The 57,344-nt window shown below is 71.5% G+C and carries 50 protein-coding genes, 1 tRNA gene and 1 rRNA gene (1 of these 52 running past the window's edge); 26 read left to right on the top strand and 26 right to left on the bottom strand.

All coding sequences use genetic code 11. The features are described from left to right. The 7 genes from AB0P24_RS31335 to AB0P24_RS31305 form a co-directional block, all read left to right on the top strand. On the top strand, positions 1-520 hold the 3' portion of the coding sequence (locus tag AB0P24_RS31335) for a glutamate ABC transporter substrate-binding protein (RefSeq protein ID WP_365799897.1). It extends 317 nt beyond the left edge of the window; only the last 520 of its 837 coding nucleotides appear in the window; its start codon lies off the left edge, out of view; its stop codon occupies positions 518-520. 109 nt (positions 521-629) lie between these two features. Continuing rightward, positions 630-1,295 carry an amino acid ABC transporter permease gene (locus tag AB0P24_RS31330; protein ID WP_365799895.1) on the top strand — a complete coding sequence of 222 codons (666 nt, stop codon included), beginning with the start codon at positions 630-632 and terminating at the stop codon, positions 1,293-1,295. Then, entirely contained in the window at positions 1,292-2,194 is a 903-nt protein-coding gene (locus tag AB0P24_RS31325) for an amino acid ABC transporter permease (protein WP_365799893.1), read from the top strand. The genes AB0P24_RS31330 and AB0P24_RS31325 overlap by 4 nt, the downstream gene beginning before the upstream one ends. A 236-nt stretch (positions 2,195-2,430) precedes the next feature. Beyond that, the gene (locus AB0P24_RS31320) at positions 2,431-4,068 is read left to right on the top strand and encodes an FAD-dependent monooxygenase (RefSeq protein ID WP_365799891.1); all 1,638 of its coding nucleotides are present in this window, start codon (positions 2,431-2,433) and stop codon (positions 4,066-4,068) included. Between the two features lie 84 nt (positions 4,069-4,152). Continuing rightward, on the top strand, positions 4,153-4,239 hold the full coding sequence (locus AB0P24_RS31315) for a putative leader peptide (protein WP_350779852.1): 87 nt from the start codon (positions 4,153-4,155) through the stop codon (positions 4,237-4,239). Positions 4,240-4,305: 66 nt separating this feature from the next. Continuing rightward, positions 4,306-4,860 (top strand): cysteine dioxygenase, encoded by a 555-nt coding sequence (locus AB0P24_RS31310; RefSeq protein WP_365799889.1) that lies wholly within the window; start codon positions 4,306-4,308, stop codon positions 4,858-4,860. Continuing rightward, positions 4,857-5,294 carry a rhodanese-like domain-containing protein gene (locus AB0P24_RS31305; protein ID WP_365799887.1) on the top strand — a complete coding sequence of 146 codons (438 nt, stop codon included), beginning with the start codon at positions 4,857-4,859 and terminating at the stop codon, positions 5,292-5,294. Before AB0P24_RS31310 ends, AB0P24_RS31305 begins: the two co-directional genes overlap by 4 nt. 14 nt (positions 5,295-5,308) lie before the next feature. On the opposite strand, the gene AB0P24_RS31300 is transcribed toward AB0P24_RS31305, so the two are convergent. The 4 genes from AB0P24_RS31300 to recA all read right to left on the bottom strand — a co-directional run bounded on the left by AB0P24_RS31300 (position 5,309) and on the right by recA (position 8,657). Then, complete coding sequence (locus AB0P24_RS31300) at positions 5,309-6,268, bottom strand: sugar ABC transporter substrate-binding protein (protein WP_365799885.1); 960 nt, start codon at positions 6,266-6,268, stop codon at positions 5,309-5,311. Positions 6,269-6,404: 136 nt separating this feature from the next. Continuing rightward, positions 6,405-6,653 (bottom strand): hypothetical protein, encoded by a 249-nt coding sequence (locus AB0P24_RS31295; RefSeq protein WP_365799949.1) that lies wholly within the window; start codon positions 6,651-6,653, stop codon positions 6,405-6,407. A 53-nt stretch (positions 6,654-6,706) separates the two neighbouring features. Then, on the bottom strand, positions 6,707-7,519 hold the full coding sequence (gene recX / locus AB0P24_RS31290) for a recombination regulator RecX (protein ID WP_365799883.1): 813 nt from the start codon (positions 7,517-7,519) through the stop codon (positions 6,707-6,709). A 4-nt stretch (positions 7,520-7,523) separates the two neighbouring features. Next, on the bottom strand, positions 7,524-8,657 hold the full coding sequence (gene recA, locus AB0P24_RS31285; protein WP_365799881.1) for a recombinase RecA: 1,134 nt from the start codon (positions 8,655-8,657) through the stop codon (positions 7,524-7,526). Between the two features lie 539 nt (positions 8,658-9,196). Between recA and AB0P24_RS31280 the strand changes: the two genes are divergently transcribed. The 4 genes from AB0P24_RS31280 to AB0P24_RS31265 all read left to right on the top strand — a co-directional run bounded on the left by AB0P24_RS31280 (position 9,197) and on the right by AB0P24_RS31265 (position 12,603). Beyond that, a complete protein-coding gene (locus AB0P24_RS31280) occupies positions 9,197-9,472 on the top strand; it encodes a polyprenyl synthetase (protein WP_365799879.1) in 276 nt (91 codons plus the stop codon). Continuing rightward, entirely contained in the window at positions 9,465-10,517 is a 1,053-nt protein-coding gene (locus AB0P24_RS31275; RefSeq protein ID WP_365799877.1) for a polyprenyl synthetase family protein, read from the top strand. The genes AB0P24_RS31280 and AB0P24_RS31275 overlap by 8 nt, the downstream gene beginning before the upstream one ends. A gap of 50 nt (positions 10,518-10,567) precedes the next feature. Beyond that, the gene (locus AB0P24_RS31270; protein WP_365799875.1) at positions 10,568-11,728 is read left to right on the top strand and encodes an oxygenase MpaB family protein; all 1,161 of its coding nucleotides are present in this window, start codon (positions 10,568-10,570) and stop codon (positions 11,726-11,728) included. A gap of 80 nt (positions 11,729-11,808) precedes the next feature. Beyond that, the gene (locus AB0P24_RS31265) at positions 11,809-12,603 is read left to right on the top strand and encodes a hypothetical protein (RefSeq protein ID WP_365799873.1); all 795 of its coding nucleotides are present in this window, start codon (positions 11,809-11,811) and stop codon (positions 12,601-12,603) included. A gap of 9 nt (positions 12,604-12,612) precedes the next feature. Here the strand turns inward: AB0P24_RS31265 and AB0P24_RS31260 are convergent, their stop codons facing one another. Together AB0P24_RS31260 and AB0P24_RS31255 are read right to left on the bottom strand one after the other, a co-directional pair. Then, positions 12,613-13,866 (bottom strand): AI-2E family transporter, encoded by a 1,254-nt coding sequence (locus AB0P24_RS31260; protein ID WP_365799871.1) that lies wholly within the window; start codon positions 13,864-13,866, stop codon positions 12,613-12,615. 60 nt (positions 13,867-13,926) lie between these two features. After that, positions 13,927-14,121 (bottom strand): DUF3046 domain-containing protein, encoded by a 195-nt coding sequence (locus tag AB0P24_RS31255; RefSeq protein WP_365799869.1) that lies wholly within the window; start codon positions 14,119-14,121, stop codon positions 13,927-13,929. 461 nt (positions 14,122-14,582) lie between these two features. Between AB0P24_RS31255 and AB0P24_RS31250 the strand changes: the two genes are divergently transcribed. The 5 genes from AB0P24_RS31250 (at position 14,583) to AB0P24_RS31230 (ending at position 18,701) form a co-directional block, all read left to right on the top strand. Further along, the gene (locus AB0P24_RS31250) at positions 14,583-15,041 is read left to right on the top strand and encodes an Hsp20/alpha crystallin family protein (protein ID WP_365799867.1); all 459 of its coding nucleotides are present in this window, start codon (positions 14,583-14,585) and stop codon (positions 15,039-15,041) included. A 185-nt stretch (positions 15,042-15,226) separates the two neighbouring features. Then, on the top strand, positions 15,227-15,667 hold the full coding sequence (locus AB0P24_RS31245) for an archease (protein ID WP_365799865.1): 441 nt from the start codon (positions 15,227-15,229) through the stop codon (positions 15,665-15,667). A 68-nt stretch (positions 15,668-15,735) separates the two neighbouring features. Then, entirely contained in the window at positions 15,736-17,145 is a 1,410-nt protein-coding gene (locus AB0P24_RS31240; RefSeq protein WP_365799863.1) for an RtcB family protein, read from the top strand. A 179-nt stretch (positions 17,146-17,324) separates the two neighbouring features. Continuing rightward, positions 17,325-17,744, top strand: coding sequence for an avidin/streptavidin family protein (locus AB0P24_RS31235; RefSeq protein WP_365799861.1), 420 nt, complete (start codon positions 17,325-17,327; stop codon positions 17,742-17,744). 285 nt (positions 17,745-18,029) lie between these two features. Next, positions 18,030-18,701 (top strand): lysophospholipid acyltransferase family protein, encoded by a 672-nt coding sequence (locus AB0P24_RS31230; RefSeq protein ID WP_365799859.1) that lies wholly within the window; start codon positions 18,030-18,032, stop codon positions 18,699-18,701. 84 nt (positions 18,702-18,785) lie between these two features. Here AB0P24_RS31230 and AB0P24_RS31225 read toward each other — a convergent pair whose 3' ends face one another. Both AB0P24_RS31225 and AB0P24_RS31220 read right to left on the bottom strand, forming a co-directional pair. Beyond that, complete coding sequence (locus AB0P24_RS31225) at positions 18,786-19,883, bottom strand: hypothetical protein (protein ID WP_365799857.1); 1,098 nt, start codon at positions 19,881-19,883, stop codon at positions 18,786-18,788. A 100-nt stretch (positions 19,884-19,983) separates the two neighbouring features. Continuing rightward, positions 19,984-20,784, bottom strand: coding sequence for a sigma 54 modulation/S30EA ribosomal C-terminal domain-containing protein (locus AB0P24_RS31220; RefSeq protein WP_365799855.1), 801 nt, complete (start codon positions 20,782-20,784; stop codon positions 19,984-19,986). Positions 20,785-21,237: 453 nt separating this feature from the next. On the opposite strand from AB0P24_RS31220, the gene AB0P24_RS31215 reads away from it, so the two are divergent. The 5 genes from AB0P24_RS31215 (at position 21,238) to AB0P24_RS31195 (ending at position 25,898) form a co-directional block, all read left to right on the top strand. Continuing rightward, entirely contained in the window at positions 21,238-21,669 is a 432-nt protein-coding gene (locus AB0P24_RS31215) for a DUF2267 domain-containing protein (RefSeq protein WP_365799853.1), read from the top strand. A gap of 125 nt (positions 21,670-21,794) precedes the next feature. Continuing rightward, positions 21,795-22,214 carry a CBS domain-containing protein gene (locus tag AB0P24_RS31210; RefSeq protein ID WP_365799851.1) on the top strand — a complete coding sequence of 140 codons (420 nt, stop codon included), beginning with the start codon at positions 21,795-21,797 and terminating at the stop codon, positions 22,212-22,214. Beyond that, positions 22,195-22,491 (top strand): hypothetical protein, encoded by a 297-nt coding sequence (locus AB0P24_RS31205; RefSeq protein WP_365799945.1) that lies wholly within the window; start codon positions 22,195-22,197, stop codon positions 22,489-22,491. The genes AB0P24_RS31210 and AB0P24_RS31205 overlap by 20 nt, the downstream gene beginning before the upstream one ends. A 202-nt stretch (positions 22,492-22,693) precedes the next feature. Beyond that, positions 22,694-24,187 (top strand): ArsR family transcriptional regulator, encoded by a 1,494-nt coding sequence (locus AB0P24_RS31200; protein WP_365799849.1) that lies wholly within the window; start codon positions 22,694-22,696, stop codon positions 24,185-24,187. A 259-nt stretch (positions 24,188-24,446) separates the two neighbouring features. Further along, on the top strand, positions 24,447-25,898 hold the full coding sequence (locus AB0P24_RS31195) for an STAS/SEC14 domain-containing protein (RefSeq protein WP_365799847.1): 1,452 nt from the start codon (positions 24,447-24,449) through the stop codon (positions 25,896-25,898). Positions 25,899-26,128: 230 nt separating this feature from the next. Here the strand turns inward: AB0P24_RS31195 and AB0P24_RS31190 are convergent, their stop codons facing one another. Together AB0P24_RS31190 and AB0P24_RS31185 are read right to left on the bottom strand one after the other, a co-directional pair. Continuing rightward, positions 26,129-26,578 carry a universal stress protein gene (locus AB0P24_RS31190; RefSeq protein WP_365799845.1) on the bottom strand — a complete coding sequence of 150 codons (450 nt, stop codon included), beginning with the start codon at positions 26,576-26,578 and terminating at the stop codon, positions 26,129-26,131. A 119-nt stretch (positions 26,579-26,697) separates the two neighbouring features. After that, a complete protein-coding gene (locus AB0P24_RS31185; protein ID WP_365799843.1) occupies positions 26,698-27,927 on the bottom strand; it encodes a GAF domain-containing protein in 1,230 nt (409 codons plus the stop codon). Positions 27,928-28,395: 468 nt separating this feature from the next. On the opposite strand from AB0P24_RS31185, the gene AB0P24_RS31180 reads away from it, so the two are divergent. Further along, complete coding sequence (locus tag AB0P24_RS31180; protein WP_365799841.1) at positions 28,396-29,376, top strand: hypothetical protein; 981 nt, start codon at positions 28,396-28,398, stop codon at positions 29,374-29,376. Between the two features lie 34 nt (positions 29,377-29,410). Here AB0P24_RS31180 and AB0P24_RS31175 read toward each other — a convergent pair whose 3' ends face one another. From AB0P24_RS31175 to AB0P24_RS31165, 3 genes are read right to left on the bottom strand one after another with little or no spacing between them, the layout of a single operon-like run. Beyond that, on the bottom strand, positions 29,411-29,719 hold the full coding sequence (locus AB0P24_RS31175; protein ID WP_365799839.1) for an AzlD domain-containing protein: 309 nt from the start codon (positions 29,717-29,719) through the stop codon (positions 29,411-29,413). Beyond that, the gene (locus AB0P24_RS31170) at positions 29,716-30,468 is read right to left on the bottom strand and encodes an AzlC family ABC transporter permease (RefSeq protein WP_365799837.1); all 753 of its coding nucleotides are present in this window, start codon (positions 30,466-30,468) and stop codon (positions 29,716-29,718) included. Before AB0P24_RS31170 ends, AB0P24_RS31175 begins: the two co-directional genes overlap by 4 nt. A 10-nt stretch (positions 30,469-30,478) precedes the next feature. After that, the gene (locus tag AB0P24_RS31165) at positions 30,479-31,330 is read right to left on the bottom strand and encodes an AraC family transcriptional regulator (RefSeq protein ID WP_365799835.1); all 852 of its coding nucleotides are present in this window, start codon (positions 31,328-31,330) and stop codon (positions 30,479-30,481) included. Between the two features lie 287 nt (positions 31,331-31,617). On the opposite strand from AB0P24_RS31165, the gene AB0P24_RS31160 reads away from it, so the two are divergent. The 3 genes from AB0P24_RS31160 (at position 31,618) to AB0P24_RS31150 (ending at position 38,352) form a co-directional block, all read left to right on the top strand. After that, positions 31,618-36,600: an ATP-dependent helicase gene (locus AB0P24_RS31160; RefSeq protein ID WP_365799833.1), complete on the top strand. Its 4,983-nt coding sequence runs from the start codon at positions 31,618-31,620 to the stop codon at positions 36,598-36,600. Between the two features lie 112 nt (positions 36,601-36,712). Continuing rightward, positions 36,713-37,555, top strand: a complete 843-nt coding sequence (locus tag AB0P24_RS31155; protein ID WP_365799831.1) for a DNA-formamidopyrimidine glycosylase family protein — start codon at positions 36,713-36,715, stop codon at positions 37,553-37,555. Between the two features lie 32 nt (positions 37,556-37,587). Further along, entirely contained in the window at positions 37,588-38,352 is a 765-nt protein-coding gene (locus tag AB0P24_RS31150) for an SDR family NAD(P)-dependent oxidoreductase (protein WP_365799829.1), read from the top strand. On the opposite strand, the gene AB0P24_RS31145 is transcribed toward AB0P24_RS31150, so the two are convergent. From AB0P24_RS31145 to AB0P24_RS31100, 10 genes are all read right to left on the bottom strand, one after another. After that, the gene (locus AB0P24_RS31145) at positions 38,300-38,578 is read right to left on the bottom strand and encodes a hypothetical protein (RefSeq protein ID WP_365799827.1); all 279 of its coding nucleotides are present in this window, start codon (positions 38,576-38,578) and stop codon (positions 38,300-38,302) included. The two genes, AB0P24_RS31150 and AB0P24_RS31145, sit on opposite strands and share 53 nt — an antisense overlap. Positions 38,579-38,679: 101 nt before the next feature. Beyond that, entirely contained in the window at positions 38,680-39,150 is a 471-nt protein-coding gene (locus AB0P24_RS31140) for a DNA starvation/stationary phase protection protein (protein ID WP_365799825.1), read from the bottom strand. A gap of 204 nt (positions 39,151-39,354) precedes the next feature. Then, on the bottom strand, positions 39,355-39,729 hold the full coding sequence (locus AB0P24_RS31135; protein ID WP_365799823.1) for a helix-turn-helix transcriptional regulator: 375 nt from the start codon (positions 39,727-39,729) through the stop codon (positions 39,355-39,357). A 109-nt stretch (positions 39,730-39,838) separates the two neighbouring features. Beyond that, positions 39,839-40,384, bottom strand: coding sequence for a CinA family protein (locus tag AB0P24_RS31130; protein WP_365799821.1), 546 nt, complete (start codon positions 40,382-40,384; stop codon positions 39,839-39,841). Further along, positions 40,381-41,133 carry a CDP-diacylglycerol--glycerol-3-phosphate 3-phosphatidyltransferase gene (gene pgsA, locus AB0P24_RS31125; protein WP_365799819.1) on the bottom strand — a complete coding sequence of 251 codons (753 nt, stop codon included), beginning with the start codon at positions 41,131-41,133 and terminating at the stop codon, positions 40,381-40,383. The genes AB0P24_RS31130 and pgsA overlap by 4 nt, the downstream gene beginning before the upstream one ends. Beyond that, positions 41,130-42,602, bottom strand: coding sequence for a 30S ribosomal protein S12 methylthiotransferase RimO (rimO, locus tag AB0P24_RS31120; protein WP_365799817.1), 1,473 nt, complete (start codon positions 42,600-42,602; stop codon positions 41,130-41,132). The genes pgsA and rimO overlap by 4 nt, the downstream gene beginning before the upstream one ends. Positions 42,603-42,694: 92 nt before the next feature. Continuing rightward, positions 42,695-43,534 carry a RodZ domain-containing protein gene (locus AB0P24_RS31115; protein ID WP_365799815.1) on the bottom strand — a complete coding sequence of 280 codons (840 nt, stop codon included), beginning with the start codon at positions 43,532-43,534 and terminating at the stop codon, positions 42,695-42,697. 277 nt (positions 43,535-43,811) lie between these two features. After that, positions 43,812-46,556: a DNA translocase FtsK gene (locus tag AB0P24_RS31110; protein WP_365799813.1), complete on the bottom strand. Its 2,745-nt coding sequence runs from the start codon at positions 46,554-46,556 to the stop codon at positions 43,812-43,814. A gap of 124 nt (positions 46,557-46,680) precedes the next feature. Next, the gene (locus tag AB0P24_RS31105) at positions 46,681-47,361 is read right to left on the bottom strand and encodes a response regulator (protein ID WP_365799811.1); all 681 of its coding nucleotides are present in this window, start codon (positions 47,359-47,361) and stop codon (positions 46,681-46,683) included. 273 nt (positions 47,362-47,634) lie between these two features. Beyond that, positions 47,635-53,094, bottom strand: a complete 5,460-nt coding sequence (locus AB0P24_RS31100) for a HAMP domain-containing protein (protein ID WP_365799809.1) — start codon at positions 53,092-53,094, stop codon at positions 47,635-47,637. A 397-nt stretch (positions 53,095-53,491) separates the two neighbouring features. On the opposite strand from AB0P24_RS31100, the gene AB0P24_RS31095 reads away from it, so the two are divergent. Next, positions 53,492-56,248 carry a SpoIIE family protein phosphatase gene (locus tag AB0P24_RS31095; protein ID WP_365799807.1) on the top strand — a complete coding sequence of 919 codons (2,757 nt, stop codon included), beginning with the start codon at positions 53,492-53,494 and terminating at the stop codon, positions 56,246-56,248. An 81-nt stretch (positions 56,249-56,329) separates the two neighbouring features. Here AB0P24_RS31095 and AB0P24_RS31090 read toward each other — a convergent pair. The 3 genes from AB0P24_RS31090 to rrf form a co-directional block, all read right to left on the bottom strand. Then, a tRNA-Thr gene (locus tag AB0P24_RS31090) sits at positions 56,330-56,405 on the bottom strand. A 77-nt stretch (positions 56,406-56,482) separates the two neighbouring features. Beyond that, entirely contained in the window at positions 56,483-57,145 is a 663-nt protein-coding gene (locus AB0P24_RS31085; RefSeq protein WP_181803594.1) for a DegT/DnrJ/EryC1/StrS family aminotransferase, read from the bottom strand. Between the two features lie 113 nt (positions 57,146-57,258). After that, a 5S ribosomal RNA gene (gene rrf, locus AB0P24_RS31080) occupies positions 57,259-57,344 on the bottom strand; the annotation flags it as partial.

Below are 57,344 nucleotides of genomic sequence, written 5' to 3'. Positions count from 1 at the left end.
CTACTCGATCACCGACGAGCGCAAGGCGAAGGTGGACTTCGCCGGCCCGTACCTGCTGGCCCACCAGGACCTGCTGGTCAAGAAGGACTCGACCATCTCCAAGGGCACGGACCTCAACGGCAAGAAGCTGTGTTCCGTGACCGGTTCGACCTCGGCGCAGAACGTCCAGAAGACGCTCGCCCCGAAGGCCAACCTCAAGGAGGTCGGCACCTACTCGGAGTGCATCGCCGGCCTGCAGAGCGGCGCGGTCGACGCCGTGACCACGGACGACTCGATCCTCGCGGGCTTCGCCGCGCAGGACAAGTACAAGGGCCAGTTCAAGCTCGCCGGCCTGAAGCTGAGCAACGAGAACTACGGCATCGGCGTCAAGAAGGGCGACTCCGCGACCATGGACAAGATCAACAAGGCGCTGGAGAAGATGGTCAGCGACGGCTCCTGGCAGAAGGCCGTCGACAAGAACTTCGGCCCGGCGAACTACAAGAACGAGCCCGCCCCGAAGATCGGCGTGATCGTCAAGTAAGGCACGGTTCTCAAGGGGACCCCCTCGGGCGCGCCGCCCGCCACCGCTTCCCCGGCGGCGGCGTGTCATGCCCTCCACGTACGCCACACACCCGGAAGCGCGGGAAATCGTGTTCGACTTTCTTCAAGGCTACGACGTCCTAGGGGCGTTCTGGACGACGGTGAAACTGACCGTCTTCTCCGCCGTCGGCTCCCTGGTCTGGGGCACCCTGCTGGCCGCCATGCGGGTCAGCCCGGTGCCGTTGATGCGCGGGTTCGGCACCGCCTACGTCAACATCGTCCGGAACATCCCCCTGACCGTCATCGTCATCTTCACCTCGCTCGGCCTCGCCGACATCTTCGGCGTGACGCTCGGCGCCTCCGACTTCAAGGTCCAGGGCTTCCGCCTCGCGGTGCTCGGCCTGACCGCCTACACCGCGGCCTTCGTCTGCGAGGCCCTCCGCTCCGGCATCAACACCGTGCCCGTCGGGCAGGCCGAGGCGGCCCGCGCGATCGGGCTGAACTTCTCCCAGACCCTGCGGCTGATCGTGCTGCCGCAGGCCTTCCGCGCGGTGATCGGCCCGTTGGCCAACGTCCTGATCGCCCTGACCAAGAACACCACCGTGGCGGCCGCGATCAGCGTCGCCGAGGCCGCGGCCCTGATGAAGACGATGATCGAGAACGAGGCCCAGACGGTGGCCATCGGCGCGGTCTTCGCTTTCGGCTTCGTGGTCCTGACCCTCCCGACCGGCCTGTTCCTCGGCTGGCTCGCCAAACGCCTGGCGGTGAAGCGATGAGCTCCGTCCTGTACGACACCCCGGGGCCCCGCGCCAAGCGGCGCAACCTGCTGCTCTCCGTCGTCTTCGTCCTGCTCCTCGCCCTGCTGGCCTGGTGGGTCTGGCAGAAGCTGGACGACAAGGGCCAGCTGAAATGGGCCCTGTGGCAGCCGTTCACCACCTCCGAGGCGTGGACCACGTATCTGCTGCCGGGCCTCGGCAACACCCTCAAGGCGGCCGCGCTCGCCATGGTGATCGCGCTCCCGCTGGGCGCGGTCCTCGGCATGGGCCGGATGTCCGACCACACCTGGGTGCGGATCCCGGCGGGCTGGGTGGTCGAGTTCTTCCGCTCGATCCCGGTCCTGCTGCTGATGCTGTTCGCCCAGGAGTTCTACGTCCGTTCCACCGAAGTCGGCAGCGACGAACGCCCGCTGTACGCGGTCGTCACCGGCCTGGTGCTCTACAACGCCTCGGTGCTCGCCGAGGTGGTACGGGCCGGCGTCATGGCCCTGCCGAAGGGGCAGACGGAGGCGGCGTACGCGATCGGGCTGCGCAAGGGGCAGACGATGACCGGCATCCTGCTGCCGCAGGCGGTCACCGTGATGCTGCCGGCCATCGTCAGCCAGCTCGTCGTGATCGTGAAGGACACCGCGCTGGGCGGGGTGATGCTGCAGTTCACGGAGCTGCTCACGGCGCGCGGCACCCTGGCCGCCAACTACGCCAACGTCATCCCCAGCTTCGTCGTCGTCGCGGTCGTCTTCATCGTGCTGAACCTCGCGCTCACCACGTTCGCCGCCTGGCTGGAACGCCGGCTGCGGCGCAGCAAGCGGAGCACGGGCGCGGTCCTCGGCGCCGAGGACGTCCAGGACCTGAACACGGCCGAGGTGGCCGGCGCCTTCGGCTCGGGGGCATCCGCCTGACCCGCAGTCAACCCGCGCACGGGGTACCGAGGCGGCGGCCGCACGGTCGCCGCCTCCGCCGCGTTCCACCGGCCCGACGGGCTCCGCGCGCCCGCCATGCTGACGTGTCCCCAGGTGCGCCGCTTGACCGGGTGGCGCCCAGTCTGTTGCATACGTTCTGTGATCGTGCACCCTGCTCCACCCACCCGTTCATCCATCTCCGTCGGGACTCGCGTACGGGCAGGGGGCGCCGCGCCGTGGACCCGGTGATCATCGTCGGAGCTGGGCCCGTCGGGCTCACGCTCGCCCTGGCGCTGGCCCGCCAGGAGGTGCCGTCCGTCGTCCTGGACGAGAGCCCGGGCAAGGACGAGCCGCGCCCGGCGCGCACGGTGGTGCTGCGCGAGGACACCGCCGCCCTGGTGACGCGGTTGAGCGGCGCGCCCCTGGACGATCTGGGCCTGCGCTGGACCGGCTGGCGGTCGATGCGGCGCCGGCAGGTGATGCGCGAGGTCGTCTTCGACGACGCCGGCGAGCCCTCCCCGCTGCACATCGCGCAGCACGTGCTGACCAACGCCCTGCGCGCCGCGATCGCCGACGAACCGCTGGTCAAGGTCGTCACCGACAGCCGCCTGGACACCGTCGAGCAGGAACGCTCCGGGGTCACCGCGCACACCCGGGGCCCCAAGGGCACCTGGTGGCGGGGCAGTTACCTGGTGGCCTGCGACGGCACCCGCTCGACCGTGCGCAAGCTCCTGGACATCCGCTTCCCGGGCCGTACGGCGGTGGAGCGGCACGCGGTCGCCGCGCTGCGCGTGGAACTTCCGTGGCCCGGTCAGGCGTTGCTCCATCGGACACCGCCGTGGCGGATGTCCGGGCCCTCGGCCGGGGAGGTGACCGCCCGCCCCCTCCCGGACGGCGTGTGGCGCCTGGACTGGCTGCTGCCGCCCGGCAAGGACCTGGTCACGCCCGAGCTGCTCGTGACCCGGATCCGCGAGACCCTCGCCGGCTGGACGGACGGCACCACACCGCCGTACGACCTGCTCGACACCGGAGTCCACACCGTGCACCACCGCCTCGCCCGCCGGTGGCGGGTGGGCCGGGTGTTCGTCGCCGGGGACGCCGCGCACCTGCTCGGCGCGCTCGGGACGCACGGGCTCGACGAGGGGCTGCGGGACGTCGACAACCTCGCCTGGAAACTGGCCCCGGCCTGGCACCACGGCCGGCACGAGGCGCTGCTGGACAGCTACCAGAGCGAGCGGCGCGGAGCGGTCGCCGCCCGGCTGCGCGCCGCCGACCAGGTGCTGCCGGTGCTGCGCGGCGGTGGCGGGCTGCGCGGGTTCGTCCCCGGCGCGTCCCGGGGGCACGACGCGCTCCTCGCGGACGGTCACCTGGGGCACGGCCCGCTCGGTGCGCCGGGGGCATACGCCGCCTCGCCCCTGGCGCCCCGGCATCTGGAGCACGAGGTCCCGGTCGGCACCCCGTTCGGCTCGCCGGTCACCGACGTCCGGGTCACCGCGGAGGACGGCACCTTCGTGCGGCTGCGCTCGCGGCTCGGCCGAGGCGCGCTGCTCGTCGTCCTCATCGCCCCCGGTACCGGCGTGTGGGACCGCAAGCACTGGGTCTCCGCCGGGATCATGCCCCGGCTCGCGGCGGCCGTGACCGCACTGCCGCACCCGGCCGAACTGCTGGTCGCCGAGGCCTACCCGGGCACCCCGGCGCACACCGTGCTGCTCGTGCGCCCCGACGGCCACCTGGTGACCGCCCTCAACGGGGTCCGCCCGGCCGATCTCTACGCGGCGGCCGAGGCGACCCTGGGCGGCAAGGACCAGGAGAGCACGGAGCCCGCCGAGACCGCGGAGGACGCCGAGCGGGCGAAGCAGAGGACGGGGGCGTAGGCCGTTTTCCACGCCCGGTGACCGAGCGGTTCACATGCTGACGCTGAGTTGACCGGCCCGCACCGGCATGGTGTACTCCGCATCGTGAATGACACCACTGTGCGCCTGTGGCGGAAGGTCCATGTGGACCTCGTCCGCTATGCGGGCTGCGTGTGTCTTCCGTCCTGCTGACTTCGCATTCCTCTTCTCTCTCAGGGCGCCGTCTGCGCCCGTTTCCGCGAACCCTCATCAGGATCGGTGCACGTGTCTGCCTCCCTCTCCGCCTCCTCCGTCTCCCCCTCCGCCCCCGCGCCAGGCGCCGCGCCCACCCAGGCGGACCTTCTCGACTTCGTCCGGCGTACGGCCGCCGACGCCGAGCTGATCGCCTCGCTCCCGCTCGACTCCGAGGGCCGCACCTGGGTACGGCTCGACGGCCCCGCCGGCAGTGAGGCCTGGCTGATCGGCTGGCCCCCCGGCACCGGAACCGGCTGGCACGACCACGCCGAGTCGGTCGGCGCCTTCCTCACCGCCGCCGGTGAGCTGAAGGAGAACTCGCTGGCCACCCGGCTGCCCACCGACGGCTGGCAGACCCTGGAGCTCTCCGAGGGCGTCGACCGCGAGCGCCGGCTGCCCGCCGGGAAGGGCAGGTCCTTCGGCCGCGATCACGTCCACGAGGTGCTCAACGAGTCCACCGAGCACCACGCGGTCTCCATCCACGCCTACTACCCGCCGCTGCCCCGGATCCGCCGCTACAGCCGCACCGGGCAGGTGCTGCGCCTGGAGCAGGTCGAGCGCCCGGAGGACTGGCAGTGAGCGGCGCGGAACCGGTGGAGCCGCGCCCGGTCGGCATCGACGAGCTGCTGGAGCGGGTGCGCGCGGGCTACCGGCGCATCGAGGCGCAGGAGGCGTACGACGCGGCGCGCACCGGCGAGGCCCTGCTGGTCGACATCCGGTACGCGGCGCTGCGCGAGCGGGACGGGGTGATACCCGGTGCCCTCGTCGTAGAGCGCAACGAACTGGAGTGGCGCCTGGATCCACAGGGCAGCCACAAGGCCCCGGAGGCCACCGGCCACGACATCCAGGTCGTCGTGATCTGCAACGAGGGCTACGCCTCCAGCCTGGCCGCCGCCTCCCTCCACCAACTGGGCCTGCACCGGGCGACGGACCTGGTCGGCGGCTTCCAGGCCTGGAAGTCGGCGGGCCTGCCGGTCACACCTCAGTCGCCCCCGTCACCCCGGTCGTCCTAGTCGTCCTAGTCGTCCTAGTCGTCCGTCGGGCAGTACACCGGGGCGAGGTCCGCGTTGTCCTTGGTGACCAGCCGGATCCTCGCCTTGGCGATCTTGTCCACGTTCTCGTCACGCAACAGGGCGATCGTGTTCTCCACCGCCAACTGGCCCATGTCGGCGGCCGAGTTGGAGACCGTGGCGGCGAACCGTCCGTCCTTGAGGGCCGCCAGCCCCTCGTCCGTGCCGTTGACGGTGACGATCCTCACGCCCGTGGCCCCGGCCGCGTCGAACGCCTTGCGCACGCCGAAGGCCATCTCCTCGTTGGCGACGAACGCGTAGTCCAGGTCGGGATGGGCCTTGATCATGCTCGCGGCGACGCTCTTCGCCTTGGCCGCATCGAACATGCCCGGCTGCTCGGCGACCACCTTCGCGTTGGCCGGCAGCGCCTTGGTGAAGCCGCCTACGAGCAGGTCGGAGGCGGCGCCGGGCGCCCCGGCGACCACTCCGACCCGCACCTGCCGCCCGGCCGCCGCGTCGGCGACCCATCCGGCGTCCAGTTCGCCCACCTCCTTCAGGTCCACGACGACCGCCCCGAGGATGCCGGAGGGATCAGCGTCGACCGAGGTCAGGAAGACGGGGATGTGCGCGCTCCGGGCCTGCGCGATGTCCTGCCGCAGGGCGTCGGTGCTGACCGTCTGGAGGATGATCACGCCCACCTTGCGCGCGATCATGTCCTTGATGTTGGACAGTTCCTGTGCCGCGTCCTGGTGCGAGTCAGCCGTGATGATCTTCGCGAAGTTGTCCTTGGCCGTCCGCACCACGGCCCGCTGCAGACAAGTGTGGAACTGGGTGGACCCTCCGTTCACGAACCCGATCACCAGCGGACCGTCGTCACCGCCCTGCTGGGCCGAGTCGAACGCACAGCCGCCCAGCCCCAGCCCGGCCACGAGCCCGAAGGCGGCCAGGGCGCTTCGGGTGCGAGCAGTTCCGGGCATGGCGGGGCCGCCTTTCGAGTGCACGGGTTTGTCTCCCTTCCAAGGGAGTTGATGACCTGCGGGGATCCACGCGGGTGGCGGGACCGGCCGACGCTACCGCCACCCCAAACGAAACGAACCCGCCCGCGCGCGCACGCTAAGGGTGCGCACGCCGTAGCGATCCGCAGAGGAAACGGTCCGGTGGGTTCGCCGCGTAGCGCTCGGTGCGGATCGTGCCGCGCAGGCCGGTGTCGAGGAGGGTCCCGCAGGCGGAGATCAGGGCGGCCGCGCAGAGCAGGGCGAGGAAGGCACCGAGGAAACCGGCCTTGCGGGCGCGCGGACGGTCTTGGGGGCGTAGCGCAGCAGCATGGCGTACACCGTCGTCGACGCGGAGGGCCCGGAGCACTGCGGTGGTGCGGTGTCCTGACGGGGGCACCCCCCGGGGAGACTGTCGCCCCGTCAGAAGTCCCCGGCCTCCAGGAACTCGGTGTCCTCGCCCTCCTCGTCCAGGGCTCGCCGGACGACCCGGAGGGCCATGCCCTCGGGGTACCCCTTGCGGGCGAGCATGCCGGCGAGGCGGCGGATCCGCTTGTCGCGGTCGAGGCCCCCGGTGGAGCGGAGCTTGCGGGCGACGAGTTCGCGGGCCGTCTCCTCCTCCTGCTCGGAGTCGAGCCGGCCGACGGCCTCGTCGACGAGCGCCGAGTCGACCCCCTTGGTGCGCAGTTCCTGGGCGAGTGCGCGCCGGGCCAGCCCCCGGCCGTGGTGCCGGGACTCCACCCAGGCGTCCGCGAAGGCGCTGTCGTTGATCAGCCCGACCTCCTCGAACCGCGACAGCACCTCCTCGGCCACGTCGTCCGGGATCTCCCGCTTGCGCAGGGCGTCCGCGAGCTGTCTCCGGGTGCGCGGGGTCCCGGTGAGCAGGCGCAGACAGATCGCCCGCGCCCGCTCAACCGGGTCCGCTGGAGGTTCCCCCTGCTCGGCCCTCGACGAGGAAGAGGAACCCCCGTCCTCACCGGACGGCTCCCCGAAGCCACGCCGACGGCGCGTCCCGGGCTTGCGCGAGCCACGGCCGGGTGACCCGTGCCCGCGGGGCCCGCCCGGGCCACCGTGCGTGCCGTCGCCGTACGCGCCGTCGCTCCCGTAGTCGCCGTCGCCCGTGCCGTAGGCCTCGTCGCCACCCCCGGCGGAGCCCGAGTCGCCCCCGGTGCCCCTCCCCCGTGGGGCACCGGGGGACGCGTACTCGTGATCGGCCCAGTCGGTTCGTCGTGTCACGGCGTCAGCTCTTGGCGGTGGCGGCCTTGGGCTTGGTGGCCTTGGCGGCGGCCGGCGCGGGCACCGTCTTCGCCGCGTCGTCCGTGGCCGCGGTGGTGGTGACCGCCGCGTCCGCGCCCGGCTCGGCGGCGGGCTGCTCCGGGCGGACGCCGACGCCCAGCTTCTCCTTGATCTTCTTCTCGATCTCGTTGGCCAGGTCGGGGTTGTCCTTGAGGAAGTTGCGCGCGTTCTCCTTGCCCTGGCCGAGCTGGTCGCCCTCGTACGTGTACCAGGCGCCGGCCTTGCGGACGAAGCCGTTCTCCACGCCCATGTCGATCAGGCCGCCCTCGCGGCTGATGCCCTGGCCGTAGAGGATGTCGAACTCGGCCTGCTTGAAGGGCGGCGCGACCTTGTTCTTGACGACCTTGACGCGGGTACGGTTGCCGACCGCGTCCGTGCCGTCCTTCAGCGTCTCGATGCGACGGATGTCGAGCCGCACCGAGGCGTAGAACTTCAGCGCGCGGCCACCGGTCGTGGTCTCCGGGGAGCCGAACATCACGCCGATCTTCTCGCGGAGCTGGTTGATGAAGATCGCGGTGGTCTTGGACTGGTTGAGCGCACTGGTGATCTTCCGCAGCGCCTGACTCATCAGGCGGGCCTGGAGACCGACGTGGCTGTCGCCCATCTCGCCCTCGATCTCTGCGCGCGGGACGAGCGCGGCGACGGAGTCGATGACGATGAGGTCGAGGGCGCCGGAGCGGACCAGCATGTCCACGATCTCCAGGGCCTGCTCGCCGTTGTCCGGCTGGGAGAGGATCAGGTTGTCGATGTCGACGCCGAGCTTCTGCGCGTACTCGGGGTCCAGGGCGTGCTCCGCGTCCACGAACGCGACCTGACCGCCCGCCTTCTGCGCATTGGCCACGGCGTGCAGGGTCAGGGTCGTCTTGCCGGAGGACTCCGGTCCGTAGATCTCCACGACCCGGCCGCGCGGCAGGCCACCGACACCCAGGGCGACGTCGAGCGCGGTCGACCCGGTCGAGATGACCTCAATGGGCTCCTTCGTCCGGTCGCCCATGCGCATGACCGCGCCTTTGCCGAATTGCCGTTCAATCTGTGCGAGCGCGGCGTCGAGCGCCTTCTCGCGGTCGGTTCCTGCCATGGGTTCCACCCGGTTTGCTTGAGTCGATCGCTTCACGTCAAAGACGCTAACGCCTGCCACTGACAATGCGCCCCGACGCCGGTTCGGCCTGTGGACAACTCGGGGACTTATCCACCGAAAACGTGTTGAACTGCCGTTGAAATCCCCATCCGGAGCCTCACCGGAGCTCCCATAAGAATGGATGTTCGATTTTCGTGTCAAGCGCGCCACCCGGCACTCCCGGCACTTCCCCGCTGCCGTGCGCCATCGAACCTTGATCATTGCCAAACGATCTTCACCGGGCCGTCGTCGAGCTTGGCGCCTTCCTGGAAGCCGGGGACGGTCGGCGCCCGGAGGTGGGCGTACGCGGCTCGCGGGCGGGAGCGCGCGGCGCGCCGGGGGGCGGCAGCCGGAGGCAGGACCGCGGCACGGCACCCCGCACCACCCCGCGAGGCGTTCACCCGATCGTGAGTTTCCGCATGCCCCGCGCGCCGTGCCGCGATGCTCGAAGAGGCGGCCGGGGAGCGGCGCCGCCCTGGGTGCTGTGGGTGGGAGAGCGCATGACACATGAGACGGGACGACGCGGTCTGGACGAGCAGGCCGTGCTGCTGGCGGCGGGGCTGGCCGACCTGGCGGTGAGCACGGTGGGCACCGCCTTCGGGACGTTACGGGGGCTGCTGCGCCGCTCGGACACCGGCGCGCTGGCGGCGGAGGCCGAGCACGACCTCACCGCGCGGGGGCGCCTGGTCCTGGACCGGTATGCGGCCGTGCCCCCGGCCCATCTGGAGATCCTCGCCCGGCACGCCCTCGTCCGACGGACCACCGCCGATGACTGACCGGTGGGATCCGACCGCCTTCAAGAACCGCGTCGACGAGGTGCTGCGCCGGTTCGTCGCCGAGGAGGCCGACCTGTTCGCGGCGGTCGACCCGCTCCTGATCCCGGTGGCCGAACAACTGGAGGCGGCGGCCGCGGACGGCAAACGGCTGCGGGCGGCGTTCTGCTACTGGGGCTGGCGCGCGGTGGGCCAGCCGGACAGCGCCGCGCTGGTGCGGGCGGCGGCCTCCATGGAGCTCGTGCACGCCGCCGCCGTCGTACACGACGACCTCATCGACGACAGCCCGCTGCGGCACGGGCGCCCCACCCCGCACCTCGCCCTGCGCACCGCCGTACGAGACCGTCCGGGCGCCGACGCCGCCGCGCGGTCGCTGGCGATGCTGGTGGGCGATCTGCTGATGTCGCTGGCCGGGCAGTTGTTCGCGACCTGCGGGCTGCCCGCCGCCTACCTCGCCCGGGCCCGGCCCCTGTGGTCGGTGCTGGCCCGGGAGCTGATCGCGGGCGAGTGCCTGGAGATCCTGCGCACCGGAGCCGGTCCGGACACCTCGGCCTCGCTGAAGGTGATCCGCTACAAGACCGCCAAGTACACCGTCGAGCAGCCCCTGCTGATCGGCGGCGCCCTGGCCGGGGCCGGCGAGCGGCTGCGTGAGGGGTACTCCGCGTACGGGCTGCCGCTGGGCGAGGCCTTCCAGCTCCGCGACGACCTGCTCGGCCTGTTCGGGGCACCGGAGCGCACCGGCAAGGCCAACGCCGACGACGTACGCGGCCAGCGGCCCACCGCCCTGCTCGCGGAGACCTGGCGTCTCGCCCGTGCCGACGACCGGGAGCGGCTGGGCGCGTTGCTCGGCAGCCCGGATCTGGACGCGGACGGCCTGGACGCGGTCCGCGAGGTGATGTGCCGGCTCGGAGCACCCGACCGGATCGAGCACATGATCGGCGCGCGGGTCGCGGAAGCACTCGACGCTCTCCACGAACTGGACGTGCCGGCTCCCGCCGCCGGCGCCCTGACCTCGCTGGCCCACTCGGCCGCGGTCCGCCTGTCCTGACCCCCCCACGGGTGGCCCGGAGGGCGCCCGCGACGACAAGGAGCCCTGCCGTGACCTACACCGAGGCCTCGATGGACACCCTGCGGCACGCCGGTGACGAACTCGCCGACGCCACGGTCGCCGCGCTCTTCGAGCGCGGGGAGGTGGGCACGTTCAACACCCTGATGCGGTACGTCTCCACCGCCGGCGCTCCGCTGCCGGACGGGCTGCCCGGTGTCGCGCGGGAGTACCTGGAGGCCACCCGGATGCCGCCGTCCTGGGTGGACTGGGGCGAGATGGAGAAGGCCCGGCTGTTCTTCATCGACAACAACGTGCACATCTCGACCGCGCTGTCCTTCGCCGCCATGCCCGCCTGTTACGTCGTCCCGCGCGTGGCGAAGCTGCTGTCGGCCACCCACGGGCTGCGGTACCCGTCCAAGCGCATGGCGGAGACCGGTCAGTTCACCGTGTACCTCATGCAGCCCGACGCCTTCGAGGCAGGCAGCCGCTTCATCCCGGCCGCCCAGAAGGTGCGCCTGCTGCACGCCTCCGTCCGGCATCACCTCAGGCGTGAGAACCGCTGGGACACCGAGGCGCTCGGCACGCCGATCTGCCAGGAGGACATGATCGGCGGGCAGATGTTCTTCTCTCTGCTGGTCCTCGACAGCCTGCACCGGCTGGGCGTCCACCTGTCCACGGAGGGCGCGCAGGCGTACTACTACGCGTGGCGGGTGGTGGGCGCCATGCTCGGCGTCGACCAGGAGGCCGTTCCGAAGACCCTCGACGAGGCGCGCGCCTTCCTCGATCTGTACATGGTCCGGTACATGGGCCCTTCCGAGGAGGGCGTGGTCCTGACCCGGCAGCTCATCGACCTCTACGAGGAGGTCGTCCCCGGCACCTTCTTCGACCCGGTCGTCTCGGCCCTGATCCGCCATCTGGTCGGCGACACCTGCGCCGACTGGCTGGCCGTGCCGCGCACCCCGTGGGACACCGTCGTCAAGGCCGTACCGCATCTCCTCGGCGTCCTGGAGACCATCGAGGACCGCGCCCCGCTGGGCGCCTGGGCCCTGGACCGCCTCGGCCACCTCACCACCGTCCTCGAACTGTCCTCGCTCACTCGTGGCCGCGTCATGCACTACGCCATCCCCGAACACCTCAAGAAGGACTACGGAGTCCCGGGCTCCGTACCCCGCACCCGGCGGTGGACCCCGCCGGCCGCCACGGTCTCCTGATCCCCCTACTCCGCGAGGCGTACCGCGGGTGTCTTCGGCCGGACGACGACCGCGCGGACAGCCCCCGAGAGGCTGAGCGCATGTCCTCCTCCCTGAAGGATCCGTCCCGGAAGCCACCGGCGAACCCGCCGGCCGGGGTGCGCCCCGCCGAGCGTCTGTGTCACACGACCGGTGCGCTCCTCGTCCTGTCCGGCCTGGCGCATCTGGTGGTGTTCGCGGTCGACGGCGGCCCCTGGTACGGCCCGGTCTCCTGGCGCAAGCCCGTCACGTTCGGGCTCTCCTTCGGGCTGACGCTGATCGCGGTCGCCTGGGTCACCTCGTATCTGAGGATCGGGGAGCGGCTGCGGACCGTACTGCTCCTCGTGTTCGCCGCCGACTGTGTGGTGGAGGTCGGCGGGATCACGCTGCAGGCGTGGCGGCGGGTGCCCTCGCACCTCGACATGGCAACGCCGTTCGACACGGCGGTGTCCATGGTGCTCGCGGTGGGCGGCGGGGTCCTGGTGGCGCTGCTCACCGTCTTCGCGGTGGCGTCCTTCCAGCGGCGGCCGGCCGGCCCCGTGGGCATGGCGCTCGCGGTGCGCTCCGGGTTCGCGATCCTGCTGGTGGCGCTGGCCTCGGGAGCGGCGATGATCGCGCGCGGGGTGGTGCTTGTCCGGAGCGGGCACCAGGCGGCGGCGTACGGGTCGACGGCCCCGCTCAAGCCGCTGCACGGCGTCAGCCTGCACGCGGTGCTGGTCCTGCCGGCTCTGGCCTGGCTGCTGTCCCGCACCACGTGGAGCGAGGAGACCCGGTGGCGGGCCGTGGCAGCGGCGGTGGGCTGCTACGCGGCGGCGGTGGCCGCGGCCGGGGTGTGGGCGGTGCTCACCTACCGATAGCGGCGGGCGTCAGGACGGGCTGTCCCCGGATTCCTCGGCGGGCCGCTGCCATATCAGCCGCCGCGCGCGCGTGAGCAGCCCGGGGCCGCCCGTGCCGCGCCGTCGGTGGCCGTGCACCCGTGGGTCGTCCGTGACGTCGTAGCGCTTCACATAGGCGCTCAGGAACGCCTGGAGCGTGGCGACCGCCGGGATGGCGACCAGTGCGCCGACCGCGCCGAGGAGCGCGGTGCCCGCGATGACCGAGCCGAAGGCGACCGCCGGGTGGATGTCGACCGACTTGGAGGTCAGCTTGGGCTGGAGCACGTAGTTCTCGAACTGCTGGTAGACCACGACGAACACCAGCACCCACACCGCGTACAGGGGGTTGACGGTGAACGCGATCAGCATCGGCAGCGCACCCGCGAGGTAGGTGCCGATGGTGGGGATGAACTGCGAGACCAGCCCCACCCAGACGCCCAGCACGGGCGCGTACGGCACGCCCAGGGCCTCCAGCAGGATGTAGTGGGCGATGCCGGAGATCAGCGCCATCACACCGCGCGAGTACAGATAGCCGCCGGTCTTGTCGACCGCGATCTCCCAGGCGCGCAGCACCTCGGCCTGGCGGGCGGGCGGCAGCACGGAGCACAGGGTGCGGCGCAGCCGGGGGCCGTCGGCGGCGAAGTAGAAGGCGAACAGGGTGATCGTCAGCAACTGGAACAGACCGCCGAGCACCTGCCCGGAGACGTCGAGCACGCCGGCCGCGCTGTTCTGCGCGTACTTGCGCAGCCAGTCGGAGTGCAGCAGCCCTTCCTGGACGTCGACCCGTCTCAGGTGGCTGTGGAAGGTCTCGTTGACCCAGTTGATGACCGAGTCCAGGTAGTCCGGGAAGTCTTCGACGATCTTGTTGATCTGTCCGGCGAGCATCGAGCCGAGCAGGGTGACGAAACCCGCGACGGCGATCGCCAGGCCGAGGAAGACCAGGAAGGTCGCGAAGCCGCGGCGCATGCCGCGGGAGGCCATCCGGCTCACCGGGGGCTCGATGGCCAGCGCCAGGAAGAACGCGATGAGGATGTTGATCAGCAGGCCGGTGAGCTGGTGGAAGGCCCAGCTGCCCAGCTGGAAGGCGGCGACGAGGGCGAGCGCCAGCACCATGGCGCGGGGCAGCCAGCGCGGCATGCGGGCGCCCGGTACCGCGGCGCCGGCGGCCGGCGACCCGGCGCGCGGCGTCGTGTCGACCGGGGATGCGTCCTGGGCGGTCCGCCCGTCCTCGTCAGTGGCTGCCACGGGGCAATTCTCGCGCACGCCGCTGACAACGCGTGGCCCGTACCCGATCTTCGTGCACGGTCAGCGCTTCTCCCCCGGAACGTTCATGACCGTGCAGACCACGCGCCACACGTCCTTCGCGTCCCAGCCGGAGTCCAGCGCCTCGTGCACCGTCAGTCCGCCGAGCTCCGTCATCACATGATCGCGCGCGAAGGTGTCGGCGTACCCGGCACCGAAGTGTTCCGTCATCCGCTGCCAGAAGACCGTCAACCGCATGAATTCCGCTCCATACCCGCCATGACCTGCATGTTTCCCGCCCTTCACGCCGCCGCACGACCGTCAGGGGGTTTCAGGGCGTTCGCCTCCCTGCCCAACCAAGGATCCATGGTGGCGCGACCTCGCGTGCCGGCGTGGGCATGCAGTGCTTCTACGTACAGTGCGTCTATGGACGCAGAGTAAAGCCAGGGTCGGCGAGCCCGAGCCGGCGGGCGCGGGAGACGACCGACTCGCCGGCTCTCGGTGCGTACGCCGCGCAGCCGTCCCTCGCATCCGGACTCCGGCCGAGGCCGCGCCTGGATGCCGCTCCCGCCGCTCCTCCTGTCCATCGCCCTGATGGTCCTGATGGCGTTTCCCGGGCGAGTGGCCGGTGCGAGTCGCAGACCGGGCCGCCGCCGCTCATGATGGAGAGCAGGAGAGTCACATGGCTTTTCGAGTTCACATCCGCGGAGGTGAGCCTCATGACTCTGCCCGCACGACACCGGCACGGCAGCATGCTGGAGCGGGCCTACCCGCCGATAGCCGCCGAGTTCGACGAGTTCTTCGAGCGGATGAACCGGTTCCTGGAGTCCGCCGCACCGTCCTGGGCCGAGCCCATGGCCTGGGCGCCGTTGGCCGATCTGAGCGAGACCGACGAGGCGTACAAGATCGACTGCGAACTGCCCGGCGTCAAACGCGAGGACGTCAACGTCGAGGTCAGCGGACGGGAGCTGCACATCACCGGGGAGCTGAAGGAAAGCGAACGGGAAGGCGTACTGCGTCGCGCCACGCGCCGCACCGGGCGCTTCGAGTACCGGGCGCTGCTGCCCACCGAGGTGAAGGCCGAGGATGTGCACGCCACCCTTGCCGATGGCATTCTCACCGTCGCTGTCCCCAAGGCCCAGGCGGCCAAGCCCCGTCACATCGAGATCGAAGGCTGAACCACCGCTCCCACGGGGAGACGACCGACGGGTCCGGACGGCCGACGCTCCAACCGCACCCGCGCGACCGCGTGAGGCGGCCGGCCGAACGACGGCCGCACACCCCCTGCACCACGCGACAGGAACGCGCCGGCCGTGATCCTGCGTGCCGGGACGCGCGTCCGTCCGACCGGCCGGGTCTGTGGATGACCATGACCACCGGGTCCGGGTATCCGCCACGCGGTCATCGGAGTGTTCCGCACACCGGTGATCTGCGTGTCGAGGCCTGGGCGCCGACACGCGAGGAGTGCATCGCCGAGGCGGTGCGGGGCATGGTCGGCAGCTTCGCCGAACTGCCCGCGGACGCCTCTCACGTGACGCGGGAGTGTGTGGTGGCGGCCGAGGACGACAGCCGGCTCCTGGTCGCCGTGCTCGAGGAAGTCGTCTACCGCATGGACACGGCGGACGAACTCCCGGTGGACGTCGCGGTGACGCCGGAACCGGATGGCGTACGCGTGCGTTTCGCCATGGCCGACAGCTCGGCGGCCACGCAGACCGGGGCCGTGCCCAAGGCCGTCGCGCTGCACGGCCTGCGACTGGCCCAGGACGCGCACAGGTGGGCGTGCCGAGTCACGCTCGACGTGTGACGCCCGTCCCGGCATCCGGTGCCGGGACGCCTCTCCGAGGAGGCCGAACCGACATGGACATCCGGCTCATGGCAGACGGACCCTGGCGGTTCCGCATCGAACAGGCCGGCGCCATGCGCGTACCCGGAGTAGTCCTCGCCCCACGGGAGCTGCTGCCGAACGAGCCGGGTGACCAGGCCCTTGCCCAGGTGGCCAATGTGGCCACGCTTCCGGCCATCGTCCGCGCCTCGTACGCCATGCCCGACATCCACTGGGGCTACGGCTTCCCCATCGGCGGTGTGGCCGCCACCGAAGTCGCGGGCGGGGGCGTCATCTCGCCGGGCGGGGTGGGCTTCGACATCTCCTGCGGGGTGCGCCTGCTCACCGCGCACCTCGACCGCACCGTCCTGCGGCCCAGGCTGCCCGCGCTGATGGACCGGCTGGACGGAGTGATCCCACGCGGGCTCGGGCGCGGCGGACTCTGGGACCTGACGGGCCGGGCACAGCTGCACGAGATCCTGCGCGGCGGTGCCCGGTACGCGGTCGAACAGGGCCACGGGGTGGCGCGCGACCTGGAGCGGTGCGAGGACGGCGGAGCCGTCGGCGACGCCGACCCCACCCAGGTCGCCGAACGCGCACTGGACCGTGGCGCCGGGCAGGTCGGCAGCCTGGGCTCGGCCAACCACTTCCTGGAGATCCAGGCGGTCGACACCGTGTACGACGAGACATGCGCGCGGGCGTTCGGCCTGCGCCCCGGCCTGGTGTGCGTCATGATCCACTGCGGCTCACGCGGACTGGGCCACCAGATCTGCTCCGACCACGTGCGGGCCATGGACGCCGCGATGCGGCACTACGGCATCGACGTCCCCGACGCGCAACTCGCCTGCACGCCCGTCGACTCGCCCGAAGGCCGCGCCTATCTGGGCGCGATGGCAGCGGCCGCGAACTACGCCCGCGCCAACCGCCAGCTGCTCGCCGACGCAGCCCGCCATGTATTCCTTCAGCTGACCGGCTCGGGGCTTGATCTGCTCTACGACGTCTCGCACAACCTGGCCAAGCTGGAAACCCATCCCCATGACGGCGCCCGGGCGCTGCTGTGTGTCCACCGCAAGGGCGCCACCCGGGCCCTGCCGCCGGGCCACGCCGACCTGCCGGACGCCCTGCGCCGCTTCGGCCAGCCGGTGTTCGTGCCCGGCACGATGGGCACCGCCTCGTATGTCATGACCGGCAGCACCGGCAACCGGGCGTTCGACTCCTGCTGCCACGGCGCGGGCCGCGTCTGGAGCCGGCACCGCGCCCACCGTGAGACGTCCGCCGTGCAGTTGCGCCACGAGCTGGCCGGTGCGGGGGTCTGGGTGCGCCCCGCCTCCTGGCGCAGCGTGATCGAGGAGGCGCCCGAGGCGTACAAGGACGTCGACGCCGTCGTCCGGGCCAGCGAACACAACAACCTGGGCCGCCTTGTGGCGCGCCTGGTGCCGCTGGGCGTCCTCAAGGGCTGACCGGTCCAGCTCAGCCGGTGAGGAATGCGGTCGACCGCCGACGGCCCCCGCGGCAGACCGCCTCCGGCACGCCTGCCGGATTCATCCGCATATGCGGCATTACGGTGGCGCTCACCGCAGGGAGGCAGGGGCGGTTCCGGCCCGTGCCGCCGCAGGCGCGAGCGAGTAGAGAGAAGACCATGTCCATTGGTGGAGAGTGGTACAACGAGTTCGGTTCACAAATGCACCTGGAGGCGGACCCCGAAGGGACCGTCAGCGGACAGTACGTGACCGCCGTAGGACACACGCCGGGGACGTACCTGCTCACCGGGCGCCATGACGGGCCTGCGACCCCGGGGAACGGCATCGCTCTCGGCTGGACGGTCGCCTGGCGCAACGAGCACGGCAACGTGGGCTCGGTCACGAGTTGGAGCGGCCAATTCCTGGCGGACCCGGAGCGCATCCTCAGCACTTGGCTGCTGACCCGTTCCGCCGCGGTGGAGGCGTGGGAGTCCACTGTGGTGGGGCAGGACGTGTTCACGCGGCAGAAGCCCACCGGCGAGGACGTCGATCGTGCTTTTCGCAGCGGCCGGCCGGTCTCGCACCCGATGCCGTCCTGAAGAGCGGCACTCGCGACCGGGCCGGCCGACATCCCGCAACGGCGTTTTCGTCGGCCGCCCGCGGACCAACACCTCGACGGGACGGCCCGGCGGGGTCTCAGGAGCACACGGCGAGTACGGCCGCGCGGCCCGCTGGCGCCGAGCGGGGTCCCCGGGCCGGGCGGCAACGGGCCGGGGCAGCCGGGCGGAGCGGCACGCGCGGCACAAGGTGATCACGGAGTGCCCGCCTCCACGCAACGACAAGAGCAGCCAGCCATCGGTTGTCGCCACCCCGGGGGTGCCGCTGTGCTCAGTCGCCTCGCAGACGCCGTCGTGCCGGTCTTCGGCCGCCTGGACATCACCACGGACACCGGTTCCGGACCGATCGCAGGCAGCATCGTCATCGCCAACCACACCTCGCTCAGTGACCCCGCGATCGTCCTCGCCGCGCTGCGCCGCCTCGGCACCGAGCCCATCGTGCTGGCAGCCGCCGGGCTGTGGCGCGTCCCCCTGCTCGGCCGCGCCCTGACCCGCGAGGGGCACATCCCGGTGCACCGCCACGACCCGCGGGCCGCCCAAGCGCTGCGAGAGGCGCACGCCGCACTGACCGCGGGCCGGTCCGTCCTGCTCTACCCGGAAGGCGGGCTCCCCCATCGCAAGGGCGTCCGCGAGGCTCCGCCCCGGCCCTTTCACCCCGGCCTCTTCCACCTCGCACGCGCCACGGGCGCCCAGATCGTGCCCGTGGGCCAGGCCGGCGCCCGCGCGCTGGCATCCGGCAGCCCCTTCGAACAGGTGGCCAGGCTGCTCACCGCCCCGTTGCGCCGTCCACGACTGCACGTGCACGTCGGCGCACCACTGCGCTTGGACAGCGAACAGACCCAGGCCCAGGCTCTCGCCATGACGCACAGCGCGCTGACCGGGGCCTGGCACGCCGCGGCCCGGCAGCTCGGCGCACCGGTGCTCAGCACCGCGCGCTGAGGCTCGGCCTGCCCACCTGAGCCGTCGCCTGTTCGCCACCAGGCACGCCGGGGCCGGCCGGCACGTGGGACCGCATGTGGAAGATCACCCCCTGGGGTCGATGTAGCGCAGCAGTACGCCCACGCCCTCGCCCAGCCTCAGCTCCTGCTCGGGCACCACGACCAGTTCGGCCCGCGTGCCGACGACGGCGCGGGCCAGGGCCGTGTCGGCCCGTTCCTCGCTGATCTCCCGTATTCCGTAGGAGCGCAGTTCCTCTTCGGCGAGGGCGAGTTGACCGGGTTCCGGGCCGACCCACAGACGCAACGGCGACTCGGGGTGGTCGTTGAGGAAGAGGGCCTTGACCCTGCCGCGTTGCAGCTCCGACACGGCGGGGGCGAGGCCTTCCGCGAACGCTCCGTCGCGAGCGCGCTCGGCGAGGAAGGCGTCCAGCAGTGCCCGGTCGTGTGCGGCCATGCGCCCTGTGAACAGGCGTTCAAGGCACTGCTCCATCAGGGCCCGCCCGGGCTCGGACTCGCCGGCGCCCTCCACGGTGGTGACCTGCCCGCGCAGGGCCGCCGGTAGTCGGCGGACGAGGATGCCGCGGGCCCAGACGTCTCCGGCGACGAACACCGTCTCGACGTCGATGCGCCGTGCGTGGCCTTCCAGCTCTCGGCCGACCTCTCCGGCGGCGTGGGTCCAGTCGGCCACCGGGATCTCCTGGTCCATCCGGTGGCCCGGCGTGACCCTGGTCAGGGGCCACGTACCCGCCTCGGCCTCGATCCGTACGGTGCCGGCGGCGTCCGTCGAGTGCCGGCCGCCGTAGTGCACGTGCACCGCCAGGTACGGGATCCCGGGCGCGTGCTGCACGATCAGCGGCATGGTGTCCGGCAGCGTGCCGAAGTGCGCGGTGTCCCGTGCGGGCGGTGCGGGCAACTCGTCCAGCAGGGCCAGGTGTCCGTGGGCGGTGAAGACAGCCCGACCGTGCGTGCCGGGAACGTCCGCGTCGCCGCCCACGGTGCCCGCCACCGCGGTGATGGAGTCCTGGTCCGCTCCCTCGGACATCAGGGCGTCCCGAAGACGCCGCCAGCGCAGTTGTACCGCGGCATCGGGATCCTCGATGGCGCCGTCACGGGACGTGTCCAGATAGACGGACGCGAAAGGGCCGCGCTGCTTGTAGAGAGGTTCAAGGAAGGAAAGTTTCATGATCACTCCCGACCCGCCGAGCCCGTGACCGGTTCTCCGGCCACCCGGCCCCGGGGCCGGGCCTCCCGCCTGGGCGCGGCCCTCGGGTGACGGGCCGCCGCTACTCGACCGGTGAGATCAGGCCGTAGTGGCCGTCGTAGCGGTGGTAGAGGACGTTTCCCCGCCCGGTGGCGGCGTCGGCGAAGAACACGAACGGGAATCCCGCGAGATCCAGCCGCTCCTTCGCCTCGGCCACCTTCATCCGGGGAGCGGGAAGCTCGCTCAGGGTCAGCGGCACGGCCGCCGGGCCGACCAGTTCGGGGTGCGGGCGCACCTGGGCGAGGCGGTAGCCCGTCGAGCCCGACCGGTACAGCACGCTGTCCTCTCCGGTGCCGATGTCGGTGAAGAGGTGGAAGTCGTAGTCCATCGTCTCCAGCTCGAAGGCCGCCTCGTCGGGTGTCTCCCAGGCCAGCGAGTAGGACTTGTGCCGCACGACCTGCCGTTCCTCGGCCGGGCGCGGGAAGTAGTCGGGGCGGTGGGTGGGCTCGCCGCCGTGCCGCCACTCGTGCGAGCCCGGCGCGGGCGTCCTGCCGCGCCGGGCCTCCCAGTGCTGGTCGAGGCGCTCCAGCCGGGCGCCGAGCCGGTCCTGCAGCAGGTCGACGGCCTCGGTCACGGTCGTGGCGGCCACATGCGCGCGAGCCGGACGCCCGTTGACGTCCAGATTGGCCTGCGCGATCGCCGGCCGCTCCGTGGCGGGGTTGGCCATGCGGGTCAGCTTGACGCGGGCGAACAGAACCGGCTCCCGCGTCCGGCCGGTGAGCGCCCGTACCTTCTCCTGTGCGTACTCGAGGGCTCCTGGCGGCATCTGCCCCTGGGTCTCCACCTGGATCTCGGGAGCCTGCTGTGGTGCCGATCGCTTCATGGCAGCCTCCTTGCCGCGTATGTCCCCCTCTCCACACTTGCGCTCATTGGGCCTGCACGCACGGCCAGCGTGCCCGTGCCCGGCTGATCAACCCCCTTGCCCTGAACGGGACATGCCGAAGCGGCCCGTACGGCGACGAGCTGGGAGGCCCGCTCCGGGAGCGGCCGACCGGCCCCCGCCGGACGCCAGGCCGGCCAAGCGCACGGCCCTGAGCGCACGGCCTCACCGTGCCGGGTGCCGGTGCGGCTGCCAACCGGCTCCGCCCGCCATAGCATGGAGCCCTGGGCAGGGAAAAGAGGAGCCACAGCGGCGCCGTTGGTGCCCGTCCGGACGCCGCCGGGCCTGTGCCGCAATCCCGCCGCTTCTGAACAAAGTCCGCCTCGCAGGTGCGGACGAGGCCTCTCGGCAACGCGAAGCACGTCCTTCCCGCGGACGGACCGGAAGGGAAGATCCATGCCCCCCACACATCCACCTGACTTCGAGCACTCCATCCACAGCGCGAACATCTGGCTCAAAGCGGTGTCGGGAGCCCTGGACACGGAGGACCGCCACCTCGCCCACCGGATCCTGCGCACCTGGCTGCACACGTTCCGCGACAGGCTCACCGTCGATGTGACCGCCAACTTCGCCGCGCAACTGCCCGAACTGGTGCGCGGCGCCTACTACGACGGCTGGGACCCCAGTGCCGTACCGGTCAAGTACGACCGCCAGGGGTACGTGGACCGCTTCGTGCAGGAAGCCAAGGTCGCCCCTGAGGACGTCCCCCGGATCGCCGGCGCGGTCACCACCGTCGTACGCGAGCACGTCTCGCCCGGGCACCTGGAAGCAGCGCTGGAACAACTTCCGCACGACATCCGCGCCTTGCTTCTCCAGCCGACCGCCTGACCTGCGGCACGAGGCAGCGGGCAGCGGGCAGCGGGCAGCACATTCGCCGCACGTGTCCGGACGTCCGGCCGCCGACGGGCATCCGCCGCCGACGGAAAACGCACCCCCATCGGAAGGAAACAGTCATGACCACCGCGCGGGACATCATGCACGCCGGCGCCAGCTGCATCCAGGAGAACGAGACTCTGGAAGCCGCAGCGCGCAGGATGAGAGAGCTGGACGTCGGGGCCCTGCCGATCTGCGGGGAGGACGACCGTCTGCACGGGATCATCACCGACCGTGACATCGTCGTGAAGTGTCTCGCCAAGGGGAAGGACCCCCGGACCATGACCGCGGGCCAGCTCGAACAGGGCAAGCCGGTCACGGTCGACGCGGACACCGACAGCGGCCGTGTCCTCCAGGTCATGCAGGAGCACAAGATCCGGCGACTGCCGGTCATCGAGAACCACCGCCTGGTAGGCATGATCAGCGAGGCGGACCTCGCACGCCGCCTGTCGGAAAAACAGGTGGGCCACTTCGTCGAGGCTGTCTGCGTGGCCGCCTGAATTTCGACGGCACAGCACAGGGCCGACGGTTGATCTCCTGGGTGATCGAAACAAACCGGGCCACGACGTCCGACGCCACCGCGCCGGCGCCAAACGCCTCAACCACCCCCTCGTCGGGCATGTGACCTTCACCTACGAGACGATGGAGCTCGCCGCCGACGAGGGCCTGTACCTCATCGTCTGCGGCGTCGCCCCAGGCAGCCGCGACGCCGAGACCCTCGGCCTCCTCGCCAGTTGGAACACCACCGCACCGACGACGTCACCGTCCGGCACCTGACGCGGCCGCAGCTCCCTCACAGCGTCGAACCGCGGACAGCCCGAGCCCCCGGCGGCCGGCCGCGGTGTCGGTTCTCACGTCCTCGGTCGCACCGGCCTGAGGGCCACCTGGCGTGTACCGGCGGACCGAGCGCGTGTCGCGGGGCAGGGCATCCGGCGTTGTACTGGAAAGGGAAGCACCGCCGAACGAGGGGAAACTGGCCGTGCCGTCGCCGTCCGACATCCCTCCACCGGGCAAGCCGCACAAGGTCTTCGACCGGGACGCCGAGTGGCGGGAACTCGCCGCCTTCGCCTGTGACCGCCGGCCCGAGGCCCGCCTCGGGGTGGTCAGCGGGCGGCTTCGCCAGGGCAAGACGTACTTGCTGGAGGCGCTCACCGGCGCCCTGGGCGGCTTCTACTTCGGGGCCCAGCAGGGAACGCAGGCCGAGTCGCTGAGCCACCTCGCCGGCGAGTTCGCCCGGTACACGAACGATCCCTGCTCACCGCACTGGCACGGCTGGGAGGACGCCGTCGACGCCCTCCTGGCGCTCGGGGACCGGTGTCCGACGCCCATCGTCATCGATGAGTTCCCCGACCTGGTACGGCAGAGCCCCGCGCTTCCCTCCGTCCTGCACGGCGTCTACCGGCGTCACGACGGCGGCCGCCCCGGCCGGGCCCGTCTTCTGCTGAGCGGCAGCTCTCTGCCCCTGATGCACCGGCTGTTCAGTACCGCCTCCCCGCTGCACGAACTGAGCGATCTGCACCTCACCCTGCGCCCGTTCGACTACCGCCAGGCGGCATGCTTCTGGGGCATCGACGACCCCGCCCTCGCCCTGCTCGTCCACGCCGTCGTCGGCGGAACGCCCGCGTACCGGCACGCCTACGTCCACGAGGACAGCCCCACCGGGCGGGAGGACTTCGACGCCTGGGTGTGCAGAACCGTGCTCAATCCCGGCCGGCCGCTGTACCGCGAGGCGTACCACCTGCTGCAAGAGGAGACGGACCGCAAGGACCGCGCCCTGTGCCACTCCGCGCTCGCCGCCGTCGCCACGGGCTGCTCGACCCAGGGCCAGGTCGCGGACTGCCTCGGTGCTCCCCTGACCGACACCGCGCGCTGCCTCGGGCTGCTGCGGGAACACGGCCTGCTGCACAGCGAGCCCGACGCCTTCCGGCCCAGCCTCGTCAGGCTGTGCGTGGCCGAACCGCTGCTGGCCTTCGAACACGCGGTCGTACGACCTCATCGGTCGGCTCTGGCACAGCAGGACGCCGTCGCGGTCTGGAAGCACGCCCGCCCGGACTTCGACTCGATGGTGGCCCGGTCCCACTTCGCCCAGATCTGCCGTGACTGGGCCCTCCACTTCGCCGACCCCGACGTCTTCAGCGCCCCGCCCAAGTCCGCGGCCCACGGATCAGTGGCCGACCCGGCGCACTCCGGCGGCGCGGACGTGGCGGCGGAAGTGGTCGTACACGGCCACGGCGGCCTGCGCAAGGGGACTCTGCTGTCGGTGGGCCTGGCCCGCTGGGACGAGGTCATGGACCTGGGCCATCTGGAACATCTCCGCGGCCTCCTCGATGTCCTCGCCGACCGCGGCGAGGACATCACCCACACTCGGCCGGCCTGCTACAGCGGCGCCGGTTTCAGCCCCGCCCTGCGCGCCGCCGAGGCCCAGGGACAGGTGACACTCGTCGGCCTCGACCGGCTGTACGGACGGCGGTAGCCGACCGGGTGGGCGCCTCGCGGCCCTCGCCCACGGCCGTGGTGATCGCGCCTCGTCTGCCTGGTGGCCGAGCCGTATCTCCGTGCGACACGGTCGCGGAGACCGTGGCACCTTGCCATGATGGAATGACAGGAAAAGTGGCCATAAGAGTCGATTCCGATGGCAGAGGCAGGCCCTGACTGTGCGGGTGCACGGGCTCCACCGCCCGTCCCCCGCTGGTCCAGGTGCCGTGAAGCACCTGCGCCCAGAGAGGAACGGCATGCTTGAAAGAGCCCAGGACGCACCCTCAGGGGTCGACGCGGTCAAGGCGAGCGGCACGGTGTCGAAGGACGACTACAAGGCGGTGATCGAGCCGCTCATCGATGACGCCCGCCGGGAAGGCCGCCGCATCCGGCTCCTGTGGGAGTGCGGCCCGGAGTTCCAGTCCTTCACCCCAGCCGCCGGATGGGAGGACCTCAAGACCGGGACCGGCGCCATGCGCCTGTTCGAGGGGTGCGCCGTCGTCACCGACATCCGCTGGATCCGGGACTCGACCCGGCTGGCGAGTTTCCTGATGCCTTGTCCCGTACGCGTCTTCGGCGGCCAGGATCGCGAGGAGGCCCTGCGCTGGCTCGCCTCACTGCCTGAGGGGCCCGGCGTGTCCCACCAGCTTCTGACCGAGTCCAGGGTTCTCGTGGTCGAGGTCGAACAGCCCCTGCGCACGCAGGACTTCGACTCACTGGCACAGACCGCCGACAGCTGGCTCGAAACCCACGACGCCCTGTCCGGTGTGGTGGTGCATGCCCGCGACTTCCCGGGCTGGGAGAACATCGGAAGCCTGCTGCGGCATGTGCGTTTCGTCCGCGACCACCATCGCAGGATCGGGAGGATCGCGCTGGCGGCCGACAGCAAGCTCGCCGGACTCGTACCGCACTTCGCGAACCACTTCGTCCAAGCCGAAGTGCGGCAGTTCGGATACGACGAGCTCGACGACGCCGTCGCCTGGGCCGCGAGTCCGCCCCACTCACCGGCTCAGACCCCCGTCTCGAAAGGCAGGGCAGCGACGAAAACCGCCCAGCACAGCACCGTCGGCGAAGTGATGACACGCGATGTCGTCACCGTCCGCCCCGACACCCCGTTCAAAGAGATCACCGCCGTCCTGGCCACGCATGGCCTCAGCGCCGTGCCCGTGGCCGACGAGCGCGGTGCGCCGATGGGACTGGTGTCGGAGACCGACCTGCTCCGCAAGCAGGTCGACCAGCCCGACGCATACGGCGCGCAGGCAGCACCCCCTGAATGGCCCCACGAGAGGGCCAAGGCGCGCGCGGAGAACGCCGCCGGGCTGATGACCACCCCCGTGATCACCGCTCACGCCGACTGGCCGGTCGCCCAGGCCGCCCGGGCGATGGACCGCCACCGGGTCAGGCGGCTGCTGGTCGTGGACGACACCGGCCGCATCATCGGCATCGTCAGCCGCTCGGACCTGCTCCGCGTCTTCCTGCGCCCCGACGAGAAGATCCGGGAGGAGATCCGGGACGACGTGCTGGCGGGGATGCTGCGGCTGAGCGGGACGGAGGTGCAGGTCCAGGTTCACGACGGTGTCGTCACCCTGCGCGGTGAGGTCGAGAACCGCAGCACCGCCGAGATCGCGGAACGGCTCGCCAAGGGCGTGGACGGCGTCGTCACCGTCAGGCCCATGATCGACTACAGCGTGGACGACACGGCTCCGTAGCGCATACCGCCGCCGTATGCCCCGGCGGGCCGGACTGCCCGGCGAAGCAAAGCCGGAAATTCGGCACGCGAAGGACGCAGAACCGAACCTCTCCCCTGCCCGGTGCCGTCTCATCCGTTCGTGGCGTCAGCCGGTCGGTCTCATCCGCTTGTGGCGTCAGCCGGTCGGTCTCATCCGCTTGTGGCGTCAGCCGGTCCGTCTCATCCGCTTGTGGCGTCAGCCGGTCCGTCTCATCCGCGCGTGGCTTCAGCCGGTCCGCGGATGACGACGACCGGGCATTCGGCGTGCTGGACGACGTGCTGGACGACCGAGCCCAGCAGCGCCTCGGTGAATCCGCCGTGCCCCCGGCTCCCCACCACCAGCAGCTCCGCTCCCCGGGACGCGTCCAGCAGCGCGGCCGCCGGGTTCCCGCACACGACCACCTGCCGGACCTCGCCCCTGCGGTCAGGGCCGAGGGCCTCGTCGATCGCCTGCGTGAGGACAGCACCCGCGTTGTCGCCGAAGTCGAACCCGGCGGGACCCCAGCCGTAGAACGACGGGTACTCCCAGGCAGTCACCGCCTCGACCACGCCCCCCGCCAACTCAGCCTGCCGCGCCGCCCACTGCAAGGCGGCCTTCGACGGCCCGGACCCGTCAACACCGACCACGATCCGTCTGGTCGACGCCTTCTGATCGCTCATCGCTCAGCCAATCTGTGTGGTGACGGTACGCGTCAAACAGAGGGAACGGCCGCCTCATGCGTTCGGCATGAACGCGTTCGCAGTCGGACTGCGGGGCCGGTGAGGGGCGGCGTGGCAGCTCACCTGTCGGGCCCGATCCGGAGGCGGAAGACGGTGCCGGTGACGTCCTGGATGACCTCGTCGATGCGGTCGGCCACGTCGAGGACCGCCTGCTGCCCGTCGGCGTCGAGGCGTCCGGCGATGCTGTGCAGGTCGAGGCCGATGGCGTAGAGATCGTGGATGGTGCGGTCGTGCAGGTCCGCTCCGATGCGGTCCCGGTCCCGGAGGAGCCGGAGCTGTTCCTCGTCCGCTCGGTGTGCGGCCAGGCGCCGGGTGAGTGCCGCCTGGACGGCGAAGGACGCGAGGAGTTCCACTTCTGTGTCGCCGAAGCGCCCGCGCGTCCTGGCACGGGCGACGGACAGCGTGCCGACGGGCGTGTCGCGATCGGTGAGCGGAACGGCCATGGCCGGCCCCAGGCTCGTCGCGATCGGGAGCTCTGGGCCCAGGACGCGGGGACCGCTGCCGTCGTCGGAGATCTGGGGCCGGCCTGTGGCGTAGGCACGGCCGGTCAGAGAGGTGGCGTCCACGGACGGCGTCCGGTCGAGCAGATCGGCGCTGCCGAGGCCGGCGGCGGCGCGGACGACCAGGCGGTCGGGCGACTGGTCCGGCAGGCTGACCAGGGCAGCGTCGGCCTCGGCGATCCGCAGGGCCTGCTCGGCGATGACCTGCAGCGCGCGGTCGCAGTCGGCGCCGCCGAGGATGGCGGTGGTGAGCTGGGTGTGGGCGTGCCGCCATGCCTCACGCAGCCTTGTCCGTTCCAGCAGCGCCGCGTGGTCCATGGCGTTTCCGGCCGCCGACGCCAGCACCTGTACCAGCTCCTCGTCCTCGGTGGTGAAGGGTCCTGGGGAGTGGCCGGGGCGGTGTTTGTCGGCGAGGTACAGGTGCGCGACGTCCCCGCTGCGGGTCCGGATCACGGAGCCGAGAAGGGCACTGACCGGGGGTGCACCTGGAAGATGCCGCACCGCGTCGTCCACCCGGACGGTGTCGCGGTCCTCGAAGAGGCCCTGGAGTGCATGCAGTCCGTGCGCGATCCGGCCGAGCCGGCCGGCGTCCACGCCCTCCAGTCCCGCGCGGATCATCTCGTCGGGCCGAGCCGGCTCATCACTCGGGACCACGGCGGCCCAGGCCGCCCCGGTCAGGTCGCGCGCGCAGGTGACCAACTGCCGCAGCACCGCGCCCGGATCGCTCTCGTCGGTGACCAGCATGACCGCGCGCAGCAGGGCGGAGATCCGGCCCTGGGCGTGCTGCACCTCGCGCGCGGTACACCGGGCCGACGAATTCGGCCTGTGCGGTTCTCTCTCAGCAGCAGACATGACACGTGCTCCAGGTCAGGCGCGAATAAATTGTCGCTCCGCACCGGAGCAGATTCCAGCGACGCAAGATCACTCGCCGTCCGCGAGGCAACGGCGTCCGTCCACGGTCATGAGCCCGACCCGCGTGCTTTTCGTCGGCCTTCGGGCGCCAGAGCCCGTCGGCAGCGGGGCACATTCGTTCCCCCCTCGCACTCCACGCCGTACGGACCGAGAACCCGCCCGCCCAGGTTTCGCACAGCAGCGCGGGCCATAGCACGGACGCACGGACGCACGGCAGTCTCCCCAGGTCGGCGGAGCTTCCGCTGCCGCAGACCGTCAACCCCGTGACACCGGCATCCCGCCCCTGAGAGTGGGCCCTGCCCGGGAGCGCCTGCCGAGACCGCTTTCCGCCCTACGGTCTTTCGCATGGCTGAAACCGGAGCTTCCCCACTCCCCCCTACGCCCCCGGCGCACTCCCCACTCCTGCGCGCCGAACAGTTCATGTGGCTCACCGCGCGCGTGCTGGAGCAGCGTCTCTTCTCGTACCACTTCCTGAACGGCGGCCCCGATCCGGTGCAGACGGCACTGGACGCCTACCGCAACGAGGACGGCGGCTACGGACACGCGCTGGAGCCCGACCTGCGCGGCCCTGTGAGCCAGCCGCTGCACACCGGACGCGCGTTGCGGATCCTGGACGCCATCGAGCGGTGCGGCGGGCAGCGGGTGGAGCGTGTGTGCCGCTATCTGACGGCCGTCTCCACGGCGGACGGAGCGCTGCCTGCGGTCCGACCGGGCCAGCGCGGCTATCCGGCGGCGCCGTTCGTCCCGGTCGTGGAGGACCCTCCCCCAGCCTCGCATACGCTCGGCCAGGGGCATCCCCATGGCTCACTCCTCGCCACCGGCCCGGTGGTGGGGCTGCTGCACCGCAACGAGGTCTGGCACGCGTGGCTGTTCCGGGCCACCGACTTCTGCTGGCAGGAGATCGACTGTCTGGAGAAGTCGCACCCCTACGAGATCGAGGCCGCGGTCGCCTTCCTGGACACGGTTCCCGACCGCTCGCGCGCGGAGGCGGCCGCCGACCGGCTGGGCCGCCTGGTGCGCGAGCAGCGACTGGCCGCGCTGGACCCGGAACGCCTGGACGCGTACCCGGTGGCGCCCGGCTACGCCCCGCGCGAGCACCGCTTCCCGCATGACTTCGCGAAGTCTCCGGACTCGCTCGCGCGCACGTGGTTCACCGACGAGGAGATGACCCGCTCGCTCGACTTCCTCGCCGCCGAGCAGGAGGCGGACGGCGGCTGGCCGATCCGTCGGGACCAGTGGGCACCGGCCGCCGTCCTGGAGGCCCGCCCCATGGTGACGATCGAGGCCCTGCACACGCTCAGGGCGTACGGCCGCCTCGTGGACTGACGGAAGCCCGGTGTCGCGAGCGGGTGCGGACGTCTCAGCCGGTGACGGCGCGCAGCCCCGCCGTGACCAGCACGGCGACCCCGACGACGATCAGGAAGGGCGCGCGCAGCACCAGCGCCACCGCGGCCGCCCCGAGCCCCGCGGCCCGAGCGTCCAGCACGAGTGCGTGCCCGTGGGCGAACGTCTGCTGGGCCGTGAGGGCCGCGAGCAGGGCCACGGGCAGCAGGGCGGCCAGCCGTCGCACCACTGGCCGCTCCAGCACCCCCGCGGGCACCAGCAGCCCGGCGAGCTTGACGGCGTAGCAGCCGAGGGCGGTCGCGCCGATCGCGATCCAGAAGTTCACCGCGTCTCCTCGGGTGCCTCGTCGCGGGTCCGGCCGCGGCCGGACCGGCGGCCGGAGACGAACAGGGCGGCCGGTGCCGCCAGCGCGGCCGCCAGGACCGGCACCCCGGCCGGCAGCACCGGCAGCAGGCCGAGCCCCAGCAGCACCGCGAGGGCGGCGACCGCGCGGTCGGTCGTGGTCTTCACCATGGGGGCGAGCAGGGCCAGGAAGACGGCCGGTCCGGCCGCGTCCAGGCCCCAGGCGTCGGTGTTCCCGACGGCCTTGGCACCGAGCGCCCCGAGCAGGGTGGTGAGGTTCCACAGCACGTACAGGCTGAGCCCGGTGACGGTGAAGCCGATCCGGGCGGCGCGCCGGGTCGGCTGGGCCAGGGTGACCGCGGTGGTCTCGTCGATCACCCACTGGGCGGCGAACGGCCGCACCGCGCGCGGGAGGGCCAGTACCTGCGACAGGCGCAGCCCGTAGAACGCGTTGCGCACCCCCAGGAAGAAGGCGCCGGCCGCCGCGGTGAGCGGGTTGCCGCCGGCCGCGAGCGCGCCCACCAGGGCGAACTGGGAGGCGCCGGTGAACACCAGGAGGCTGAGCGCGCAGGTCTGGAGCAGGCCGAGCCCGCTGCCGGCCGAGGTCACCCCGAAGGCGAACCCGGAGAGTCCCACGGCGACCCCGACCCCGAGGGCGTCCCGGACGACGGCGGAGTCCGGCTTCGGTCCGCCTTCGGCGCGTATGTCCGCGAGTGCTGTCTGTTGTGCCACGGACAGGACGCTACGCGCGGCCGTCCCGCACGTCTTGTACGTTCTTGCGCTCGCGCTGGTAGGCGCCCGGCGGGACGCCGACGATCCGGGCGAAGTGGCGGTTGAGGTGCGGCTGGTCGGTGAAGCCCACCGCGACGGCCGCCTGGGCGGGTGTGGTGCCCGCGTCCAGCAGCAGCCGGGCGCGGCGCACCCGGGCATCGGTCAGCCAGGTGTGCGGCGGCATGCCGTAGGTGTCGCGGAACGCCCGCAGCAGCGCGAAGGGACTGGTGCCGAGCTCGGTGGCGAGCCGCTCCAGGGTCGGCGGCTCGGCCATCCGTTCCTCCAGCACGGCACGCGCGCGTGCGGCGAGCCGGCCACCGGCGGTGCGCACCTGCCGCTGCGGCAACGGGCCGCCGTTCAGCCGCAGCAACCGGGTCACCGCCACTCTCAGCAGGGTGTCGGCCGCGAGCGCGTTGCCCTCGTCGGCGGCGCGCAGCACCCGGTGGACGAGGGCGACGCTGTACGGGTCGGCGAGCACGGGGCTGACGAAGCCGGGGGTGCCCCGGATACCGGTGGTCTCGGCGGCGATCCCCGCCACGAGGTCCGGCGCCGGGTAGACCGCCCCGTACCGCCAGCCCTCGGGCACCCCGGCCCGTCCGGTGTGCGGGGTGTCCGGGTTGACCAGCGCAAGCGCCCCCGCTCCCGCGGACACGTCGGAGCCCCGGTGGTGGAAGACCTCGACGCCGTCCGCGATGGCGGCGATCACGAAGTGTTCGTGGGTGTGCCGTACGAACGTCTTCCTTATGTACCGGGCCCGCAGCAGGTCGACGTCGGGCAGCGCCTCGTACCGCCAGTGCCGCGCCCGCTCGTCCGTTCCCGTCATACGACCATTGTCGGCCGCCCCCGGCCGCCCCCGCCACGTCCCCGTCCCGCTTTCCGTCCGCCCCCCGGCCGCCCTCGCCACGTCCCCCGCTCCCCCTTTCCGTCCGCCCCCCCGGCCGCCCCCGCCACGTCCCCCGCTCCCGTCGGCGGCCGCGGACGGCGAACCCGCCCCACCGGGGTCACCCGCACCCGACCGCGAAACTGTCACGTGCGGTGCGGTGGGAGCATGTCGGGTCGCGTCTTCGCAGGTCAGACCTGGTTGTCAGTGGCCGGGTGCAGGATGGACGCATGGCGAAATCCGCGCATCGGGCCCTCGACGGCTTCTCCCCCGCGACCCGCGGCTGGTTCACGGGGGCGTTTTCCGCGCCCACCGCGGCCCAGGCGGGCGCGTGGCAGGCCATCGGCGCGGGCTCGGACGTGCTGGTGGTCGCCCCGACCGGCTCCGGCAAGACGCTGGCCGCCTTCCTCGCCGCCCTGGACCAGCTGGCCTCCTCCCCGCCCCCGGCCGACCCGAGGAAGCGCTGCCGGGTGCTGTACGTGTCGCCGCTGAAAGCCCTCGCGGTCGACGTCGAGCGGAACCTGCGCAGTCCGCTGACCGGCATCCGCCAGGAGTCGGTGCGTCTCGGCCTGCCCGAGCCGGAGGTCAAGGTGGGCATCCGCTCCGGTGACACCCCGCCCGCCGAGCGCCGCGCCCTGTCCACCCGGCCGCCGGACATCCTGATCACCACTCCGGAGTCCCTGTTCCTGATGCTGACGTCGGCCACGCGCGACGCGCTGACCGGCATCGAGACAGTGATCCTGGACGAGGTGCACGCGGTCGCCGGCACCAAGCGCGGCGCGCACCTCGCGCTGTCCCTGGAGCGGCTGGACGAGCTGCTGCCGAGGCCGGCCCGCCGCATCGGCCTCTCGGCGACCGTCCGCCCGGTCGACGAGGTGGCCCGCTATCTCTCGCCGCGCCGCAAGGTGGAGATCGTCCAGCCGAAGTCCGGCAAGGAGTTCGACCTCTCCGTCGTCGTCCCGGTGGAGGACATGGGAGAGCTGGGCGGCTCCCCGGCCACCGACGGCAGTGACGGCGCCGAGAAGCCGTCGATCTGGCCGCATGTGGAGGAGCGGATCGCCGACCTGGTGCAGGCGCACCGGTCGACGATCGTGTTCGCGAACTCGCGCCGCCTGGCGGAGCGGCTGTGCAACCGGCTCAACGAGATCGCCTACGAGCGCGCGACCGGCGAGCCGCTGGACGAGCACCACTCCCCGGCCGAGCTGATGGGCGGTTCGGGCGCGGCCCAGGGCGCCCCGCCGGTCCTTGCCCGCGCGCACCACGGGTCGGTCTCCAAGGAGCAGCGCGCCCTGGTGGAGGAGGACCTGAAGGCCGGCCGGCTGCCCGCCGTGGTGGCCACCTCCAGTCTCGAACTGGGCATCGACATGGGCGCGGTGGACCTGGTCGTCCAGGTCGAGTCCCCGCCGTCGGTGGCCTCCGGTCTGCAGCGCGTCGGCCGCGCGGGGCACCAGGTCGGCGCGGTCTCCACCGGCGTGGTCTTCCCCAAGTACCGGGGCGACCTGGTGCAGGCGGCCGTGGTCACCGAGCGGATGCGCACCGGTTCCATCGAGTCCCTGAAGGTCCCGGCCAACCCGCTCGACGTGCTGGCCCAGCAGCTGGTCGCGATGACCTCGCTGGACACCTGGCAGGTCGACGACCTGCTCGCCACCGTCCGCCGCGCGGCCCCCTTCGCCTCGCTCCCCGAGTCGGCGTTCACCGCGGTCCTCGACATGCTCGCGGGCCGCTACCCGTCGGACGCGTTCGCGGAGCTGCGCCCCCGCGTGGTCTGGGACCGGGTCGCGGGGACGGTCACCGGCCGCCCCGGCGCCCAGCGGCTCGCCGTCACCTCCGGCGGCACCATCCCCGACCGCGGCCTCTTCGGCGTCTTCCTGGCCGGCGCCGACCCCAAGAAGGGCGGCGGCCGGGTCGGCGAGCTGGACGAGGAGATGGTGTACGAGTCCCGGGTGGGTGATGTCTTCACCCTGGGCACCAGCTCCTGGCGCATCGAGGACATCACCCGTGACCGTGTGCTCGTCTCCCCCGCCCCTGGCGTCCCGGGCCGCCTGCCCTTCTGGAAGGGCGACCAGCTGGGCCGCCCGCTCGAACTGGGACGCGCGGTCGGCGCGTTCCTGCGTGAGGTCGGCTCGCTCCCCAAGGACGACGCCCGGCTGCGCCTCCTCGCGGCGGGACTGGACGCCTGGGCGGCGGACAACGTGCTGTCGTACCTGGACGAACAGCGCGAGGCCTGCGGCCATGTCCCGGACGACCGGACGATCGTCGTGGAGCGCTTCCGAGACGAGCTGGGCGACTGGCGGGTGGTCGTCCACTCCCCCTTCGGCGCCCAGGTCCACGCCCCGTGGGCGCTCGCCCTCGGGGCCCGGCTCTCGGAGCGGTACGGCATGGACGCCCAGGTCATGCACGCCGACGACGGCATCGTGCTGCGGCTGCCCGACGCCGACCTGATGGGCCTCGACCTGCTGGACCAGCCGCCCCGGAAGGCCGGCACGGAGTACGACGCGGAACAGGCGCCCGTCGGCGCGGCGGACGTCGCCTTCGACAAGGGCGAGGTCGACCAGATCGTCACCGACCAGGTCGGCGGCTCGGCCCTGTTCGCCGCCCGCTTCCGTGAATGCGCCGCCCGCGCGCTCCTGTTGCCGCGCCGCAACCCCGGCAAGCGCACCCCGCTGTGGCAGCAACGCCAGCGCGCCGCCCAACTGCTCCAGGTGGCGAGCGAGTTCGGTTCGTTCCCGATCGTCCTGGAGGCGGTCCGCGAGTGCCTCCAGGACGTCTTCGACGTCCCCGGACTCGTCGAGCTGATGAGCGACCTCGAATCACGCAAGGTCCGGCTGGTCGAGGTCACCACCCCGGAGCCGTCCCCGTTCGCCCGCTCCCTCCTCTTCGGGTATGTCGCCCAGTTCCTGTACGAGGGTGACTCCCCGCTCGCCGAGCGCCGCGCGGCCGCGCTCTCCCTGGACTCCCGGCTGCTGGCCGAGCTGCTGGGCCAGGCGGAGCTGCGTGAGCTGCTCGACGCGGAGGTGCTGACCGAGCTGGAGCGCGAGCTCCAGTGGCTGGCCGAGGACCGCCGGATCAAGGACCCCGAGGGCGTGGCCGACGTGCTGCGGCTGCTCGGGCCGCTCACGGACGCCGAGTTGGCGGAACGGGGCGCCGAGCCGCAGTGGGCCGCGGAGCTGGCGGGGGCCCGCAGGGCCATCAAGGTGCGGATCGGCGGTGCCGACCACTGGGCGGCGATCGAGGACGCGGGCCGGCTGCGCGACGCCCTCGGCACGGCGCTGCCCGTCGGTGTCCCCGAGGCCTTCATGGAGCCGGTGAAGGATCCGCTGGGGGACCTCCTCGCGCGGTACGCGCGCACCCATGGCCCGTTCACGTCGGCCACCGCGGCCGCCCGTTTCGGGCTCGGAGTGGCGGTCACCGAGGGCGCGTTGCAGCGGCTCGCCGCGAGCGGGCGGGTCGTACAGGGCGAGTTCCATCCGGCGGGCATCGGCCAGGAGTGGTGCGACGCGGCGGTGCTGCGCAGGCTGCGCCGCCGTTCCCTGGCCGCGCTCCGGCACGAGCTCGAACCGGTGGCCCCGGCCGCGCTCGCCCAGTTCCTGCCGCAGTGGCAGCACATCGGCAGGGGGCACGGGCTGCGCGGTGTCGACGGACTGGTGCGCGCCGTCGAGCAGTTGCAGGGCTCGTCCGTGCCGGCGTCGGCCCTGGAGAAGCTGGTGCTGCCGTCCCGTGTGGCGAACTACTCGCCCGCGATGCTCGACGAACTCACCGCGGCGGGCGAGATCGTGTGGGCCGGCGCGGGCGCCCTGCCCGGCAAGGACGGCTGGGTCTCGCTGTATCTGGCGGACGCGGCCCCCGTGCTCCTCCCGCCGCCGCACCCGCTGGAGCTCACCGCCCTCCACCAGTCGGTCCTCGACGCCCTCTCCGGCGGCTACGGCCTGTTCTTCCGCCAGATCGCCGACCAGGTCCGCGCGACCACCCACCCCGACGCCACCGATCCCCAACTGGCCGACGCCGTCTGGGACCTGGCCTGGTCCGGGCGGCTCACCAACGACACGCTGGCCCCGATGCGCTCCCTGCTGGGCTCGGGCCGTACCGCGGGCTCCACCGCCCATCGCGCCAAGCGCGCCGTCCCGCGCGGCCGCTACGGCTCCCTGACGGCCGCCGCCCGCCCCGCCTCCCGTACCGGCCCGCCGACCGTGGCCGGGCGCTGGTCCCTGCTTCCGCCGCGCGAGCCGGACACCACCGTGCGCGCCCACGCCCTGGCCCGCACCCTCCTCGACCGGCATGGTGTGGTGACCCGGGGCGCGGTCGCGGCGGAGGGCGTGGAGGGCGGCTTCTCGGCGGTGTACCGGATCCTGTCGGCGTTCGAGGAGAGCGGTCAGGCGCGCCGGGGTTACGTCGTCGAGGGCCTGGGCGCGGCCCAGTTCGCCATGGACGGCGCGGTCGACCGGCTGCGCGCGGTGTCCAACGCCCGCGAGCGGGGCGAGGGCCTGCCGGGCACCGGCTTCGGCAGCACCGGAACCACCCCGTTGACCGGCCCGAACGGCGGCCACAGCGCTCCTGCCCCCACGGACGCGCTCGATCCCCTCGGCCCCTTCGACGCGGCCGGCTTCCCCGACCCGGACGGCGACTTCACCTGGCCGCCCGAGCCGCCGGCCGCTCCCGGCGACTACGTCTCCCCCAAGGACCTCGCCCCCGCCGACCCCTTCGCCGCCCCCGGCTACGGCGGCCCCCGCGGCGGCAGCCCCGCAAACCCCTACGGCCCGAGCACCCACGGCCCGAATCCCTACGCCTACGGCAGCCACCGCACCCGCACTGCCGCCGCCCCGGACCCCAGAGCCGTGGTTCTCGCCGCCGCCGACCCGGCCAACGCCTACGGCGCCGCCCTCCCCTGGCCCGAGCCCCCGACCGGCGCCGGGCACAAGCCGGGCCGGAAGGCGGGTTCGCTGGTGGTCCTGGTCGACGGCGAGCTGACCCTCTACATGGAGCGCGGCGGCAAGACCCTGCTGGCCTGGCCCTCCGCGCCGGACACGGCCGCCGCTGACGACACCCGGCTCCGTACGGCCGCGGAGGCCCTCGCGGCCGCCGCCCGGGCGGGCACCCTCGGCACGGTCACGGTGGAGCGCGTCAACGGCGCCTCGGCCCTGACCTCCCCCCTGGGCACCCTCCTGGAGGCGGCGGGCTTCATCGCGACCCCGCGCGGCCTGCGGATCCGGGCGTGAACCGCCATGAGAACCGCGCACCCGCCGCGCCCCCACCCGCCGTCCCCGGCCGCCCGCGCACCCGCCGCGCTCTCCCCGGCCCGCCTCGCTGCTCCCGTGCCACCCTTGAGCCATGCCCGAAGGTGACACGGTCTGGCAGGCCGCGAGGCGCCTGCACGACGCCCTCGCCGGCCAGGTGCTGGCCCGCAGCGACTTCCGGGTGCCCAAGTACGCCACCGTCGATCTCACCGGCCGTACCGTCCTCGGCACCACCGCGCGCGGCAAGCACCTGCTCACCCGCTTCGAGGGCGGCCTGACCCTGCACACGCACCTGCGGATGGAAGGCGCGTGGAAGGTCTACGGCCCCGGTGAGCGGTGGAGGGGCGGTCCCGCGCACCAGATCCGGGCGATCCTCTGCACCGCCGACCGCGCGGCCGTCGGGTACCGCCTCCAGGTCCTGGAGTTCCTGCGCACCGGCGAGGAGGAACGCGCCGTGGGCCACCTGGGCCCCGACCTGCTGGGCCCCGACTGGAACCCCGACCGCGCCCTCGCCAACATCCTCGCGGACCCGGCCCGCCCGCTCGGCGAGGCCCTGCTCGACCAGCGCAACCTCGCCGGGATCGGCAACATCTACAAGAGCGAGCTCTGCTTCCTGATCGGCGCGACCCCCTGGCTCCCGGTCGGCGCGCTCCCCGCCGACCGTGCCGCGCAGCTCCCCGGCCTCGCCCAGCGCCTCCTGGAGGCCAACCGCGAGCGCCCGGTGCGCCGGACCACCGGCCTGCGCGAGCACGACCTGTTCGTCTACGGCCGCGCCCCCCGCCCCTGCCTGCGCTGCCACACCCCGATCCGCCGCGCCGACCAGGGCGACGGCTCCCGCGAGCGCCCCACCTACTGGTGCCCCGTCTGCCAGACCGGCCCGGCCCCCGCCCCGGGTTCCCGGCGCGTCCAGGGTTCCCGCCCCCGCACGACTAATTGACGACCCGTCAGAAACACTCGTACCGTCCCCTCATGCCCCTCACGGCGTACGACCTCACCGGACGCACCGCATTCGTCACCGGCGCCGCCGGCGGCATCGGCCGGGCATCGGCCGTGCTGCTCGCGGAGGCGGGCGCGACCGTACACTGTGCCGACCGGGACGCGGACGGCCTGCACGAGACGGCGAGACTGGTCAAGGACCGGGGCGGCACCGCCCGCATCCACACCCTCGACGTCACCGACCGGGCGCTGCTCGGCCAGGCGGTCCGGTCCTGCGAGCGGCTGGACGTCATGGCGGCGATCGCCGGGATCATGCACCGCAGCCCGGTCCTGGACACCCGGGACGAGGATCTCGACCGGGTGCTGGGCGTCAACTTCAAGGGGGTGCTGTATGCCTGCCAGGAGGCGGCGCGGGTGATGCTGGCCGGGCGGAGAGGGGGCAGCATCATCACCATGGCCTCCGGCGCGATCGACACCGGCGGCCCCGGCCTGCTCTGCTACGGCGTGGCCAAGGCGGCCGTGGTCCAGCTGACCAGGACGCTGGCGAGCGAGGTCGGCCGGCAGGGCATCCGCGTCAACGCGGTCGCCCCGGGCTGGACCCGCACCCCCATGACCGATCGCGACGACAGCACGGAGCAGCGGCGGACGGAGGACCGGATGGCGCGGATGGCGCCACTGGGCCGGGTCGGCGAGGCCGAGGACGTCGCGCACGCCGTGCTCTATCTGGCGTCCGACGCCTCCTCGTTCACGACGGGCCAGATCCTGCGCCCGAACGGAGGGGTGGCGATGCCGTGGTAGCTCCCTGCGAGCGCCACGCCGTCCGCCACCGCGCCGGTCCCAGGGCCCCCGCGGCCCGGGACCTCGGCACGCAGTTCACGGGCAGCAGGCTCAACCCCCAGCCGCCGGCGGCCACGGTCCCCTCCAGCGCCCCGGCACCGCCGGTATACACGATCCGCAGCACGGCCCACCACCACACCGCCGTCAGCCCCAGCACAACCCCCCAGCGCACTATCCGCCCCACCATGGCCGTCACCTCCAGCCGGACGCTAGAACGCCGCCCGGCCCACCGGGGAGGCGCACCGAGGGCTCATCGATGCAACGGCCGTGGACCGGCATCGGCCTCTGCTATGCGTTCTCCGCCTGGAACATCCAGTGGTGCTTCTCCAGATCCGCCGTGATCCCGATGAAGATGTCCTGGGAGACCGGGTCCGCCTCCGCGGTCGCCCGCACCCGCTCCCGCATCCGGGTGATCACCGCGCCCAGCGCGTCTACCAGGGCAGCCACCGCGTCCGAGTCCTTGACCCAGCCCGCGGGGAACGGCCCGATGCCGCTGCCGGCGGCCACGGTGGCCGCGCGCCCGTCCGGTGAGACGCCCAGCGCCGCCGCCCGCTCGGCGACGGTGTCGGAGTGCACCCGGGCCGTGTCCACGACCTCGTCCAGTTGCAGGTGGACGGTCCGGAAGCGGGGCCCGACCACGTTCCAGTGGATCTGCTTGGCGGCCAGTGCCAGGTCCACCAGGTCGACGAGGCCGCCCTGTAGCGCCTCGGCCACGGTCTTCAGGTCCGCGTCGGACAGCGGGCTTTTCACGACGTACATGTGTGCTCTCCGGTCGTTCGCCCCCTGTCACGTCCCTCCACCATGACCGGCCCCCCGGACACCGGCAAATGGGCGCACCCCGCCCGCGGACGCGCGAAGGCCCCGGCCGCACCTCCCCAGGTCTTCCCGGGAAGGCCCCGGCCGGGGCCTCGCGCACTTCTTCGACGCCGGGTCGGCGCCGCGTCGGTTACGTCCGCGCAGGCGTCACGCGGCGACCACGTCCACCGCCTCGGCGGGCGCCTTGATGGTCACCCGTTCCGGTGGCACACCGGCCACCGAGACGGTACCCAGCATCGGGCGCACCGGCGTGGGCACGGACTGGGTTGCCTGGGCGGACTGGGCCAGCTCGGCAAGGGCGAGCTCGTCGCTCACTTCTCGCATGAGCTCGGACATCCGTACGTCCAACGCGTCGCAGATGGCGGAGAGCAGCTCGGAGGAAGCCTCCTTCTGCCCCCGCTCCACCTCGGAGAGATAGCCGAGTGAGACTCGGGCGGACGAGGAGACTTCGCGCAGAGTACGGCCCTGGCGCTGGCGCTGCCGACGCAGCACGTCACCCAGCAGGCGACGGAGCAGAATCATCGGTGGCTCCCTCCTCGGACCGCGTAGCCGCATCCTTCACGCCCCACCGTACCGCCTTGCGCCGCGGCCGTGCGGGGAGCGATGTCGTGTTCACTCAGGGCTGCAAACATCAAAACCCCCCGTTCTGTTCCGTATCCTGTGTCCGCTCATTCCCGGTCTGTTCGCCCGCAAGCTCCCTCAGGAGCAGTGCGAGTACGCTCCGTACACTCTCTCTACGGATTTCCGCGCGGTCGCCGTTCAACCGCAGGGCCTCTACTTTTCCGCCAGCGGCAGAACCAGAACCAGGGCCGAACGGCCCGTCAACGGCCACGAAAACCGTCCCGACCGCTTGGCCGTCCTGCGGTTCCGGACCGGCGACGCCGGTGGTCGCGAGGCCCCAGTCGGCGCCCAGCGCCTTGCGCACTCCGGCGGCCATCTGGGCCGCGACCTGCGGATCCACCGCTCCGCGCTGGGCCAACAGGGTTGCGTCGACACCCAGCAGCTCGTGCTTCAGCTCGGTGGCGTAGGCGGTGACGGAACCCCGGAACACCTTGGACGCCCCGGGGACCGCGGTGATCTCCGCGGCGACCAGGCCGCCGGTCAGCGACTCGGCGACAGCGAGGGTCCGTCCCGTCACCGTCAGCAGTCGCACCAGTTCGGCGGCCATGGAATTCACGCTTCCGTCTCCTCCGACACCGCCGCGCGCTCGGCGATTCCCTGCCGCCGCAGCACAATGGCCTGTCTCACATAGTCGAGGCCGGTGACGACGGTCAGGACGACGGCCGCGGCCATCACCCAGAACCTCGCGGTCGCCAGCCACCCCGTCAGTGCCAGCACGTACATCCCCACGGCGACGCCCTGGGTGAGGGTCTTGAGCTTGCCGCCGCGGCTGGCCGGGATCACGCCGTAGCGGATGACCACGAAACGCATCAGCGTGATGCCGACTTCCCGGGCGAGGATCACGATCGTCACCCACCAGGGCAGATCGCCCAGCCCGGACAGGCAGATCAGCGCCGCCCCCATGATCGCCTTGTCGGCGATGGGGTCGGCGATCTTCCCGAAGTCGGTGACCAGGTTGTAGGTGCGCGCCAGATGCCCGTCGAACAGGTCGGTGATCATGGCGATGGCGAAGGCCGCCCAGGCGAGCGAGCGCCAGGCCGGGTCGTATCCCCCGCCGGCCAGCATCAGCGCGACGAAGCCGGGCACCAGGAGCAGCCGGAGCATGGTCAGCAGATTGGCGACGTTCCACAGGCTGGCCTGGTTGACGGCGGCAGCGGCGATCTTCCCGCCGCGCACGGGCCGCTCGTCCTGGGCACCGGAACCGTGGGAACCGGAATCCCGGGCGGCACCGGGAGTGGCGGCGGAGCCCGGGGCGCCGGGCGCGCCGGACGAGCCGCCCGCGGCGGACGCCGGGACTCCGGTCATCTGCCGGCCTCCTCACTCCATGCGGGCGAGCCATGCAGCGGCTCGGCCACCAGGTCGACACCCTCCGTACCGACCACCTTCGCCTCGACCATACGGCCGACGCGCAGGTCCGCGCCGCTGGTGAGCAGCACCTGTCCGTCCGTCTCGGGCGCCTGGTGGGCCGCCCGGCCGTAGACGCCGTCCTCGTCGTCCACGGACTCCACGAGGACGTGGACGGTCTCGCCGAGGCGCTCCTCGGCCCGCTGCGAGACAAGCTCCTCGGCAAGGCGGGAGATGCGCGCGAGGCGGTCGGCGACGACCTCCTCGGCGAGCTTGTTCTCGTAGGTCGCCGCCTCGGTGCCCTCCTCGTCGGAGTACCCGAAGACGCCGATGGCGTCGAGCCGTGCGCCGTTCAGGAAGCGCTCCAGTTCGGCGAGGTCGGACTCGGACTCGCCCGGGAAGCCGACGATGAAGTTGGAGCGGACACCGGCCTGCGGAGCCTTGGACCGGATGGTGTCGAGCAGTTCCAGGAAGCGGTCGGTGTCACCGAAGCGGCGCATGGCGCGCAGCACGCCCGGGGCGGAGTGCTGGAAGGACAGGTCGAAGTACGGGACGACCTTCGGGGTGGAGGTCAGTACGTCGATCAGGCCGGGGCGCATCTCGGCGGGCTGGAGGTAGCTGACGCGCACCCGGTCGATGCCGTCGACCTCGGCCAGCTCCGGCAGCAGGGATTCCAGCAGGCGGATGTCGCCGAGGTCCTTGCCGTAGGAGGTGTTGTTCTCGGAGACCAGCATGATCTCCTTCACGCCCTGTTCGGCCAGCCAGCGGGTCTCGTTCAGCACGTCGCTGGGCCGGCGTGAGATGAAGGAGCCGCGGAAGGACGGGATGGCGCAGAAGGAGCAGCGCCGGTCGCAGCCGGAGGCGAGCTTGACCGAGGCGACCGGGGAACCGTCCAGGCGGCGGCGCAGGGGCGCACGCGGGCCGGAGGCGGGCGCGACGCCCTCCGGGAGGTCGGCCGGGCCGTGCCCCGGCAGCGCCACCGCAGCGGCCGAGTCCTGCCGCTGGGCCGGGCTGATGGGCAGCAGCTTGCGGCGGTCGCGCGGGGTGTGCGAGGCGTGGATGCCGCCGCCCAGGATGGTCTGCAGCCGGTCGGAGATGTCGGCGTAGTCGTCGAAGCCGAGCACGCCGTCCGCCTCGGGCAGCGCCTCGGCGAGTTCCTTGCCGTACCGCTCGGCCATGCAGCCCACCGCCACGACGGCCTGGGTTCTGCCATGGCTCTTGAGGTCGTTGGCCTCAAGGAGGGCGTCGACGGAGTCCTTCTTGGCGGCCTCGACGAATCCACAGGTGTTGACCACGGCGACGTCGGCGTCCGACGCGTCCTCGACAAGCTGCCAGCCGTCCGCCTCCAAACGGCCTGCGAGCTCCTCCGAGTCCACCTCGTTACGGGCGCAGCCGAGAGTGACTAGTGCGACGGTACGGCGTTCAGGCATGGGCTCAAGACTACTTTGTCTCACTGACAGCCCACGTCGAAGGGGCTGGCCGATCATGACCAACCCCTTGTGTACGCGCATGATCCGGATGATTATCCGACTTCCGGGTCGCCCTTGGTGTACGTCAGGCGCTCCACCGCGCCGGGCCGGAACTGGTCCTCGATCTTCTTGCCGTTGACGTAGAGCTGGATGGCGCCGGCGTCGCCGAGGATCAGATTGATCTTGGTGCTGTCCTGGAAGGTCTTGGAGTCGCCCTTCTTCAGGAGCCCGTCGAAGAGCATCCGGCCGTTGTGGTCCTTGGCCGAGATCCAGCTGCGTCCGCCCACCGCACTGACCTGGACGGTGACCTTGTCCTGGGGCGCGGCGGCGATCGCGCTGTCGGAGGGCGCGGGGGTCTTGCCGGGCTTGCTTTCCTTCGGGGTCGGCGAGACCGGCTCGCTGGTCGTCGGGGCGGGGCCCTCGGCGACCGACTGCTTGGCGTCGTCGCCGCCGCCCTTGACGGCGGTGAAGCCGACGAAACCGACCACGACGACGATCGCGGCCACCATGGCCGCCGTCCAGTTGGGCCCGCGCCGCTCGGGGCGGATACGTTCCGCCTCGAAGAGCGGCGCGGCGGGCGTCGGCGCGGGCCGCCCACCGCCGTGCTCCGCGGCGAACTGCGCGAGCAGCGGCTCGGGGTCGAGGCCGACGGCCTTGGCCAGGGTCCGGATGTGCCCGCGGGCGTAGACGTCGCCGCCGCAGGGGGCGAAGTCGTCGGCCTCGATGGCGTGCACGATGGCGATACGGACCCGGGTGCTCCCGCTGATGCTGTCGACGGTCAGCCCGGCGGCGATGCGGGCCTGTTTGAGGGCTCGGCCTACGGAGGGGCGGTTTTCCTCGGACACGTCTGGGAAGGGACGCTCGTCTTCAGGGGAGTTGCTGCCGATGGACACGGGGGCGCCTTTCGAGCGTGTAGCCACCTGTGCTGGAGGTTCAGTCTAGGGGGGGTGCAAAAGGGTGAGGCAACCGGGCGGTACGACTTTGTACGCCATCGGTATGGCCCGACATCCCGATGACGGGTCAGGTGTGCGCCCCGAAGGGGGTGCACAGCTTTCCTCTCGCTCAACTTGACGTACGTCACAGGGAAACGGTTGCCCTACGGTCCCTAACGGGTGGATCACGACAATGACTCCTCCCGGGCCGGCAGGCGTCCGCGGCCCTGATACAGACCTACCCCTCGGACTCCCCACGGATCACAGCAAGCACCCCGTCCAGCTCATCAGGTTTCACCAGAACGTCACGCGCCTTGGACCCCTCGCTCGGTCCGACCACCCCGCGCGACTCCATGAGGTCCATGAGCCGGCCGGCCTTGGCGAAGCCGACGCGCAGCTTGCGCTGGAGCATGGACGTGGAGCCGAACTGGGTGGAGACGACCAGCTCGGCCGCCTGGCAGAGCAGGTCGAGGTCGTCGCCGATGTCCTCGTCGATCTCCTTCTTCTGCTTGGAGCCCACGGTGACGTCGTCCCGGAAGACGGGCGCCATCTGGTCCTTGCAGTGCTGGACGACGACGGCGACCTCCTCCTCGGTGACGAACGCGCCCTGCATACGGGTCGGCTTGTTCGCCCCCATCGGCAGGAAGAGTCCGTCGCCCTTGCCGATGAGTTTCTCGGCGCCGGGCTGGTCGAGGATGACGCGGCTGTCGGCGAGGGAGGAGGTGGCGAAGGCGAGCCGGGAGGGCACGTTCGCCTTGATGAGACCGGTGACCACGTCGACCGACGGGCGCTGGGTGGCGAGCACCAGGTGGATGCCGGCCGCCCGCGCGAGCTGCGTGATGCGCACGATCGCGTCCTCGACGTCGCGGGGGGCGACCATCATCAGGTCGGCGAGCTCGTCGACGATCACCAGCAGGTACGGATACGGCTGCAGCTCCCGCTCACTGCCCTCGGGCAGCTTGACCCTGCCCTCGCGGATCGCCTTGTTGAAGTCGTCGATGTGCCGGAACCCGAACGCGGCCAGGTCGTCGTAGCGCAGGTCCATCTCGCGGACGACCCATTGCAGCGCCTCGGCGGCCCGCTTGGGGTTGGTGATGATCGGCGTGATCAGGTGCGGGATGCCCTCGTAGGCGGTCAGCTCGACCCGCTTGGGGTCGACGAGGACCATCCGCACGTCCTCCGGGGTCGCCCGCATCATGACCGACGTGATCAGGCAGTTGATGCAGGACGACTTGCCGGAGCCGGTGGCGCCGGCGACGAGCATGTGCGGCATCTTCGCCAGCGAGTGCATGACGTAGCCGCCCTCGACGTCCTTGCCGAACGCGACCAGCATCGGGTCGTCGTCCTCGGCGGACTCGGCGAGCCGCAGCACGTCTCCGAGGTTGACCATCTCGCGGTCGGTGTTGGGGATCTCGATGCCGACCGCGGACTTGCCGGGGATCGGGCTGATGATCCGCACGTCCGGGCTGGCGACGGCGTACGCGATGTTCTTGGTGAGGGCGGTGATCCGCTCGACCTTCACGGCGGGGCCGAGCTCGACCTCGTAGCGGGTGACCGTCGGCCCGCGGGTGAAGCCGGTGACGGCCGCGTCGACCTTGAACTCCGAGAAGACGTTGGTGAGCGAGGCGACCACCCGGTCGTTGGCCTCGCTGCGGGCCTTGCCGGGACCGCCCCGGGTGAGGAGGTCGAGCGACGGCAGCGAGTAGGTGATGTCACCGGAGAGCTGGAGCTGCTCGGCGCGCGGGGGCAGCTCGCGGGGCTCCTCGGGGGCCGGTTTGGTCAGGTCGGCGACGACCGGTTCGACCTTGAGCTTCTCCTGCTTGGGCCGTGCGGCCGGGACCGGGCTCGGGCTCGGGCTCGGTGCCGGCACGGGCGTGGTGTCCTCGCGGTCACCGACGCTGACGCCCTGGGTGAGGTCCGCGACGAGCGGGGAGGGCGGCATGCCGTGCAGGACGGCGCCGTCGAGCGCGGCCGCGGCGGCCGCCGCGACGTCCACGGCGTCCATCTGGCGGCCCAGCTCGGGCTGCGGCACGGCGGAGCGCCGCGGGCGGCCCCGGCGCTTGGCGAGGGCCTCCTGCTCGGCGCTGTCGGGGTCGTAGTCCTTCGGGGCGCCGGAGCGCCTGCGGGGGCGCGCGGGCAGCGCCTCGCGCCACTGCTCGTCGTAGCGCTCGTCGTCTCCGCCGTACTCCGGGTACTCGTCCGGCTCGGGGTCGTGCAGCAGACCGAGGCGCACGCCGAGCGCACGCAGTCGCTGCGGGACGGCGTTCACCGGGGTCGCGGTGACCACGAGCAGCCCGAAGACCGTGAGCAGCACCAGCAGCGGTACGGCGAGGACCTCGGTCATGGTGTACGTCAGCGGGGTCGCCGCCGCCCAGCCGATGAGGCCGCCGGCGTCCCTTATGCCCTGCATGCCGGCGCTGCGGGCGGGTGAGCCGCAGGCGATGTGGACCTGGCCCAGCACGCCGATGACCAGAGCGGACAGACCGATGACGATCCGGCCGTTGGCCTCCGGCTGCTCGGGGTGGCGCATGAACCGTACGGCGATCATCGCGAGCAGTATCGGCACCAGCAGGTCGAGGCGGCCGAAGGCGCCGGTGACCAGGATCTCGACCAGGTCGCCGACGGGACCGCGCAGGTCGGCCCAGGTGCCGGCGGCGACGATCAGGGCGGTGCCGAGCAGCAGCAGGGCGACGCCGTCCTTGCGGTGCGCGGGGTCGAGGTTCTTGGCGCCCTGTCCTATGCCGCGGAAGACGGCGCCGACGGCGTGCGCGAGGCCCAGCCAGAGGGCGCGCACCAGGCGGTACACGCCCCCGGTGGGGCTGGGCGCCGGCTTGGGCGGCGGCGCGGACTTCTTCGCCGCGGTCCTCTTGGCGGGCGCCTTCTTGGCCGGGGCGTTCTTCGCGGCGGCCTTCTTCGCCGGCGCCTTCGAGGCAGCGGCCTTCTTCGCGGGCTGCTTCTTGGCTGCCGAGGGACGTGAGGCCATGGGTGTGAGGTTACCGGGGGATGGCACACGGGACACGTGTGCCCACAGCTTCACCCGTTCGTGTCGCCCTTCGCGGGGCGTGGAACTGACGCACGCTCATGGGCAACTGTGTCCGCGGTCGCGGTCAGTTCTGCGACGGGAGCGGCGGCGTGGAGCCGCTGGTGCCCGGTTCGAGGGCGTCGAGCGCCCGGCGCAGGCCGGTGAGTTTGCGCTCCAGGTGGGCCGCCGTGGCCACCGCGGCCGCGTCCGCGGACTCGTCGTCCAGCTGCTTGGACAGCGCCTCGGCCTGCTCCTCGACGGCCGCGAGCCGCGCGGACAGCTCGGCGAGCAGTCCGGCGGACTCCTTGCCGGCGACCGCACCCTTGCCGCCGCCCTCCAACTGGAGCCGCAGCAGCGCCGCCTGCTCGCGCAGCTGGCAGTTCTTCATGTACAGCTCGACGAAGACCGAGACCTTGGCGCGCAGCACCCACGGGTCGAAGGGCTTGGAGATGTAGTCGACCGCGCCCGCGGCGTAGCCCCGGAAGGTGTGGTGAGGGCCGTGGTTGATGGCGGTGAGGAAGATGATCGGGATGTCCCGGGTCCGCTCCCGCCGCTTGATGTGCGCCGCGGTCTCGAAACCGTCCATGCCCGGCATCTGGACGTCCAGCAGAATGACCGCGAAGTCGTCCGTGAGCAGTGCCTTGAGCGCTTCCTCCCCGGACGATGCCCGCACCAGTGTCTGATCGAGCGCAGAGAGGATGGCCTCCAGCGCCAGCAGATTCTCCGGCCGGTCATCGACCAGGAGGATCTTGGCCTTCTGCACCATGGCCCGCCCTCCTCGCCCCGGATGTGCACCGGGCGCCGCCCCAGGGGACGACTCCCTTGCGCCGCCCGTCCTTGTGCCGGTCATGGTAGCCGCACCCCGCCCGTCGCCACACCCTGTCACCGCGATGTCACTGTGCACATAGCAGAAACGCAGCCGGAGACCAGAAGGTTCCCCCGATCCCGCACTTCTACACGGGTTCCACCCGCTGAGTCGGCAACTCCCCGTGCTCACGGAAGGTTCCCGCAACGTTCACATCACACCTGACCGTTCCGGTCACTCCACGCGCATCCACTGCTCCATCACCGTCAGAAGGTGATCGGGGTCGACCGGCTTGGTGACGTAGTCGGAGGCACCCGACTCGATGGCCTTCTCCCGGTCGCCCTTCATCGCCTTCGCGGTGAGCGCGATGATCGGCAGCCCGGCGAACTGCGGCATCCGGCGAATCGCGTTGGTCGTCGCATAGCCGTCCATCTCAGGCATCATGATGTCCATCAGGACGACCGCCACGTCGTCGTGCTGTTCCAGGACCTCGATGCCCTCCCGGCCGTTCTCGGCGTACAGCACCGACAGGCCGTGCTGCTCGAGAACGCTGGTGAGCGCGAAGACGTTGCGGATGTCGTCGTCGACGATCAGCACCTTCTCGCCGCCGAACCGCATGCCCCGGCGCGACTGCGCGGACGTCACCTCCTGCTCGGCCAGCACCGGCCACGCCTCGGCCAGCGGAGCCCCCCGGCGCCTGCGCCTGAAGAGCGCGGCGGCGCCGTTCTGGGTCTCCTGGTACGACTTCACCTCGGCCGGCGTCTCGATCTCCGCGCCGGACAACTCCGAGGTGTGGTTCCGCGAGGCGACCAGGTCCCCGGCCTCCAGCTGCGGCACGGGCTGCTGGTAGCCCTGCGGCGGCAGCTCACTGGGGTGCAGCGGCAGGTAGAGCGTGAACGTGGAGCCGCGGCCCGGCTCGCTCTGCGCGTAAATCTCCCCGCCGAGCAGTTGCGCGATCTCGCGCGAGATCGACAGGCCGAGGCCGGTACCGCCGTACTTGCGGCTGGTCGTGCCGTCGGCCTGCTTGAACGCCTCGAAGATCACCCGCATCTTGCTGGCCGCGATCCCGATGCCGGTGTCGGTCACCGAGAACGCGATCAGCGGCGCGTCCGGGTCACTGAGCGAACCGGCCTCCAGGAGCTGCTCCCTGATCCCCACCGGGACATCGCCGCTCGCCGGCCGGATCACCAGCTCCACCGAGCCGGAGTCGGTGAACTTCACCGCGTTGGACAGCAGGTTGCGCAGCACCTGAAGGAGCCGCTGCTCGTCGGTGTGCAGGGTGGCCGGCAGCTCCGGCGAGACCCGCACCGACAGGTCGAGGCCCTTCTCCGCGGTCAGCGGCCGGAACGTGGCCTCCACGTAGTCGACGAGCTGGACGAGCGCGATACGCGTCGGGGAGACGTCCATCTTGCCCGCCTCGACCTTCGACAGGTCCAGGATGTCGTTGATCAGCTGGAGCAGGTCGGAGCCGGCGCCGTGGATGGTCTCGGCGAACTCCACCTGCTTCGGCGAGAGATTGCCCTCGGCGTTGTCGGCGAGCAGCTTGGCCAGGATCAGCAGCGAGTTGAGCGGGGTGCGCAGCTCGTGCGACATGTTGGCCAGGAACTCGCTCTTGTAGCGCATGGAGACCGCGAGTTGCTCGGCGCGCTCCTCCAGGACCTGCCGGGCCTCCTCGATCTCGGTGTTCTTCACCTCGATGTCACGGTTCTGCTGGGCCAGCAGCTCGGCCTTCTCCTCCAGTTCGGCGTTCGAGGCCTGGAGGGCCTTCTGCCGGTTCTCCAGCTCGGCCGACCGCTCCTGGAGCTGCTCGGTCAGCTCCTGGGACTGCTTCAGCAGCAGCTCGGTCTTGGTGTTGACGGAGATGGTGTTGACGCTGGTCGCGATCAAATCGGCGATCTGGTCGAGGAAGTCCTTCTGGATCTGTGTGAACGGCGTGAAGGACGCCAGCTCGATGACCCCGAGCACCTTGCCCTCGAACAGCACCGGGAGCACGATCACCTGCGCCGGCGGGGCCTCGCCCAGGCCGGAGGAGATCTTCAGATACCCGGTGGGCGCCTTCTCCACCAGGATCGTGCGCTTCTCCTGCGCGGCCGTGCCGATCAGCGCCTCACCAGGCCGGAACGACGTCGGCATGGAGCCCATCGAGTAGCCGTACGAGCCGAGCATGCGCAGTTCGTACGCGTCCTCGTTCTCGGTGTTCGTGTCCTTGCCGTCGACCAGGGGCATCGCCAGGAAGAACGCGCCGTGCTGCGCGGTCACCACCGGTGTCAGCTCGCTCATGATCAGGGAGGCCACGTCCGCCAGGTCGCGGCGGCCCTGCATCAGCGCGGAGATACGGGCCAGGTTGCCCTTGAGCCAGTCCTGCTCCTGGTTGGCGACCGTGGTGTCACGCAGGTTGGCGATCATCTTGTTGATGTAGTCCTGCAACTCCTGGATCTCGCCGGACGCGTCCACGTCGATCTTCAGGTTCAGGTCGCCACGGGTCACCGCGGTCGCCACCCGCGCGATGGCCCGCACCTGCCGGGTCAGGTTCCCGGCCATCTCGTTCACGGACTCGGTCAGGTCCCGCCAGGTGCCGTCGACGTCACGCACGCGTGCCTGGCCGCCCAGCTGGCCCTCGGTGCCCACCTCGCGGGCCACCCTGGTGACCTCCTCGGCGAAGCTGGACAGCTGGTCGACCATCGTGTTGATCGTCGTCTTGAGTTCGAGGATCTCACCGCGGGCGTCAATGTCGATCTTCTTGGTCAGGTCGCCCTTGGCGATGGCCGTGGTGACCATGGCGATGTTGCGCACCTGGCCGGTCAGGTTGGACGCCATCTGGTTCACCGACTCGGTGAGGTCCTTCCACGTACCCGCCACACCCGGCACGTGCGCCTGACCGCCCAGGATGCCGTCCGTGCCCACCTCACGGGCCACCTTGGTGACCTGGTCGGCGAACGAACTCAGCGTCTTCACCATCTGGTTGATCGTGTCGGCGAGCTGGGCCACCTCACCGCTCGCCTCGATGGTGACCTGCCGGGTGAGGTCGCCGTTGGCGACCGCCGCCGAGACCTGGGAGATGTTGCGCACCTGCGTGGTCAGGTTGTTGGCCATCTGGTTCACGTTGTTGCTGAGGTCCTTCCAGATACCCGTGATACCCGGAACGTGCGCCTGACCGCCCAGAATGCCCTCGGTGCCCACCTCACGGGCCACCCTGGTCACCTGCTCGGCGAAACTCGACAGCTGGTCAACCATGGTGTTGACCGTCGTGACGAGCTCAAGGATCTCGCCCTTCGCGTCAACAGTGATCTTCTTCGACAGGTCGCCCTTGGCGACCGCCGTCGTGACCTCGGCGATGTTGCGCACCTGGATGGTCAGGTTGTTCGCCATGAAGTTCACGGACTGGGTGAGGTCCTTCCAGGTGCCCGCGACCCCCTGCACCTCGGCCTGGCCGCCGAGGATGCCCTCGGTGCCCACCTCGCGCGCGACGCGCGTGACCTCCTGGGCGAACGACGACAGCTGGTCGACCATCGTGTTCAGGGTGTTCTTCAGCTCCTGGATCTCACCGCGCGCGTCCACGGTGATCTTCTGGGAGAGGTCACCGCGGGCCACCGCGGTGGCGACCTGCGCGATGTTGCGCACCTGGGCCGTCAGGTTCCCGGCCATGCCGTTCACCGAGTCCGTCAGGTCCCGCCACACACCGGCCACACCGGGCACCTGCGCCTGACCGCCCAGCCGTCCTTCCGTACCCACCTCACGGGCCACCTTGGTGACCTGGTCGGCGAAGGCGGACAGCTGATCAACCATCGTGTTGATCGTGTTCTTCAGCTCAAGGATCTCACCGCGCGCGTCGACGTCGATCTTCTGGGACAGGTCGCCCCGCGCCACCGCCGTCGTCACCTGGGCGATCTGCCGCACCTGGGAGGTCAGGTTGCCGGCCATGAAGTTGACGGAATCCGTCAGCTCCTTCCAGGTGCCCGACACGCCGTCCACCCGCGCCTGACCGCCCAGCCGGCCCTCGGTGCCCACGTCCCTGGCCATCCGCGTCACCTGGTCGGCGAAGCTGGAGAGCTGGTCCACCATCGTGTTCACGGTGTTCTTCAGCTTCAGCATCTCGCCGGAGACGTCGACCGTGACCTTCTGCGACAGATCACCGTTGGCCACCGCCGTCGTCACCTGCGCGATGTTGCGGACCTGACCGGTGAGGTTGCGGAACGCGGTGTTGACGGAGTCGGTCAGGTCCTTCCAGGTGCCGGCGGCTCCGGGCACCTGCGCCTGGCCGCCCAGCTCGCCCTCGACCCCGATCTCCCGGGCCACGCGGGTGACCTCGGCACCGAACGACGACAGTTGGTCGACCATGCCGTTGACGGTGTTCTTCAGCTCCAGCATCTCGCCGGCCACATCGACGGTGACCTTCTGCGACAGATCGCCGTTGGCCACCGCCGTCGTCACCGCGGCGATGTCGCGCACCTGGGTGGTCAGGTTCCGGAAGACCGTGTTGACGGAGTCCGTCAGGTCCTTCCAGGTACCGGCCGCGCCCGGCACGTTCGCCTGGCCGCCGAGCCGCCCCTCGCCGCCGACCTCGTTGGCCACGCGCGTGACCTCGTCCGCGAAGATCCGCAGCGTCTCGGTCATCTGGTTGATCGTCTCGGCGAGCTGCGCGACCTCACCGCGCGCCGGGACGGTCACCTTGCGGGACAGATCGCCGTTGGCGACCGCGGTGGTCACCTCGGAGATCCCCCGCACCTGGGCCGTCAGGTTGCCGGCCATGGTGTTGACGGAGTCGGTGAGTTCCTTCCACGTCCCCGCGACCCCCGGCACGTGCGCCTGACCGCCCAGGATGCCGTCCGTGCCCACCTCACGGGCGACCCGGGTCACCTCGGAGGAGAACGCCGACAGCTGGTCCACCATCGTGTTGACGGTTTCCTTCAGCTCCAGCATCTCGCCGGCGACCTGAACCGTGACCTTCCGCGACAGATCGCCCTTGGCGACCGCCGTCGTCACCAGCGCGATGTCCCGCACCTGCGCCGTCAACCGGTACGCCATCGTGTTCACGGAATCCGTGAGGTCCCGCCACGAACCGGACATACCGCGCACCCGGGCCTGCCCGCCCAGCTTGCCCTCGGTGCCCACCTCGCTGGCCACGCGCGTGACCTCGTCGGTGAACGTCGACAACTGGTCGACCAGGTTGTTGACGGTCCGTCCGACCTTCAGGAACTCACCGCGCAGCGGATGCCCGGCGGCCCCGTCCGCCGACGGCGACCGCAGCTCCATGCGGGGCGACAGATCGCCCTCGGCCACCGCCGTCAGGACCCGGCCCACCTCGGAGACCGGCCGCACCAAGTCGTCGACGAGCGCGTTGGAGTTGTCGATGGCGGCCGCCCAGGAGCCCTCACAGGCGCCCGTCTCCAGCCGCTCCGTGAGCTTTCCCTCACGTCCGACAACGCGCCGCACCCGCGACAGCTCACCCGTGAGGTGGAGATTTCGGTCGGCCACCTCGTTGAAGACCGCCGCGATCTCCGACATCACGCCGTCCCCGGACACCGTGAGCCGCTTGCGGAAGTTGCCGTCCCGCATCGCCAGGAGCGCCGCCAGCAACCGGTTCAGGGAAGCCGTGTCCACCGCGGTGGTCCCGTCACCGCCCCGCTGCCTGCTCAGGGACGGTCCGCCCTTCGCGCGCGCCTTAGTGCCCCGCGCCGCTGCGCCAGACTCCACTGTGTCCCTCCCGCGGGGGTCGACCGTTACTGCTGTGCTCGGACACCGCATACTCGGCGTACCGCTTACATGGGCGTACCAGTTACTGCTGCGTATTTCTGCCAGACGAGATCCGGCCACACCAGGGGCTGCTGCCCGCTGTACACGGAACGCACTCGGGCTGACCGGACCTTCTCCAGAAGCTTGCCCAGTGTTTCACCCCGGCCGAACCAGGCCATAACAGTTCGGCAGCTTCGCACATCGTCCGCACACCCTGGGGGCGTAAACACCGGCGACCGGCATCCGCTCGGACGGCGAAGGTAAGTAACCTTGCATGCGGCTGTCCAGCCGCACCGGTCCGTCCGGCCTGGGCGGTGGCACGAGAACGAGCGGGCATTCGGAGGGGCGGCCGCAGACCATGACCACCGGAGTGATCCCCGGGGGACACAACCCGGAGCCACGGCCCACGGGCGAGCACATGCCGCACCAGCGGCATCAGCCGGCCGGCCAGGCAAGCCCGCATGTAGAGACCCGGTCGAGGAGTTCTGTGATCACCGCGCGCGCGGCCGCCAGCTTCGAGCCCGTCGGGCGATCGGTCGCGACCGCCCGGTCCTTCGTCCGCGACACGCTCCAGGGCTGGGGCTTCGCGGACGTCGTCGACGACGCCGTGGTCCTCACCAGCGAACTGGTGACCAACGCGGTGGTGCACGCCGGCACCCATGCCGAGGTGCTCTGCCTCCGCATGGACGACGGCGTGCGCATCGAGGTCTCCGACCGCTACCCGGAACGCGAGGTCCCGCTCCAGGGCTCCGCGGTCAACATGGGCAGCCCCGACCGCGAGGGCGGCCGCGGCCTCCAGCTCTGCGCGGCCCTCGCCGCCCGCTGGGGCGTGGAGTACACGCCCACGCACAAAAATGTCTGGTTCCAGCTCGATCTCCCCGAGCGCCCGGTGGGCACCCGCGCCGCCGGCCCCGCCCTCCCCGCCGACCTGCTGCCCCTGGCCGACGGCCGGGTCCGGGTCGCGGTCGTCCAGATCGACCGCAAGGGCTCCATCTCGGCCTGGAACGAGGACGCCGAGGAGATCTTCGGCCACACCGCCATGGACGTCACCGGCAAACCGCTCACCGACCTCGCCGCCTGGCCGCACACCCCCGGCACCGGTACCGGCATCGCCGAGGCCCTCCAGCTCTCCCGCTGGGAGGGCAGCTACGGCATCCGCGGCGCCGACGGCCGGGTGACTCCCGTCTACGCCTCGCACCTGAGAGTCCGTGACACCGGCGGCGAGCCCTCCACGGTCTGCCTCCTCGTACGCGACCACGAACGGGCCGTCCTCCAGACCCCGTTGCGCGTCCCCGCCTCCGACACCGGCGGCGCCTCCGACGGCCAGAGCAGCGACCCCTTCGAGGTGTTCATCGGCTCCCCGGCCCCGGACGACCTCGACGGCCTCCTCCAGCGCACGGTCGAACGCGCCCGCGACATGCTCGACGGCGACTCCGCGTTCCTGCTCCTCGCGACCGACGACGAGACCGAGTTGGAGGTCCGCGCCTCCACCGGGCTCCCCTCCGCCCGTCAGCGCTTCGCGCGCGTGCCCGTGGAAGCCGGCCCCGGCCGCTACGGTTCGGCCCGTATGCCGGCCGTACACGACGATCTGGTGGCCGTTCCGGGCGCGGTCCCCCTCCTGGGCGGCACCGGCATGCGCTCGGTCGTCACGGTCCCGCTGAAGGTCGAGGGCCGTCTGACCGGCTCCCTGGGCGTCGCGGCCGAGGCACCGGGCAGATACTCCAACGAAGAGGCCCTGCGCCTCCAGTTCGCCGCCGACCGCATCGCCCTGGCCGTCGAGTCGGCCCGCCTGGGCGAGCTGGAACGGCTGCGCCGCGGCTCCCTCAGCTTCCTCGTGGAAGCCTCCGACCTGCTCGCCGGCACCCTGGACCGCGACCAGACCCTCGCCCTGATGGCCCAGATGACGGTCCCGACCCTCGCCACCTGGTGCGCCGTCTACACCATCGCCGACCAGGCCTCCGAGCCGTACCTCTCGTACGTCCTGCATGAGGACGAGGAACTCATCGACGGCATCAAGTCGTTGCTCTCCAAGGTGCCCCCGCCCGACCCGGTGCCCACGCCCGGCGCCCGCGTCTGGACGGTCCCCGGCGACCACGCCCACCAGGCCGCACTGCGCAGCTCCATGCGCAGCCTCGGCCTGGCCGGCGGCCCCACCCGCCAGGTCTCCTCCGGCATCGGCCCGACGCTCGCCACGGCCTCCGCCGTGGGCGGCGAGACAGTGGTCCTCCCCCTGGTCGCCCGCAACCGTGTCATCGGCATGCTCACCCTCGGCAAGCCCACCGACGAACACTTCCGCCAGGAGATCCTGGAACTGGCCGAGGACCTGTCCCGCCGGGCCGCGCTGGCCCTGGACAACGCCCGCCTGTACTCGGAGCGCACGGCCATCAGCCAGGCCCTCCAGCGCAGCCTCCTGCCCCCGGGCACCCCGCACATCGAGGGCATGGAGGTCGAGGTCATCTACCGCGCGGCCGGCGAGGGCAACGAGGTCGGCGGCGACTTCTACGACGTCTTCCCGATCTCCGACAACGCGTACGGCTTCGCCATCGGCGACGTCTGCGGTACGGGTCCCAACGCGGCCGCCGTCACCGGCCTCGCCCGGCACGCCCTGCGCCTGCTCGCCAGGGAGGGTCTCAGCGGCCCGGCCGTCCTGGAGCGCCTCAACTCGGCCATCCTCGACGAGGGAGCCCGCAGCCGCTTCCTGACCCTCCTGTACGGCGAGATGCGCCCCCAGGAGGACGGCAGCGCGGAGATGAAGGTGGTCTGCGCCGGCCACCCGCTCCCCCTGCGCCTGCGCCAGGACGGCACGGTCGAGGCGGCCGCCGAACCCCAGCCGCTCCTCGGCGTCATCGAGGACCTGGAGCTGTACGAGCAGACGGTCACCCTCGACCCCGGCGATGTCCTCCTGTGTGTCACGGACGGCGTGACGGAACGCCGGGAGGGCACCCGCATGCTCGGCGACGACGGCCTCGCCGACGTTCTCACGACCTGCACGGGCCTGACGGCCGGCGCGGTCGCCGCACGCATCATGCGCGCGGTGGAGCGCTTCGCGTCGGACGCCCCTTCGGACGACATGGCGATTCTGGCGATGCGAGTTCCGGGCCTCCAGAAGGACTGAGCGGGAGAACGAGGAAGGCGAGGAAGGCGAGGAAGAGGGCATGGAAAAGGCCCCGCCCTTGACGGGCGGGGCCTTTTCCAGTGGAGCCCCCAAACGGAATCGAACCGTTGACCTTCTCCTTACCATGGAGACGCTCTACCGACTGAGCTATAGGGGCCTGTCGCCTTTTTCGAGGTTTCCCCCGCGGCAACGGAATAGATCATACCCCGAACAGACCCGAGTTCCCAAACTCGTTCAGAAAGCAGGCTGGAGCAGTCCACCCAGTGCATTGCAGGCGGAGACGATCCGCTGCATCTCCCGCTTCGTCAACGACGCGTCCACCGGCAGCGCCAGCGTCTCGTCCGCGGCGACCTCCGTCTCCGGCAGCGAGACAAAGCGCCGGTATTCCGGCAGGCGGTGCACCGGCGTCTTCACCGGCACCCGGCAGTCAACTCCCTTGCCCCGCAGGGCGCGAGCGAAGGCGTCCCGGTCGGGCCGGCCGTTCCCCGGCACCCGAACGACGTACTGCTGGTAGGTGTGCCCGTCCCCGCCGTCCGGCGTCCGCACACCGCGCAGCTTCGCGTCGAGGTAGGACGCCCGCTGCCGCCGCTGCGCGATCTCGTCGTACGGAGCCTCGGACTCGCCCTGCTCCAGCACCAGCAGCCCGTGCCGCTGCCCCAGCTCCCGCAACCGCCTGATGTCAGCCCACCGTCCAAACCGGTGTACGACAACGACCGCGGCGGAACGGGCAGTTACGGCCGCTTCCACCGCCGTCACGTCGAGGCAGTAGGTCAGCGGATCTATGTCGGCGAACACCGGAAGCGCACCGGCCAGAGTCACGGCCTCGGCGACTTCGACGTTCCCGAAGGCCGGCACGATCACCTCGTCGCCGACTCCGACACCGGCCGCCCTGAGCATTGCAGCAGTACCCATGCTGGGATGCTCGGCGGGGAACGTGAACGACACGTTACGCAAACCAAAAAAGGGTTGGACCCGGAACCGAAGTTCCAGATCCAACCCTTTCAATATTTGTTCGGCGGCGTCCTACTCTCCCACAGGGTCCCCCCTGCAGTACCATCGGCGCTGTAAGGCTTAGCTTCCGGGTTCGGAATGTAAC

The organism is Streptomyces sp. NPDC086519 (assembly GCF_040686075.1).
GTDB classification, from domain to species: Bacteria; Actinomycetota; Actinomycetes; order Streptomycetales; family Streptomycetaceae; genus Streptomyces; species Streptomyces shenzhenensis.
This window is presented reverse-complemented; position numbering and strand designations above follow the sequence as displayed.

Excerpts from the sequence above, each read along its gene's own strand:
- AB0P24_RS31325 (WP_365799893.1), top strand. The coding sequence starts at position 1,292 with ATGAGCTCCGTCCTGTACGACACCCCGGGGCCCCGCGCCAAGCGGCGC.
- AB0P24_RS31300 (WP_365799885.1), bottom strand. The coding sequence starts at position 6,268 with ATGCCCGGAACTGCTCGCACCCGAAGCGCCCTGGCCGCCTTCGGGCTC.
- recA (WP_365799881.1), bottom strand. The coding sequence starts at position 8,657 with ATGGCAGGAACCGACCGCGAGAAGGCGCTCGACGCCGCGCTCGCACAG.
- AB0P24_RS31280 (WP_365799879.1), top strand. The coding sequence starts at position 9,197 with ATGACACATGAGACGGGACGACGCGGTCTGGACGAGCAGGCCGTGCTG.
- AB0P24_RS31275 (WP_365799877.1), top strand. The coding sequence starts at position 9,465 with ATGACTGACCGGTGGGATCCGACCGCCTTCAAGAACCGCGTCGACGAG.
- AB0P24_RS31265 (WP_365799873.1), top strand. The coding sequence starts at position 11,809 with ATGTCCTCCTCCCTGAAGGATCCGTCCCGGAAGCCACCGGCGAACCCG.
- AB0P24_RS31255 (WP_365799869.1), bottom strand. The coding sequence starts at position 14,121 with ATGCGGTTGACGGTCTTCTGGCAGCGGATGACGGAACACTTCGGTGCC.
- AB0P24_RS31250 (WP_365799867.1), top strand. The coding sequence starts at position 14,583 with ATGACTCTGCCCGCACGACACCGGCACGGCAGCATGCTGGAGCGGGCC.
- AB0P24_RS31245 (WP_365799865.1), top strand. The coding sequence starts at position 15,227 with ATGACCATGACCACCGGGTCCGGGTATCCGCCACGCGGTCATCGGAGT.
- AB0P24_RS31240 (WP_365799863.1), top strand. The coding sequence starts at position 15,736 with ATGGCAGACGGACCCTGGCGGTTCCGCATCGAACAGGCCGGCGCCATG.
- AB0P24_RS31235 (WP_365799861.1), top strand. The coding sequence starts at position 17,325 with ATGTCCATTGGTGGAGAGTGGTACAACGAGTTCGGTTCACAAATGCAC.
- AB0P24_RS31225 (WP_365799857.1), bottom strand. The coding sequence starts at position 19,883 with ATGAAACTTTCCTTCCTTGAACCTCTCTACAAGCAGCGCGGCCCTTTC.
- AB0P24_RS31220 (WP_365799855.1), bottom strand. The coding sequence starts at position 20,784 with ATGAAGCGATCGGCACCACAGCAGGCTCCCGAGATCCAGGTGGAGACC.
- AB0P24_RS31215 (WP_365799853.1), top strand. The coding sequence starts at position 21,238 with ATGCCCCCCACACATCCACCTGACTTCGAGCACTCCATCCACAGCGCG.
- AB0P24_RS31210 (WP_365799851.1), top strand. The coding sequence starts at position 21,795 with ATGACCACCGCGCGGGACATCATGCACGCCGGCGCCAGCTGCATCCAG.
- AB0P24_RS31195 (WP_365799847.1), top strand. The coding sequence starts at position 24,447 with ATGCTTGAAAGAGCCCAGGACGCACCCTCAGGGGTCGACGCGGTCAAG.
- AB0P24_RS31190 (WP_365799845.1), bottom strand. The coding sequence starts at position 26,578 with ATGAGCGATCAGAAGGCGTCGACCAGACGGATCGTGGTCGGTGTTGAC.
- AB0P24_RS31180 (WP_365799841.1), top strand. The coding sequence starts at position 28,396 with ATGGCTGAAACCGGAGCTTCCCCACTCCCCCCTACGCCCCCGGCGCAC.
- AB0P24_RS31165 (WP_365799835.1), bottom strand. The coding sequence starts at position 31,330 with ATGACGGGAACGGACGAGCGGGCGCGGCACTGGCGGTACGAGGCGCTG.
- AB0P24_RS31160 (WP_365799833.1), top strand. The coding sequence starts at position 31,618 with ATGGCGAAATCCGCGCATCGGGCCCTCGACGGCTTCTCCCCCGCGACC.
- AB0P24_RS31155 (WP_365799831.1), top strand. The coding sequence starts at position 36,713 with ATGCCCGAAGGTGACACGGTCTGGCAGGCCGCGAGGCGCCTGCACGAC.
- AB0P24_RS31150 (WP_365799829.1), top strand. The coding sequence starts at position 37,588 with ATGCCCCTCACGGCGTACGACCTCACCGGACGCACCGCATTCGTCACC.
- AB0P24_RS31145 (WP_365799827.1), bottom strand. The coding sequence starts at position 38,578 with ATGGTGGGGCGGATAGTGCGCTGGGGGGTTGTGCTGGGGCTGACGGCG.
- AB0P24_RS31140 (WP_365799825.1), bottom strand. The coding sequence starts at position 39,150 with ATGTACGTCGTGAAAAGCCCGCTGTCCGACGCGGACCTGAAGACCGTG.
- AB0P24_RS31135 (WP_365799823.1), bottom strand. The coding sequence starts at position 39,729 with ATGATTCTGCTCCGTCGCCTGCTGGGTGACGTGCTGCGTCGGCAGCGC.
- pgsA (WP_365799819.1), bottom strand. The coding sequence starts at position 41,133 with ATGACCGGAGTCCCGGCGTCCGCCGCGGGCGGCTCGTCCGGCGCGCCC.
- rimO (WP_365799817.1), bottom strand. The coding sequence starts at position 42,602 with ATGCCTGAACGCCGTACCGTCGCACTAGTCACTCTCGGCTGCGCCCGT.
- AB0P24_RS31110 (WP_365799813.1), bottom strand. The coding sequence starts at position 46,556 with ATGGCCTCACGTCCCTCGGCAGCCAAGAAGCAGCCCGCGAAGAAGGCC.
- AB0P24_RS31105 (WP_365799811.1), bottom strand. The coding sequence starts at position 47,361 with ATGGTGCAGAAGGCCAAGATCCTCCTGGTCGATGACCGGCCGGAGAAT.
- AB0P24_RS31095 (WP_365799807.1), top strand. The coding sequence starts at position 53,492 with ATGACCACCGGAGTGATCCCCGGGGGACACAACCCGGAGCCACGGCCC.
- AB0P24_RS31085 (WP_181803594.1), bottom strand. The coding sequence starts at position 57,145 with ATGCTCAGGGCGGCCGGTGTCGGAGTCGGCGACGAGGTGATCGTGCCG.